35 protein-coding genes and 1 riboswitch are annotated in these 41,246 nt (G+C 40.5%); of the genes, 25 read left to right on the top strand and 10 right to left on the bottom strand.

Going from position 1 to position 41,246, the window contains the following annotated elements; translation table 11 throughout:
- Both B3317_RS09140 and B3317_RS09135 read right to left on the bottom strand, forming a co-directional pair.
- The coding region (locus B3317_RS09140; protein WP_291110855.1) for a hypothetical protein at nt 1-190 on the bottom strand (190 nt) is incomplete at its 3' end.
- A 223-nt stretch (nt 191-413) separates the two neighbouring features.
- A complete protein-coding gene (locus B3317_RS09135; RefSeq protein WP_291110853.1) occupies nt 414-1,604 on the bottom strand; it encodes an L-serine ammonia-lyase in 1,191 nt (396 codons plus the stop codon).
- 602 nt (nt 1,605-2,206) lie between these two features.
- Here B3317_RS09135 and B3317_RS09130 point away from each other — a divergent pair.
- Together B3317_RS09130 and B3317_RS09125 are read left to right on the top strand one after the other, a co-directional pair.
- Nucleotides 2,207-3,502: an MFS transporter gene (locus tag B3317_RS09130; protein ID WP_291110851.1), complete on the top strand. Its 1,296-nt coding sequence runs from the start codon at nt 2,207-2,209 to the stop codon at nt 3,500-3,502.
- Between the two features lie 216 nt (nt 3,503-3,718).
- Nucleotides 3,719-5,293, top strand: coding sequence for an NAD(P)/FAD-dependent oxidoreductase (locus tag B3317_RS09125; RefSeq protein ID WP_291110849.1), 1,575 nt, complete (start codon nt 3,719-3,721; stop codon nt 5,291-5,293).
- A 104-nt stretch (nt 5,294-5,397) separates the two neighbouring features.
- Here the strand turns inward: B3317_RS09125 and mgtE are convergent, their stop codons facing one another.
- Entirely contained in the window at nt 5,398-6,789 is a 1,392-nt protein-coding gene (gene mgtE / locus B3317_RS09120; RefSeq protein WP_291110847.1) for a magnesium transporter, read from the bottom strand.
- A gap of 348 nt (nt 6,790-7,137) precedes the next feature.
- Between mgtE and B3317_RS09115 the strand changes: the two genes are divergently transcribed.
- The 5 genes from B3317_RS09115 to B3317_RS09095 all read left to right on the top strand — a co-directional run bounded on the left by B3317_RS09115 (nt 7,138) and on the right by B3317_RS09095 (nt 13,555).
- Entirely contained in the window at nt 7,138-7,539 is a 402-nt protein-coding gene (locus B3317_RS09115; protein ID WP_291110845.1) for a Fur family transcriptional regulator, read from the top strand.
- Nucleotides 7,540-7,613: 74 nt separating this feature from the next.
- Nucleotides 7,614-10,016, top strand: a complete 2,403-nt coding sequence (locus B3317_RS09110; protein WP_291110844.1) for a TonB-dependent receptor — start codon at nt 7,614-7,616, stop codon at nt 10,014-10,016.
- A gap of 98 nt (nt 10,017-10,114) precedes the next feature.
- Nucleotides 10,115-10,717: a hypothetical protein gene (locus B3317_RS09105; protein ID WP_291110842.1), complete on the top strand. Its 603-nt coding sequence runs from the start codon at nt 10,115-10,117 to the stop codon at nt 10,715-10,717.
- A gap of 132 nt (nt 10,718-10,849) precedes the next feature.
- Nucleotides 10,850-12,877 carry a TonB-dependent receptor plug domain-containing protein gene (locus tag B3317_RS09100; protein WP_291110840.1) on the top strand — a complete coding sequence of 676 codons (2,028 nt, stop codon included), beginning with the start codon at nt 10,850-10,852 and terminating at the stop codon, nt 12,875-12,877.
- A 42-nt stretch (nt 12,878-12,919) separates the two neighbouring features.
- Nucleotides 12,920-13,555, top strand: a complete 636-nt coding sequence (locus B3317_RS09095; protein WP_291110838.1) for a YiiX/YebB-like N1pC/P60 family cysteine hydrolase — start codon at nt 12,920-12,922, stop codon at nt 13,553-13,555.
- Nucleotides 13,556-13,611: 56 nt separating this feature from the next.
- On the opposite strand, the gene B3317_RS09090 is transcribed toward B3317_RS09095, so the two are convergent.
- Genes B3317_RS09090 through B3317_RS09080 form a run of 3 tightly spaced genes read right to left on the bottom strand, consistent with a single transcriptional unit; the run spans nt 13,612 to nt 17,888 of the window.
- A complete protein-coding gene (locus B3317_RS09090) occupies nt 13,612-14,745 on the bottom strand; it encodes an ABC transporter substrate-binding protein (RefSeq protein ID WP_291110836.1) in 1,134 nt (377 codons plus the stop codon).
- Between the two features lie 11 nt (nt 14,746-14,756).
- Nucleotides 14,757-15,872: a DUF5074 domain-containing protein gene (locus B3317_RS09085; protein ID WP_291110834.1), complete on the bottom strand. Its 1,116-nt coding sequence runs from the start codon at nt 15,870-15,872 to the stop codon at nt 14,757-14,759.
- Between the two features lie 21 nt (nt 15,873-15,893).
- Nucleotides 15,894-17,888 (bottom strand): TonB-dependent receptor plug domain-containing protein, encoded by a 1,995-nt coding sequence (locus B3317_RS09080; RefSeq protein WP_291110832.1) that lies wholly within the window; start codon nt 17,886-17,888, stop codon nt 15,894-15,896.
- 110 nt (nt 17,889-17,998) lie between these two features.
- A riboswitch (cobalamin riboswitch) is annotated at nt 17,999-18,174 on the bottom strand.
- A gap of 208 nt (nt 18,175-18,382) precedes the next feature.
- Here B3317_RS09080 and B3317_RS09075 point away from each other — a divergent pair.
- The 6 genes from B3317_RS09075 to B3317_RS09050 all read left to right on the top strand — a co-directional run bounded on the left by B3317_RS09075 (nt 18,383) and on the right by B3317_RS09050 (nt 25,524).
- Nucleotides 18,383-19,585 carry a pyridoxal phosphate-dependent aminotransferase gene (locus B3317_RS09075; protein ID WP_291110830.1) on the top strand — a complete coding sequence of 401 codons (1,203 nt, stop codon included), beginning with the start codon at nt 18,383-18,385 and terminating at the stop codon, nt 19,583-19,585.
- On the top strand, nt 19,582-20,163 hold the full coding sequence (locus B3317_RS09070; protein ID WP_291110828.1) for a non-canonical purine NTP diphosphatase: 582 nt from the start codon (nt 19,582-19,584) through the stop codon (nt 20,161-20,163). Before B3317_RS09075 ends, B3317_RS09070 begins: the two co-directional genes overlap by 4 nt.
- A gap of 230 nt (nt 20,164-20,393) precedes the next feature.
- Complete coding sequence (locus tag B3317_RS09065) at nt 20,394-21,890, top strand: acetyl-CoA hydrolase/transferase family protein (protein WP_291110827.1); 1,497 nt, start codon at nt 20,394-20,396, stop codon at nt 21,888-21,890.
- A 110-nt stretch (nt 21,891-22,000) separates the two neighbouring features.
- Nucleotides 22,001-22,672 carry an RluA family pseudouridine synthase gene (locus tag B3317_RS09060; RefSeq protein ID WP_291110825.1) on the top strand — a complete coding sequence of 224 codons (672 nt, stop codon included), beginning with the start codon at nt 22,001-22,003 and terminating at the stop codon, nt 22,670-22,672.
- Nucleotides 22,673-22,935: 263 nt separating this feature from the next.
- Nucleotides 22,936-23,313: a GxxExxY protein gene (locus tag B3317_RS09055; protein ID WP_291110823.1), complete on the top strand. Its 378-nt coding sequence runs from the start codon at nt 22,936-22,938 to the stop codon at nt 23,311-23,313.
- 87 nt (nt 23,314-23,400) lie between these two features.
- Nucleotides 23,401-25,524: a Tex family protein gene (locus tag B3317_RS09050; RefSeq protein ID WP_291110821.1), complete on the top strand. Its 2,124-nt coding sequence runs from the start codon at nt 23,401-23,403 to the stop codon at nt 25,522-25,524.
- Between the two features lie 48 nt (nt 25,525-25,572).
- On the opposite strand, the gene B3317_RS09045 is transcribed toward B3317_RS09050, so the two are convergent.
- Nucleotides 25,573-26,418, bottom strand: coding sequence for an energy transducer TonB (locus B3317_RS09045; protein ID WP_291110819.1), 846 nt, complete (start codon nt 26,416-26,418; stop codon nt 25,573-25,575).
- Between the two features lie 594 nt (nt 26,419-27,012).
- Between B3317_RS09045 and B3317_RS09040 the strand changes: the two genes are divergently transcribed.
- The 6 genes from B3317_RS09040 to dusB all read left to right on the top strand — a co-directional run bounded on the left by B3317_RS09040 (nt 27,013) and on the right by dusB (nt 32,077).
- Nucleotides 27,013-27,750 carry a polyprenol monophosphomannose synthase gene (locus B3317_RS09040; protein WP_291110816.1) on the top strand — a complete coding sequence of 246 codons (738 nt, stop codon included), beginning with the start codon at nt 27,013-27,015 and terminating at the stop codon, nt 27,748-27,750.
- Between the two features lie 43 nt (nt 27,751-27,793).
- Nucleotides 27,794-28,420, top strand: coding sequence for a fumarylacetoacetate hydrolase family protein (locus B3317_RS09035; RefSeq protein ID WP_291110815.1), 627 nt, complete (start codon nt 27,794-27,796; stop codon nt 28,418-28,420).
- A gap of 133 nt (nt 28,421-28,553) precedes the next feature.
- Nucleotides 28,554-29,717 (top strand): type IX secretion system outer membrane channel protein PorV, encoded by a 1,164-nt coding sequence (porV, locus tag B3317_RS09030; protein ID WP_291110812.1) that lies wholly within the window; start codon nt 28,554-28,556, stop codon nt 29,715-29,717.
- Between the two features lie 116 nt (nt 29,718-29,833).
- Nucleotides 29,834-30,310 (top strand): 2-C-methyl-D-erythritol 2,4-cyclodiphosphate synthase, encoded by a 477-nt coding sequence (ispF, locus tag B3317_RS09025; protein ID WP_291110810.1) that lies wholly within the window; start codon nt 29,834-29,836, stop codon nt 30,308-30,310.
- A gap of 23 nt (nt 30,311-30,333) precedes the next feature.
- On the top strand, nt 30,334-31,011 hold the full coding sequence (gene mnmD / locus B3317_RS09020; protein WP_291110808.1) for a tRNA (5-methylaminomethyl-2-thiouridine)(34)-methyltransferase MnmD: 678 nt from the start codon (nt 30,334-30,336) through the stop codon (nt 31,009-31,011).
- Nucleotides 31,012-31,084: 73 nt separating this feature from the next.
- Nucleotides 31,085-32,077 carry a tRNA dihydrouridine synthase DusB gene (gene dusB, locus B3317_RS09015; RefSeq protein WP_291110806.1) on the top strand — a complete coding sequence of 331 codons (993 nt, stop codon included), beginning with the start codon at nt 31,085-31,087 and terminating at the stop codon, nt 32,075-32,077.
- On the opposite strand, the gene B3317_RS09010 is transcribed toward dusB, so the two are convergent.
- Nucleotides 32,067-33,002 (bottom strand): helix-turn-helix transcriptional regulator, encoded by a 936-nt coding sequence (locus B3317_RS09010; protein WP_291110804.1) that lies wholly within the window; start codon nt 33,000-33,002, stop codon nt 32,067-32,069. The genes dusB and B3317_RS09010 overlap by 11 nt on opposite strands.
- 91 nt (nt 33,003-33,093) lie before the next feature.
- Nucleotides 33,094-33,513 carry a VOC family protein gene (locus B3317_RS09005; RefSeq protein ID WP_291110801.1) on the bottom strand — a complete coding sequence of 140 codons (420 nt, stop codon included), beginning with the start codon at nt 33,511-33,513 and terminating at the stop codon, nt 33,094-33,096.
- A 187-nt stretch (nt 33,514-33,700) separates the two neighbouring features.
- On the opposite strand from B3317_RS09005, the gene cysS reads away from it, so the two are divergent.
- From cysS to B3317_RS08975, 6 genes are all read left to right on the top strand, one after another.
- Nucleotides 33,701-35,170, top strand: a complete 1,470-nt coding sequence (cysS, locus tag B3317_RS09000) for a cysteine--tRNA ligase (protein ID WP_291110799.1) — start codon at nt 33,701-33,703, stop codon at nt 35,168-35,170.
- A gap of 17 nt (nt 35,171-35,187) precedes the next feature.
- Complete coding sequence (yaaA, locus tag B3317_RS08995) at nt 35,188-35,949, top strand: peroxide stress protein YaaA (protein WP_291110797.1); 762 nt, start codon at nt 35,188-35,190, stop codon at nt 35,947-35,949.
- A gap of 126 nt (nt 35,950-36,075) precedes the next feature.
- Complete coding sequence (gene gpmA, locus B3317_RS08990; RefSeq protein ID WP_291110795.1) at nt 36,076-36,822, top strand: 2,3-diphosphoglycerate-dependent phosphoglycerate mutase; 747 nt, start codon at nt 36,076-36,078, stop codon at nt 36,820-36,822.
- A 178-nt stretch (nt 36,823-37,000) separates the two neighbouring features.
- On the top strand, nt 37,001-37,582 hold the full coding sequence (locus B3317_RS08985) for a 50S ribosomal protein L25/general stress protein Ctc (protein WP_291110793.1): 582 nt from the start codon (nt 37,001-37,003) through the stop codon (nt 37,580-37,582).
- A gap of 27 nt (nt 37,583-37,609) precedes the next feature.
- Nucleotides 37,610-38,173, top strand: a complete 564-nt coding sequence (pth, locus tag B3317_RS08980) for an aminoacyl-tRNA hydrolase (RefSeq protein WP_291110791.1) — start codon at nt 37,610-37,612, stop codon at nt 38,171-38,173.
- 3 nt (nt 38,174-38,176) lie between these two features.
- Nucleotides 38,177-38,605: an RNA-binding S4 domain-containing protein gene (locus B3317_RS08975; protein ID WP_291110789.1), complete on the top strand. Its 429-nt coding sequence runs from the start codon at nt 38,177-38,179 to the stop codon at nt 38,603-38,605.
- Between the two features lie 131 nt (nt 38,606-38,736).
- Here the strand turns inward: B3317_RS08975 and B3317_RS08970 are convergent, their stop codons facing one another.
- Nucleotides 38,737-40,941: an FISUMP domain-containing protein gene (locus tag B3317_RS08970; protein ID WP_291110787.1), complete on the bottom strand. Its 2,205-nt coding sequence runs from the start codon at nt 40,939-40,941 to the stop codon at nt 38,737-38,739.
- Nucleotides 40,942-41,246: the final 305 nt, after the last annotated feature.

The following is a 41,246-nucleotide window of genomic DNA, read 5'->3' as shown; positions in this document are numbered from 1 at the left end:
AGAAACGGTCACGGCCTTCCCACTGTGGGTTCTTGGGATCGTAAACCAGAAACCCGGTGAAAAGCACATTGATGAAGTCGGCGCCGCCCATGGCGCCACCCGGATGTCCCGATTTGGCTTTCTCTACCATCGAGGCCGATAAAATACGGATGTTGTCCGCGGATTTGTTTAATAGACTGATTGTGGTCATAAGTTATATAAGGTAATTAATTTACATGTGTACAAAAGTAGGAAATAAGCCTGTAATATTGAAACTAAAGTATATGAAATGTTATATAAATATAAGTTATACAGGCGTTTATATTATGCCTTGTCTACAATAAGATATCTAAATATCAAGGCTTGTTTTACATATAAGATGCTATTAATCAGTTTTTTTAGAGATATACCAAATCTCCGGTTCAGATATTTACTTACTCCAGATTTACAGCAAGACCGCCCGTAGAAGTTTCCTTGTAAAGACTTGGCAGATCATGCCCTGTCTGTTGCATTGTCCGCACAACCTTATCGAAACTGATAAGATGTTTTCCGTCCGATAGCATGGCAAATGAACAGGAATCCAAGGCCCGTGCCGCAGCAAAGGCATTACGTTCGATACAAGGTACCTGAACCAGTCCGCATATAGGATCGCAGGTAAGTCCGAGATGATGTTCCAGACCCATCTCAGCGGCATATTCGACTTGCTGCGGGGAGCCTCCGAATAGTTGGCAAGCTGCTCCTGCCGCCATGGCGCAAGCGACACCGACCTCTCCCTGACAACCGACTTCGGCTCCTGACACAGAGGCATTCGTTTTCACTATATTGCCTATCAATCCGGCTGTGGCTAGTGCCCTGATTATCTTTTGGTCACTGAAGTCGTGATTCATTTTCAGATGGTATAGAACAGAAGGGAGTACTCCACAGGAACCGCATGTGGGTGCTGTTACGATAATATTTCCACTGGCATTTTCTTCCGATACGGCAAGCGCATAGGAGTATATTAAGGCACGGCTTCTCATAGAGCCCTGATAACCTTTGGCTTTAATGCTGTACATGGATGACTTGCGTTGCAATCCGAGGCCACCCGGGAGAAGGCCTTCGGCATCCATCCCTCTATGTATAGCGGCTTCCATCGTTTTCCATACAGTCAGCAAATATTCGTAAATGTCTTTACCTTCGGTATCTTCCACATATTCCCAGAATGTTTTACCTGTTTGCTGGCACCATTCCAATATTGCTTTCATGGTGCTTTTATCGTACAAAATTTCTTTTTTTGTTTCGGAAGTACCATCCGATAAGTCTCCGCCACCTATGCTGTACACTATCCATTCCTTTACAGGTTGGCTTTTAACGATGGCTTCGAATTTCATGCCGTTCGTATGGTAGGGAAGGATGATTTCGGATTGCCAGACTATTTCTGTGGAAAATGGAAGAAGTGTATTTATTATGGCGGTATCTGTCATGTGCCCTTTACCTGTAGCGGCGAGACTGCCGTATAGTGTTACCCTGAATGAGTCGGCATACTGGTTTTCGTCTTTAAATTTCTGAGCCGCTTTTTGGGGAGCCATTGTGTGACTACTCGAAGGTCCATGACCGATTTTGTACAAATTGCGAATAGATTCCATTAGTTTACTTTATTTTGTATAATATATTTCAGTTGATCGTATCCATATTGTCAAAATGAATTCCCTATAGAGAAAGTATGATATTAAATATTGTTAAACATATTCCGGTTGATTTTCATATAGATAAAGTAATATCAATTTAATACGAACTATAATGAATTCTATGGCTTATTGTATTTTATATTTTTTATCTATAATTATTTAATGATGGAAATGTATTAATTCGTTAATATCCAAATGATTATTTTTTATTGATTTGGAATAATAAAAATAGTCAAATTTACCATAATAAAAAAAGAAAATCATTACTTATAAAAAGAAGTGATATTTAAATATAAATTTCTATGTTGTACAACACGTTTTTTGACAACAGAAGCTCAAAATGTATAAGTATTTTTACAACGTTTTTGCGAAAACAATCTTCACTTAGCCTTTTATAACCATGAATTGAGATACATTCCTAAATTGTATCTTGGAGTTAATCAGGGGGTAATTGATTTTTTATGATTTAATTACTCCCTGAGAACTCCTGAAGTGAAGTACTGAAACACTATGAAACGATTTAATAAAGAATAATTTAAATTAATAACTAAAGTAATATTATGAGTAGTACTGAGAAAAAGAATTATTTGTTACCTATTATTATGATGATCTTCCTGTTCGCGATGATCTCATTTGTAACGAATCTTGCAGCGCCGATGGGGGTTGTATTGAAAAACCAATTCGGAGTTTCCAATGCCATGGGTATGTTGGGTAACTTCGCAAACTTTATAGCATATGCTTTCATGGGTATTCCGGCCGGTATTTTGCTATCAAAAATCGGATATAAGAAAACTGCGCTGATTGCTGTTGCTGTTGGTTTTACAGGAGTAGGAATACAGTATCTTTCGGGTGGTGCCGGAAGTTTCGTTGTCTATCTGTTGGGCGCATTCGTTGCAGGATTTTCAATGTGTATGCTGAATACTGTTGTTAACCCGATGTTGAACACCTTAGGCGGCGGCGGAAAGAAAGGTAATCAGTTGATCCAGATCGGAGGAACATTCAATTCGTTAAGTGCTACATTGGTTCCTATATTAGTAGGTGCTTTAGTAGGTGAAGTGGCAAAAGCTAACATCACTGATGTATATCCGGTAATGTACATTGCCATGGGTATCTTCGCTGCGGTATTTATTGTATTGTCTATGGTTCAGATACCTGAACCTCACATGGCTAAACCTGCTGAAAAAGGAGTTAAAGATAAATACAGCGCTTTATCGTTCCGTCACTTTAAATTAGGAGCAATTGCAATTTTCGTATATGTAGGTATTGAAGTGGGTATACCGGGAACATTAAACTTATTCCTTGCAGATGCAACCAGAGGTGGTGGCCTTGATGGTACAACAGCCGGCTTTGTGACAGGTACTTACTGGTTCCTGATGCTGATAGGCCGTTTTACAGGAGCTTCTATCGGAGGCAAGGTGTCCAGTAAAGTAATGTTGACTGTTGCTTCGGTTGTAGGTCTTGTATTGGTATTATTGGCTATATTCCTGCCTACAACTCAAAATATTTCGATGCCTGTATTTATGACAGATCCTGCGACAGGTGCTCTTTCATTCGGTATGACTCAGGTTCCTATTAACGCTATGTTCTTAGTATTATGTGGATTGTGTACATCTGTAATGTGGGGAGGTATCTTTAATCTTGCAGTAGAAGGTCTTGGTAAGTATGTTGCGGCTGCATCTGGTATCTTTATGATGCTTGTTTGTGGTGGAGGTATCATGCCGCTTCTTCAGAACGCTATTGCCGACAGTGTAGGTTATATGGCAAGTTATTGGGTGGTATTTGCCGGATTGGCATATATGCTGTATTATTCAGCTATCGGAAGCAAGAATGTAAATACAGATATTCCTGTAGAATAATATTTCAGGAAAATTTAATTAAATATATATAGGTTGGCAGCAGGCAGAAATGTTTGCTGTCAATTTTTTTATGCGAGATTCTGCAAACTATATTCATACAATAAAGTACCGGTGGTACAGACGCTTTTTATTGCCGGTTGATATAATTCATAATTTAGAACTTATAACTCATCATTAAAAAATATACCTTTGTACACTCAAATTAATAAATGATTCATGCAAAAAGATATAGACTTACGCATTACGCCAGAACAGGCGTCAGATATAGGAAAAGTAAGACGCATTTTTTCAAGTCAATCCGGTATTCCACTTAAAGATATAAATTCGGTGCGTATTCTCCGCCGTTCGATAGATGCCCGGCAGCGGAATATCTTTGTAAACCTCAGAGTGAGGGGATACATGAATGAAGAGCAAAACGATCCTGCTTTTGTAAGTACCTATTATCCGAATGTAAAAGGCTGTTCGCGGGCCATTGTAGTAGGAGCGGGGCCGGCTGGATTATTTGCAGCATTGAGACTGATTGAATTAGGTATATGTCCTATTGTAATAGAAAGGGGAAAGAATGTCCGGGACCGGAAACGTGATACGGCATTGATGAACCGTGAACATGTGGTAAATCCTGAATCGAATTATTGTTTTGGAGAGGGCGGAGCCGGAGCATATTCTGATGGTAAACTATATACCCGTAGTAAAAAACGGGGTAATGTAGAAAAAATATTGAATGTCTTTTGTCAGCATGGGGCGGACCCATCTATCCTTGTAGATGCACATCCGCATATCGGAACAGACAGGCTGCCCGGTATTATAGAAAAAATGCGCGTACAGATTATATTATCGGGAGGCGAAGTCCATTTCGAAACCCGTATGGATAAACTGATAATTGAAAATAATACAGTAAAAGGGATAGAAACGAATAATGGAAAAACGTTTTTAGGACAGGTTATTCTCGCTACCGGCCATTCGGCACGCGATGTGTATTATATGCTGCATGACCAGAAAATAAAAATAGAGGCCAAAGGTTTGGCTGTAGGATTCCGTGTTGAACATTCATCGCACCTGATAGACCAGATACAATATCATTGCATAGAGGGCAGGGGCGAGTTTCTGCCGGCAGCCGAATATAGCTTTGTGGTCCAGGCCGGAGGCCGGGGGGTATATTCTTTCTGTATGTGCCCGGGGGGTACTGTTGTGCCGTCGGCGAGTGGCCCGAGACAAGTGGTCGTTAATGGGATGTCACCGTCGAACCGTGGCTCCCGCTGGTCTAATTCCGGAGTTGTGGTTGAAATTCATCCCGAAGATTTTCCGGAATATGCAAAATACGATGAATTGTCCCTGTTGAAATTTGTAGAAGATTTGGAAGAACTGGCATGGCTGCACGGAGGAGAAACACAGGTAGCTCCTGCGCAGAGGCTCTATGACTTTGTGAATGGTAAGAAAAGTGATTCTCTGCCGGATACATCTTATGCTCCCGGGGTAATATCGTCACCTATGCACGAGTGGATGCCAAGGTTTGTTTCTTCGCGCTTACAGGAAGCATTTAAGAAAGTGGGAAGCAGTTATAAAGGTTATCTGACGAATGAGGCTATACTTTTAGGTGTAGAGAGCCGGACTTCTTCACCTGTCCGTATTCTCCGCGACAGAGAAACAATGCAGCATATAGAGATAGAAGGCCTTTATCCTTGCGGCGAAGGAGCCGGTTATGCCGGGGGAATTGTTTCGGCGGCAATGGATGGAGAACGCTGTGCGGAGGCTTTGGCGGAGAAAATAAACGGAAGCAATAATCCTACCTGAAATAACTATACTATACAAATTTATAACTCGCAGCTATTTTTATGCTGCGAGTTATAAAATTTAAGTTAATTATGGGTATGTCTTTAAATTATGACATGCTTAATTTAGCCATTCATTAATGGACCGAATATCCAGCTGGCTATGGTCAGGTATATCATCAATCCCGTTACATCGACTATTGTGGCTACAAACGGAGCGGACGATGTCGCCGGATCTGCTCCTAAACGCCGGAGTATGAATGGCAGCATGGAACCTATTAATGATCCCCAAAGTACAATGCCTGTAAGGGCAAACGATACGGTGGAGCCTACCATAATCCAATGCTCACCATAAAGACTGGGGAATATGAGATGCCATACGTAGATACGAAAGAAGCCTATGACCCCCAGTATAATACCCAGGCTAAGCCCCGAAACTACTTCGCGGCGGAATACGCGCCACCAGTCCCGGAGTTTAACTTCTCCGGTAGCCATAGCCTGGATAACGAGAGTGGAAGCCTGTGAACCACTATTACCTCCACTCGAAATCATCAATGGAAGAAACAGTGCCAATACTATCATTTGTGCCAATTGTTCTTCATAATATTGCATTACCGAGGCTGTGAGTAGTTCTCCTATAAATAAGATAATCAGCCAGCCGGCTCGTTTCCATACCAGTTTGTGGACGGGTAAATCCAGATAAGGCTCGTCCAGAGCCGATGTACCCCCCATTCGTTGCATATCTTCCGAATATTCTTCATCGGCAACCCAGAGGATATCGTCTATGGTGACAATACCAAGTAAAATGCCGCCCGAATCTATTACCGGAAGAGCTACGCGGTTGTTCATCTTAAATATCTTTATGCCCTCTTCCACAGGGTCCGGGGCATTCAGAGAAATAAGCCGCCCGTCCATGAGATCGGTAATCGGTGTTTTGGGATCGCTGATAAGTAATTCTTTTATCCGTAAGTCATCTATCAATACACCTTTATCGTCGAGTATATATATTACATCGATCGTTTCAGAGTTTCTTCCATTCTTACGGATGTACTGCAATGCTTCTTCTACGGTATAATCTTTGGATATCGCAAGAAAGTCGGGTGTCATCAGACGCCCTATGCTGTCTTCCGGATATGAAAGGAGTGTAAATACTTCTTTTCTGTCTTCGGGTGTAAGCAACGATATAAGGCGATGCTGTAGTTCCTGATCCTTTAGCTCTCCAAAGAAAGCTGTGCGGTCATCGGGAGGTAATCCGTTAATAATTTCGGATATTTTTTGTCCCGGAAGTTTTATGATAATACGTTCCTGAGTGGGTACATCTAATATCCTGAATACATTTACTGCCCTGTGGAGAGTTAAAGTGGTAATAATCAGTGGGGCAAACTCGGGTAGTTCGTCAATCAGATCTTCTACATCCGAAATGTTCAGATCGTCAAGAAAGATGCGCAGCATGGCAACATCACCTGCTTCAATCAGAAGCTTGGTCTGTTCTGTCAGTTGTTCGATATTCTCCTTCATCCATAAGATAAATTATAAGGTGGATAATACAAAAACAGTTCAGTCAACGATTCTGTTTTTGGGATGAATTAGTTTTCACAAGCTGTGGTATTATTGATATTATCAGCAACGTCATTTTTCGCTTGTGAAATGCGGCTGCAAAGATAATGTTTTTTTGCAGTATCAAAGCCTGGGGGAGCTTTTTTTATAAGAAATTGTTTGTTTCCGTGAAATATCTTTATCTATATATATTAAATAGTTATTAATCCGGAATGAGATTTTTTAAATTTTTATCTATTCTTTCAGATGTTTTTTAATGAAGTGGTATTATATTTGCAACCATGTTTCATTTATTGTATTGTTGCAAATATGGATGTCGAACAAATATTAAAATATCACAACCTGAAAAGTACAGGTTGCCGTAAGTTTATAATCAGCAAGTTGCTTAATAATAATTCAGCTTTGTCCGAGAATGAAATTAAAAAGGCTTTACCGGATTTATTCGATAGGGTTACATTTTATCGTTCCCTGAAGACGCTGGAAGAGAAGAATATTATCCATCGTATTGTCTTGCATGATTCTACGGTTAAATATGCTCTTAATAATGAGGCTTTACCCAAAGGGGAGCATGCTCACTTTCATTGTATAAAATGTGATGTGGTAACATGTCTGGAAACAGAGGTTCAGGCACCGGTTGCCGTGCCTGAAGGATTCTCAGTAAATTCGGTAGAGGTCTTGCTTGAAGGTACATGCCCTGATTGCAAGAAATAAGCCTTTAGCCGGAAATATAATTATAAGTGAATCAAAAAATATTTACTCAGAAATAAAACAGTCGGATGACTCTTATGAAAAAGATATTATTTATACTATTCTTCTCTGTTGTTTATCTTCAGCTTTCAGCCCAATCAACCTGTGCAATATCAGGAAAAGTGACAAACTATAATACAGGAAGCCCTATAGAGGGGGCTGTCGTTTCGATAATAAATACGCCTGTAGGTGAGTTGACTGATAGTCTTGGCGTTTTTAGTTTTTGTCATTTAAGAGATGATGAATATACTCTTCTTGTAAATTACATAGGATATAAAACAGATACGGTATATGTGTCATTACATAATGATACGCTTCTCGATATTCATTTAAAGCCATTGGCTGTAGAACTTGGTGAGGTAGAAGTTTCGGCAGGATATATAGAACCCGTTATAAGGCATATAGACTATGATAAACCATCTACATCTTTCAATAAGATGTTAAGTATTTTACCGGGTGTGGCTACTATGAATATCGGAGGAGGTACGTCAAAACCTGTGATAAGAGGGCTGAGCGGCAACAGGGTAGCTGTAATAAACAGAGGCATTGGCCAGCAGAATCAGCAATGGGGAGCCGACCATGGCATAGATATAAATCAGTTGGATATATACGATGCAAATGTTTATAAGGGACCAAGCTCATTGTTATTAGGTTCGGGTAGTACAACGGCGATAGAGATACAGCCATATGGCTTTGAAAATAAGGATTTCTTCAAGGGTGAAGCGCAATTGTATGGAGCGTCGAATAATGATTTGTTCGGGGGCGGACTGGCTGTCAGATGGCAAAAAGGCAGTTGGTTTTTGCAAGGTGCTTACAATTATAAAGATTATGCCGATTACAGGTTGCCTGCCGAAAAAGCAGATTATGAGTCGCAGGAAATTGCTTTCCCTGACAAACGTTTACCCAATTCAGCGGGAAAGGAATATTCACTTTCGGGTACGGTCGGTTTCAGGAAAAAGAATGTGACTACATATATGAATGTAAGTAATAACTACCAAAAGAGCGGACTTTTTGAGTTGGAGGAAGAGCATTCCGGCCATGAACATGGAGATGCGGATGATGACCATGATGATCCCGATCACGATGCAGATAATTCACACCGGAATATAGCTATGCCATATGCTACTGCAAATCATTTTGCAGTAACGAATAATACAGAGTGGAAAACATCGGCGTTTCGTTTGTCTGTAAATACAGGTTATCAATATAATCATCGTCGTGAATATGAGCATTTTCACGAACATTATGAAGGACAGCCCGAGCCAGAGACGGACGATGATATTGCAGTAGATTTCAAATTGAGGACATATTCGTCCAATGCCCGGCTTTTCCTGGATGAAAAAGAGAATTGGACAAAAACGATCGGCGCAAGTGTAGAATATCAGCAAAACAGAGTAGGGGGCTTCGAGTATTTCCTGCCGCGTTACAATCAGATATCAGCTGGATTATCTTTCATAAATACATTCCGCTTTACAGATGAATGGCTGTTTTCTGCCGGAGCCAGATACGATTTCGGGAATATGGACGTCACAGGTTTTTATGATAATACCTTGGCTACCTACCTTGAAGAACAGGGATACGGAGAAGATATAGTGAAACAATATGCCCAACGTGCTTATGATGTAGACCGCAACTTCGGTAGCTGGTCGGCAAGTGTAGGGCTGGTATATACACCACGCTCATACAAAGGTTTTACATATAAGGCAAATGTATCTAAAACTTTCAGATTTCCTTCAGCGAATGAGCTTGCAGCAAACGGAGTACACCACGCTGCATTCCGTTACGAGATTGGTAATCCTGATTTGAAAGCAGAGAACGGTTATACTTTGGATTTAGGTTTAAGCTATGATAATAAGGAGGGGTTGTCCCTTGAATTAAGTCCGTTTGTGAATTATTACTCCAATTTTATTTTTTTACAGCCTGTGGAGGAAACACCTGTATCGCTTTATGATGATAAGCCTTACCAATATTCTCAGGCAAAAGCAATATTCACAGGAGCAGAATATAAGATTGCATGGCTATTGTTGAGGCAATTGGAGTTATCGTCTGCAGGCAGTTTTGTGCTGAATAAGAATCTGGATGACCATAATCCCCTGCCTTTCACTCCGCCATTTACGATGACTAATGAGATAAAATACTTAAAAGATACAGGTAAAAAGAAAGGTCTGATATATTATCAATTATCAGCTTCCCATCAGTGGTATGCGAAGCAAAGCCGGGTAGGTTTTGATGAAGCAAAAACAGAAGGTACCAGTTTATTCAATGCAGGCGCGGGATTCGATTATCGCTTTACTCCTAAGTTTGCGGTCAATTTCAATTTGCAGGTACAAAACATATTCAATACCCGCTATCTCAATCATATGAGCCTTTATCGCCGCTTGAATATACCCGAGCCGGGAAGGAACATACAAGTCTTTTTACGCATTCCGTTCAATGGCTAAGAAGTGCGGATTGTCAATAATCTAAAAAAACGGTTAGCGGTGACCTGTAACTCGTAACTTTATCGTATTTTCGTAGTTACAAATTCACTTAATATATAATGAGAAATTTTTGCTTGTTTATTGTTTCGTTAATTCTGTTGACCGGTCTGTATTTTTCATCATGTGCAAAGGTTGAGGATGATGAGACAGAACCACCTGTAATATCAGATGTAAGGATTAATAAGAATGATACGCTGATGTACGGTAATCTGGTCGTTAAGATAAATGATAGCCTGAATGATAATCCAAATAGAATGGATACGGTAATAGCGACTAAATGGATGTATATATATGCCCGGTTTACGGATAATGAGGGTTTATCGACATTTAAAGTGGAAATAAATCCTGAATATAGAGATAAGAGAGGACGGGAAAATGTGAAAGACTCCATAATGCCAGTAATTAAACTGGGGCAAATGATATTTAATCAAAAAGACATAACTGTATATCGTAACAGGTTGGTTCAGATACCCGACACCATTACCCGAACCCGTAAAGATGGAGATAAGTTGGTTATGGACACGCTGGTCTTAACACAAAAGATCTATGATATGAAAGTTGCAGTGATAGATAAAGCCGGAAATGGAGATTCTATTATGGATTACAAAGTTGTACTGATGAACCGGAAGGCATTATATGACGTAAGAGTAGGGCAGGAATAATACAGTATTAAATAACTGGAAGCATGAGTCTTATATGGATTCATGCTTTTTTTATGCATTTATGCTCGGTAACTTTATCTATAATCCGTATTTTTGCGGCGACAATTTATTTTATTAACAAATTCTAGAAAAATGAATCGAAAACATTTTAAGGAAAGACCGGTCTACCGTTTCAAACGCTTTGTACGGAAGGCCTACAGTGCATTCAACAGTATGCACAGAATTGTAAACATCGGAGTGGTAAGGGGATGTGCTATTTCATTCCTTACTGTATCTACAATTACTGCACAGACTACTACCGATGGTCAGCAGCAGCAAAAAGTATTGGAAAAGGAACTCGACGAAGTGATGGTCACGGCATCCCGGATAGAGACTCCGATCAATCAGACGGCAAAGCTTGTTACGGTAATCACGAAAGAACAAATTGAGCAGTCACCCGTCCGAAGTATTCAGGATCTGTTAGTTTACGCCGCTAACATAGACGTAGTTCAAAGAGGCGGACACGGTGTACAAGCCGACATTTCGATCCGTGGCGGATCATTCGACCAAAACGCAGTACTCCTCAACGGAGTAAACCTTTCAAACGCCCAGACAGGGCATTACAGTTTCGACATTCCCATCAACCTTTCCGATATCGAACGTATTGAGATCATTCATGGCCCGTCAGCTCTCATTTACGGTTCGAGTGCCTTCTCCGGAGGAATCAATATCATTACTAAAAAAAATGCAGATTATAAAGCTTATGCCAGTGTAGAATCCGGTATGCACGAACTTCGGGGAATGGAAGTGCGTGGTACGGCAAAAACGGGTATAGCGACCAGTAGCCTGTCGGTAGGCTATAATTCTTCGGATGGTTATATTCCAAACAGTGATTATGATATTTATAATGTATTGTGGCAAACACGTTTCAGCTTGAAAAATGATTCGAAACTGGATTTGCAGTTAGGATATAATGATAAACAATACGGGGCCAATACATTCTATTCTCCGAAGTTTCCAAATCAGTACGAACGCACCAGCACATATATGGGCTCGCTAAAAGGAGAGTTTGGCTCAGAGCTTAAAATAGTTCCGATTATTTACTGGAACAGGCATCACGATCAATACGATCTTGTGAAAGATACCGATTATGGACGTAACTACCACCGCAGCGATACTTACGGAGCTAACCTTATCTTCTCATACAGGTCGAAGTTTGGTAATACCAGCCTTGGAGGTGAAATACGCAGGGAGGATATTATGAGTTCTAACCTGGGGATGCTTATGGTTGAGCCTCACCGAAAGTATACGAAATATGATGACCGGACAAATGCCAGCGTATCACTGGAGCATACCTACATCATAGAACAGTTTGTATTATCCGCAGGAGCACTGATGAATCATAATACATTACAAGACAACCAATATAAGTTTTACCCATCGGTAAGCGCTACTTATCGTCCTTCGGATAAGATAAATGTATCGTCGTCGTGGAGTAAATCAACACGTGTGCCTACCTTTACCGATATGTATTATAAAGCACCTACACATATCGGCCGGAATGATCTGAAGCCGGAGAAATCGGAATCTCTGGAATTAGGCATAAAATATAAAGATAATCTTTTTAGTGCATATCTTACAGGGTTTATACAATGGGGTAGGGATATTATCGATTGGGTGAAAGAGAATCCGACAGATGAAGCATACACCGCATGGAATTTGAGCAAAATAGATACTAAAGGTGTGGAAATAGGAGCTAAACTCCGTATTGGAGATATCCTTCCCGCATTGGGAGAAGAATCGTCCCTTGCTTTGGATTACACCCGTATGCATCAGGACGGGGATACAAAAGGCCTCATATCCATCTATTCGCTGAACTATCTCCGGGATAAGTTTACGGCAAAGTTCAACCATCAAATTTATAAAGGGCTTTCGGCAGGCTGGTATTTCCGCTTCCAAAAGCGGATGGGTACTTACGAGAAATATGAAAATCTGGTAAAAGTGAACGATGAACATTATCCGGCATTTTCGACCCTCGACCTGAAATTGAACTATGAATATAAAGATGTGGTATTCAATCTGAATCTGAACAACCTTTATGATACGCATTACTTCGACAGGGGAAATGTACCTCAGGCCGGTTTTTGGTTAATGGGAGGTATTAGTTATACTTTCAGATAGTAATGTCAAAGAATAATCAGAACTATTTTTCAGTATAATTATATGAAAGCAATATTATTAATGACTCTCTTTTTATCAGGACTGACCATGCATGCCAATGATTTCAAGCTCCAAAACGGAGACCTGATTTTTCAGGAAGATTGTGCAAGCGGAACTGACAATACGATAAAGGCAGTTACAGCCAGTATCGGCGATTTCCGGTTTACACATGTAGGTATAGTTTATATCGACGATAATGACAGTATCTATGTAATCGAAGCTACTCGCCCTAAAGTAGCAAAGACACCTCTGAATGATTATCTGCATCCCGAGGGAAAAGATTGTTATCCCAAATCGGTCGTAGGCCGGCTGAAAGAAGAATACAGTGCCTGTATTCCCGCCGCGTTGAATGAGGGGTTAACCCTTATCGGCAAAGATTATGATGACGGATTTACCTTGGGTAATGATAAGTATTATTGTTCAGAGCTTATTTATGATATCTTGTTGAAAGCAAATAATGGCATTCCCGTATTCGCGTTAAATACGATGACTTTCAAATCGCCCGATACAGGCGAAATAACGAAAGGCTGGAAGGAGTATTTCGGAAAGTATAATTTACCGGTTCCCGAAGGTGAACCGGGTATAAATCCGGGAGCTATGTCAAGCTCAAATGTGATCGATATCGTTCATTACTATTAAAGAAAAAGGCTGTGGCAGAAATTCTGATCACAGCCTTTTTACAAACCTATATACATTTACTCTCCTATTTTTTTGTAATATTTCGGCGTATATCCCGGGAAGAGTTCCGGATGGAATACATACGCCATATCCTTCAATATATAATCCGGATGGATAGGCAAATCCTCATAGTAGCCTGAATATGCTGTATTGCATCCGTATATGTTTTTTTCTTTAAATGCCTTGAAATGGGAATATGGTTTATATTCTTTCTCCAGGCTCTGGTATGTCATATCTTTAGGCCAGTTGTATTTGATTATCCAGAAATCTGCTTCACCCGCCTTGTCTAATACCGATTCGAATGCCAGAGGCATATAAGTTGTCGAGTTATCATCAGACCAGCAATACGATGCTCCCGAATCGGATAGCATATTTGCCATAAAGCTTTTTCCTCCGGGCATGTTCCATTTGTTCTGATAACGCATATCTGTAAATACGGAAGGACGGTTTGTCGTTCCGGCCACAGCGTCTTTAACGGCATTATAATTCTTTTCGGTAATGGCAAACAGCGAATCAGCCAATTGCTCTTTTCCGATAAATAAAGAATAGTAGCGTATCCATTCGGCACGTCCAAGCGGATGTGATTCTGTATAGTCGGTTGTTTCCAGAATGGGGATTCCTGTTTTCTCGATGCTACCATATGTCCAGCCTTGTATCGGAGTGGCAAATATAGCATCAGGGCTGAGCATAATCAATTTCTCAGTGTCAGGTTTACTGGCCATTCCCAGATCGACTATTGCTCCGCTCTTTATTCCATCCTGTATATTGGATAGCTTTATATACTGAGGTTCACATACTCCCTTTATCAGATTCACAGCATTCAGTTCGTTCAGTGTAGAGCAATGGATAGTGGAGTATGTCGCTACTGTTTCCAAAGGTATTCTTACAATTGTGCCTTTAGGAAGATTTGCGGGTAAATCTTTATTCTTTGCTACAAGGACATATGTTTGCAGCAAGCGTGTGGTGTCCCAGGGGTCACGCACCGACACGGTGGTATATCCATCATACTTTTTTACCTGAAAGCCTTTGGCATAATAGACGGTGTATCCCGTTTGCGGCTTAATATTATCCTGTCCGGCAGGCTTAGGTTTATTGCAGCCTGCCAGGATGAGGATAATAGAAAAGAGTAGTGTGATATTTAAGAGTTTCATTTTCTATATTATCATTTTACACCTGTAACGAAGTATGATCCCATAGGGTTGATACCTCCGGTACCAAAGCTTGTTTTATAAGTTCCATCTGCAGAAAATATGTACATATTTCCATTGGTTGAATAATCACTCGTACCAATATATATATCCCCATTGATAGGGTCTACGTCCAAACTGTATGCTTTTGATATATCCATATTAGCAGGAACTGTTATAAATGATTTTTCATCCAGAGTATTTGTTGTCAAATTGAATGATTGAAGCTTTGTTGTTGGACTCCATGATTCATCATATGTTGAGCAGATGAGAAATAGCTTATCATTATCTTTACTCAGGGCCATTTTTGAAGCTATCTTTGTACCCAGTGTTGTAAGTTTACCTGTCGATGGGTCATATTTTTGAAGAACTGCCTGTGTATTTTGATAGTCGCCCCATGATATGATATAAACAAAATTGTTTTTATCGGTAAGAATTTTGTTCGGATTTTTAACCACATCAATTGTTTTAACAGTGAAACTACTCAAGTCTACTTCCGAAACCGTTGATCCTTGTCCATAGCCGGAGTTAGCAACATAGAGTTTGTTTTTGGCTACTGTCAGTTGTTCAGGATATGTGCCTACCTGTACCGTTTTTGTTATTGCCATACTTGTAGTGTCTATCTGTGCCACATATCCGTCAAATAGGCTTACATATACTTTGCCTTCATAGGCAACTCCTTCGCGCGGTTTTTGAGGCTGGTTGGAAGCATTTAACGGTTCGATGATCGCGTCATTACCATTGCTATACTTTAGCAATTTACCTTTAAGATCGGTAATATATATTTTATTAGAACCACTTGCCAGAATATACATTTTGTTACCATAGATAACCATATCATTTCCCGTATCACCTATAATCAGTCCATCGTTTTGATTCTGGAAGATCTTTCCGGTTAATACATTTGTCTCAGGATTGTAATAACTTAGTATAGCATTATTCTTTCCATCTTGTCCTGAGTTGAGAATATACACACCAGTTGTGATTACCTCAGGTTCCACCCATGGCTCTTCAAAATCATCAGAGTCACAAGAAACGAAGGCGAAAGCCAACATAGAGAATAACATTCCTTTTACTAAAAACTTTTTCATTTCTATTTTTTATTTAAATGTTTAAAATTTGAATCCGCCGGTTATTTTAAATGATCGTCCCGGCATGGGGTAATATGCGATTATATCATAATTTTCGTTCCAGATATTCAACAGGTTACCTTGCAGATAACAATCATAACCTTTTATTCTTAGCTTTTTATATAAGGAGATACTATGGTCGGAGTATCCGTTTATACGGTTATCCTTAATGTTCTGTATATTAAAATAACGCTTGTTTGCTGCAACAATAGAGTATGAAAAGTTTACCCATGGATTATTGAAGCCTACCGTTATCGCTCCCGAATGTTTCGGCGTATATTGTATCTGGTTCTTGTATGTCTTGCTGTTGCCCGGATCGGTCATGTCAAGTGCTTCCATATAACTGTATGAGCCATTGATATCCACATTCATTTTGTCGCCCAGTGAAATATTTGTCGCCAGTTTCAGATCCACACCTTTTATCCGTACTTTTCCCAGATTAGTGCTACTTGCCATAAAGGGATATGGTATTATGATAATTTTATCCCTCACATTATTATAATACACGTCTAAAGATGCATTCACGTAATTGAGAACGTCGGAAATGCTACCTACCCATGTTGCACCCATATTGAATTGGCGTGCCAGTTCGGGATTTAGCTTCTTCGATATAGAAGAATAATATAATTCGGTGAAAGTCGGTACACGAAACAATTCCTTATATGACACCCTGAAACGCAGATTTGTTACATCGAAAGGCTGATACGAAGCGCTGATTGTAGGTGTCAGTCTCTTATAAGTGTTATTGTCGCTATTGTTCTTCACCTTTTCTGATATATATGTTGCCAGCAGGCTTGCAGTGGCAGTAAATTGTTTAATGTCATATTTTGCTGCTATTCCGGTAAGTGAGTTATACCGCTTAGGGTAGGGAAGGTTGTCCGCAAAGGTAGCCATGTCGTTATTGAGCGTATTATAGCTCAGATCTTCTGCCAAAGAAGCCGAAAAGTTATTGTTTATCATATATAACAATGCATTGGAAAGGTATATTTCATGCTGCTTGTAACGATTCGTTTTCCTGTCGCTCAGTTCTTCTATTACATATCGTGTAAACGTATAGTCATATTTGGCTTGTGATCTGAATTTGAGCTTAGGGCTGAATGTGGTGTTGTACACCATCTGGGTAAAGAAATTCTTATCCCAGAGACGCTCGGCCGCATAATCGTTTGCTATAGTCACACTCCCGGGCAATCCACGTTCCGAATCGAAATAATAGATCTTTGCGCGCAGATCACCGGATTTACCGAAATTATTGAAGATATTTATTTCTGTTCTGAAGATATCCACATCGCTGTTCTTTCTTTTACGGTCAGGTAACAGTTTATCGTCTTCCTGTTTGAAAGGATAATTACCATCGGCACGTTGCCAGCTCCCGTTAGCTGATATGGCAAAAGAATTGCTTATTTTATGCGAATAATCGAGGACAGGATTGAATAACCCGAACGAGCCTGTTGTTATTCTTGCTTTACCCTCGTGGTTATGCTCATTAAACGAAGGAATAGCTGTTTGCAGATTAAGTACTCCGGCAGAACCCAGTACCCTTGCTGTTTGAAATATATCATCTGACTGACTTATGCTGAGCGATACGGCAGATATGTTATCCAAAGCAAATCGGCCTATATCCACCTGTCCGGATAGTACGTTACTGACAGTGATTCCATCATAACTGATCGCTGTATGTTCCGCTCCCATTCCCCGTATAGCAACTGTTTTTAGTCCGCCGATACCTCCATAATCTTTGAGTACGACACCATTAAAGCGGCGTACAACGTCAGATACCGATTGCAATCCTTGCTCTGTAATAGACTCTGTAGTAATGACTTGAAGCGGTGTCGTTGAGCGGGCAGCCGAGGGTTTTATATGTGCAGATACTTCTACCTCCGATAGCTTTTGTGTCTTGATACTATCATTTGTTTGTGCCGGTAAAGATGTACAAGCGAAAGAATAAAAAAATAAAAAGGTAGAAAATAAAATTCTCATCTATGCAAAATATATCTTTTAGTATAATTGCAGCATCCGATAAGAACAAAGAAAAAGAAGGGTGGTTGGATTCTTTTACGCATGTTTCTTAAGCCTTATTCCTCGAAAGCTGTCGAAAGTATTACTTTGCAGGTCTTCTGACTCGCTCTTGCTCATATCACCTTCCCATTTTGCAACAGTGGTATTTTGATATAAACATTCCCAGAGCTTACAGCAGCGGGTCTGTTCAGGATTTACACCTGATTCCCTTTTCATCCTTAATGGAACAAAGTAGCGCAAAGATACACAATAATATAGAAGTTTTACTTTTTTGCGATAATTATTTGTAATGAGTATCATCATGCTTACCAATTAATAAGGAAGAGCAGGGGTGAAAAATAAGTAAAGCGGGTAAATGAAGACGCTATAAATTCGTCGCGTATAACTTATAACTCATAAGTAAAATTCGTATATTTGCGCCTTGTTGAAAATAAAATATATATTAAAATAGCATTATGCCACATATTTCGCAGCGAGGAATAGAAATGCCGAATTCTCCCATCAGGAAATTGGCTCCATTGTCCGACTCGGCTAAAGCCAGGGGTTTGAAAGTATATCATCTGAATATCGGACAGCCTGATCTGCCTACTCCCGAAGAAGCGCTTGAGGCGATACGCAATATCGACCGCACTATACTGGAGTATAGTCCCAGCGATGGATACCGTTCTTATCGTGAGAAACTGGTTGGTTATTATGCAAAGTATAATATAAATGTATCGGCTGACGATATAATTATTACTACCGGAGGGTCGGAAGCTGTATTGTTCGCATTTCTGGCCTGCCTCAATCCGGGTGATGAAATAATAGTGCCGGAGCCTGCTTATGCCAACTATATGGCCTTTGCCGTATCGGCCGGAGCCATTATCCGCACAGTATCCTCTTCTATTGAAGAAGGGTTTGCTTTGCCCCCGGTTGAAAAGTTTGAAGAGCTGATAAATGAGCGAACAAAAGGAATTATGATATGTAATCCGAATAACCCGACAGGATATTTATATTCGCGTGCCGAGATGAATCAGATAAAGCATCTGGTGCAGAAGCATGATCTTTATTTATTTTCGGATGAGGTATACCGTGAGTTTATCTACACCAATTCGCCATATATTTCGGCTTGTCACCTTGTCGGTATCGAGGATAATGTGGTGCTGATAGATTCGGTCTCGAAAAGATATAGCGAGTGCGGTATCCGTATCGGCGCATTGATTACTAAAAATAAGGAATTACGCAAGACTCTGATGAAATTCTGTCAGGCGCGCCTTAGTCCTCCGCTTATCGGCCAGATTGCGGCAGAGGCTTCACTGGATGCAAGTCCTGATTATCTTCGTGATACCTACGATGAATATGTGGAAAGACGTAAGTTCCTTATCGACCGCCTGAACCGTATACCGGGGGTATATTCACCGATTCCTATGGGAGCATTTTATACGGTTGCACGTCTGCCGGTAGATGATGCCGATGAATTTTGCGCCTGGTGCCTGTCCGATTTTGAGTACGAAGGACAGACTGTGTTTATGGCTCCAGCTTCAGGCTTTTATACAACACCGGGACTGGGGAAAAATGAGGTTCGCATAGCCTATGTACTCAATAAAGATGATCTGGGAAATGCGCTTACAGTATTAGAAAAAGCATTGGAAACTTATAATGTGCAGAAAGAGAAATGAAAAGAAAACTTGTGTTCGCTACAAACAACACTCATAAACTGGAAGAGGTCAGGGAAGTTGTAAAAGATAAATTTGAAATACTAAGCCTTAAAGATATTGGTTGCGATGAAGATATAGCCGAACCGGGCGAGACCCTGGAAGAAAATGCTTTGATAAAAGCCCGCTATGTGAAAGAGAAATACGGTTACGACAGTTTCGGTGATGACACAGGGCTTGAAGTAGAAGCATTGAATGGCGCGCCGGGTGTGTATTCGGCCCGTTATGCCGGAGATGGACATGATGCTAAAGCCAATATGAGAAAACTTTTGGCTAATCTGGATGGCGTTACAAACCGTAAGGCCCGTTTCAGGTCTGTAATAGCGTTGATTCTGGATGGAAAGGAATATCTTTTTGACGGGAAAATTAACGGAAAAATAATCTCAGAAGAAAAAGGGACTGCCGGATTTGGTTATGATCCGGTATTTATGCCCGACGGATATACAGCGACATTTGCCGAATTAGGAAGTGATGTTAAAAATAATATAAGCCACCGTGCACTGGCTGTGAAAGCTTTGTGCAGTTTTTTGGAAGGTATCTGATTTTATAAGTACAGCCTGCAAGGACGATTTCCTTTTGTTTATGTATATTGTTTTCATTAGAAATGAAAGTCTTTATTTTTTTTGAATAACAGGACTAAATTGTAGTCTTCGAATTTTTAATGATTTAAAATAGCACATCAGATATTTATTTTGTACTTTTGCAGCGCGAAAGCGAAACACATATGAAAATCAACTTAATAACTTATATAAATCATACATTTTAAAAAACAATGGCTTTAAAATTTATGACTGCTGAAGAGGCAGCCGCACTTATCAACAACAACGACAATGTGGGATTTAGCGGTTTTACGCATGCAGGATGTCCCAAAGTAGTACCCGGATTTATCGCAAAACGCGCCGAAGAAGAACATGCAAAGGGTAATCCTTTCAAAATAAATGTGTTCACAGGAGCATCCACTGGAGATAAGTTAGACGGGGTCTTAACCAGGGCGAAAGCTATTAACTTCCGTGCACCTTATCAGACAAACAAAAGCATGCGCGATGCAATCAATAATGGAGAAATCAAATATTGCGATTTGCACCTCTCCACAATGGCACAGGATATCCGTTACGGGTATTATGGAAAAGTAGACTACGCTATCGTAGAAGCATGTGAAGTTACAGAGAATGGTGAAATAGTCCCTACATGTGGTGTCGGTATCTCTCCTACGGTAAGCCGTCTGGCAAAAAAAGTCATTGTAGAGCTAAATGAATGGAACCCGAAGGCAATGCGTGGAATACATGATATTCCGGAGCCGCAGGACCCGCCTACACGTGAAGACATTCCGGTATATGGTGTACATGACCGCGTAGGTAAAGACCACATAAAAGTAGACCCTGAAAAAATAATCGTTGTAAGAACCAACGAACCGAATGAAGGAAATGGTTTCGCTCCGGTAGATGAAGTAACTGCGAAAATCGGAGAAAATGTAGCTAATTTCTTTATTAAGGAAATGGCGGAAGGCCGTATGCCAAAAACATTTCTGCCTGTACAGTCAGGTGTGGGTAATATAGCAAATGCTGTGCTTGCAGCCATGGGTGAAAGTAAGGAAATTCCTGATTTTGACGTTTATACCGAGGTTATTCAGGACGCTGTTATAGGCCTTATGGAATCGGGACGTGTGAAATTCGCAAGTGGCTGTTCTTTAACTGTAAGTAATCCTTGTATCGAGCATATATATCAGAATCTGGACTTCTTCAAAGAAAGGATCGTATTGCGCCCTTCCGAATATTCAAACAATCCTGAAGTAGTTCGCCGTCTGGGTGTTATTGCCATCAATACAGCTATTGAAGCGGATATTTATGGTAATATTAACTCAACCCATGTGATGGGTACCAAGATGATGAATGGTATCGGAGGTTCGGGTGACTTTACCCGTAGTGCATATGTATCTATATTCGTTACGCCATCGGTGGCAAAAGACGGAAAGATAAGTTCTTTTGTGCCAATGGTTGCACATCAGGATCATAGTGAACATTCCGTGAAAGTAATCATATCGGAGTACGGTGTTGCCGATCTTCGTGGCAAATGTCCTGAAGACCGTGCGCAGGAAATCATCAATAACTGTGTGCATCCGGATTACCGTCCTCTATTGCAGGAATATATTAAGAATGCACCTAAGGGACAAACAAGGTTCGATATGTATAATGCCTTTGCTTTTCACGAAGCATTCCAGGAAACAGGCGACATGAAAAACGTTACCTGGAGAAAACCAAAGAACGCTTAACACATATATATTAAACATTATAACTGAGAAAACCTTTCGATTGTCAATCGAAAGGTTTTTCTTTGTAATAATTTTGGAATCTTTGAATTTGCAATCTTGAAATTTTCATAATGACTGTTCTCTACGAAGATAATCATATTATAATTGTCAATAAGACTGTATCGGAAATTGTACAGGGAGACAAGACCGGAGATAAACCGCTTTCGGAAATCGTGAAAGAATACCTGAAAGAGAAGTACAATAAGCCGGGAAATGTTTTTTGTGGCGTTACCCACCGCCTCGACCGTCCTACGAGCGGGATCGTGGTCTTTGCCAGGACAAGCAAGGCTTTGTCCCGCCTGAATGATATGTTTAAGAATAAGGAAATAAGCAAAACATACTGGGCTATTGTAAAGAATACGCCCAAGCAGCCGGAGGGAACGTTGAAGCATTATCTGGTGCGGAATGAAAAACAGAATAAATCGTATGCATATGATACGGAGAAGCCGAATTCTAAACAGGCTATACTGCATTATAAACTAATTGCCCGTTCAGATAAATATAGCTTACTCGAAATAGATCTGGAAACAGGCCGCCATCATCAGATACGTTGCCAGCTGGCAAAAATCGGCAGCCCGATAAAAGGGGATTTGAAGTACGGGGCTGAGCGTTCCAATCCCGATGGTGGCATCAGCCTGCATGCACGTAAGATATCCTTTATTCATCCGGTATCGAAAGAATTAATCGAAGTTACTGCACCTGTGCCGGAAGATAATTTGTGGCAGGCTTTTGGTGGAATATAAGTCTTTCGCAAATGTGCAAAATAAGGTATATAGGAAAAATGGAAAACAGAATAAGATTGGTAAGTAATGTGAATCAGTAATTAAATACAAAAGAAAAATCTCACGCAAAGATGCAAAGGCGCAAAGAAAGCTTTTGAATAAAAAAGTAAAAGTGTTATTCGCTTTTATTTGATTCCAACTCTATTCTTTGTTTTTCGAAAGTTATTTTCAATATTTTTCTTTGCGCCTTTGCGTCTTTGCGTGAGATAAAAAGTTTTAAGAACATGAGTGAAAATGAAATATCAAAACATATTGTAGATATTGCATATTGTATACATTCTGAATTAGGGCCGGGTTTGTTAGAGTCTGTTTATGAAGAAATAATGTATTATGAATTGAATATACTGGATTTGAAAGTAGAAAGACAGAAAACTATTCCTGTATTCTGGGACGAATTGAAAATGGATATTGGTTTCCGGGCAGATTTAATTATAGAAGATAAGGTTATCATTGAGTTGAAATCTGTTGAAAAAATATCATCTGTTCATCCCAAACAACTGTTTACATATTTAAAAATAACAGATATTAAGCTGGGACTACTAATCAATTTTAATGAACCCCTTATAAAAAACGGAATAACAAGAATTGTAAATAACCTATAAAAATATACTATACAAAGATAGTGAGCAATACCATTGAAGATACTATTTTTGTGTCTTCGTGCCTTTGTGAGAAATAAAATACTAAATATGAAAATTACAGACCTAATATCATCAGCATTAAGCATCAAAGCTTCACAAATCGAAAAAACAATAGGCTTGTTGGATTCGGGTGCAACCATCCCTTTTATCAGCCGCTACCGTAAAGAAGTAACCGGAGGACTGGACGAGGTTCAGATAGGAGCTATAAAAGAACAAAATGACAAGCTCAATGAACTCGTAAAGCGCCGCGAAACAATCCTGAAATCGATAGAAGAACAGGAGAAGCTGACACCTGAACTGAAAACGCGTATCGAAAACTGTTGGAACAGTTCGGAACTCGAAGATATCTACCTCCCTTATAAACCCAAACGCCAGACGCGTGCCGAAATAGCCCGTAAAAAGGGATTGGAGCCGCTTGCAAAATTGATTATGGCGCAACACCCGGTGGATGTGGAAGGGAAAGCCCTCTCATATGTAAAAGGCGATGTAAAAGATACGAAAGAAGCTATTGCCGGGGCATGTGATATCATAGCCGAATGGATAAATGAAGATGAGTATGCCCGTAATGCTATTCGCAACCTTTTTGAGAGGGAGGCCGTTATTACCGCTAAGGTAGTGAAGGGGAAAGAAGAGGAAGGTGACAAATATCGCGATTACTTCGATTTTTCCGAAAAACTGAGCAAGGCTTCATCTCACCGTATACTGGCAATACGTCGAGGGGAGTCGGAAGGTTTTCTTCGTGTAAACATTGCACCGGATGAAGATACGGCACTGGAAAGGCTGGACAAGCGCTTTATAAAGGGAGATAACGATAATGAAGCCACTAACTATGTGGCCGATGCCATAGAAGACTCATACAAACGATTGTTGAAGCCGTCGATAGAAACGGAGTTTTCAGCTTTATCGAAACAAAAGGCGGATGAGGAGGCCATACGTGTATTCATTGAAAATCTGCGTCAACTTCTGCTTGCTCCACCATTGGGCCAGAAAAGGGTATTGGGTATCGATCCGGGATACCGTACAGGATGCAAACTTGTGTGTCTCGATGCGGAAGGAAACCTGTTGCATAATGAGACAATTTATCCGCATCCACCGCAAAATGAAACATCCAAGGCCGGCAATAAAGTGGTGAAACTGGTGTCTACATATAATATAGATGCTATTGCTATCGGGAATGGTACTGCCAGCCGCGAAACGGAGCGTTTTATTACCAACCTCCGTTACGAAAAGGAAGTGAAAGTATTCGTTGTAAGTGAGAATGGGGCATCGATCTATTCTGCTTCCAAAATCGCCCGTGAAGAATTTCCGGATTATGATGTGACAGTCAGGGGGGCAGTGTCTATTGGTCGTCGTCTGATGGACCCCTTGGCCGAATTGGTGAAGATAGATCCGAAATCCATCGGAGTAGGGCAGTACCAGCATGATGTAGATCAGGCAAAATTGAAAAATTCCCTCGATCTGACCGTCGAAAGTTGTGTAAATCTCGTTGGTGTAAATGTAAATACCGCAAGTAAACACCTGTTGACTTACGTGTCAGGGTTAGGGCCTGTGTTAGCACAGAATATTGTTGATTATCGCGCGGCACATGGTGCTTTCAAGTCCCGTAAAGAACTTATGAAAGTAGCCCGCATGGGAGAAAAGGCTTTTGAACAGTGTGCAGGTTTCCTTCGTATTGCCGAAGCTGTGAACCCATTGGATAATTCTGCCGTACATCCCGAAAGTTATCATGTAGTGGAAAAGATGGCGAAAGATTTGCAGTGTACTGTTTCAGAATTGATTCAGAATAAAGAATTGAAAAAATCGCTCGACCTCAAGTCGTATATAACGCACACGGTCGGATTACCTACGCTGAACGATATAATAGAAGAACTGGATAAACCGGGACGTGACCCGCGTAAAGGCATTAAGATGTTTGAATTCGATCCTAATATCCGTACTATCGATGACTTACGTGAAGGTATGATTCTTCCCGGAATCGTTACTAATATTACAAACTTTGGTTGCTTTGTGGATGTGGGTATCAAAGAGAACGGGTTGGTGCATATTTCGGAAATAGCAGACCGCTTCGTTTCTGACCCTACAGAGGTGGTGTCTCTTCATCAGCATGTAGAAGTCAAAGTATTGTCCGTTGATTTGACACGGAAAAGGGTACAGCTATCGATGAAGAAATAGAAAAGAGCGGCTGTTAAGCCGCTCCTCTTATTACATACTCGCTCTTAATTATTTCAATTTGAATACAATCGGCATTGTAAAGTAAACCGGAACCGCAACCCCGTTATTCTTGCCCGGTATCCATCTAGGCATGTCTTTCAGTACTCTTATGGCTTCTTTGTCGCAGGTAGGACTGATTCCTTTCAGTAGTTGGATATCAGTGATATCTCCGGTTTTGCTTACTACGAATCTTACAGTAACTGTTCCTTGTATTCCCATTTCCTGATCCACAACCGGATATTTGATATTATCGTATATATATTTATACATGTCGGCTTGTCCACCAGGGAATTGAGGCATGAATTGAGCGCTTACGAATACTTCAGGTTCTTTAGGGGCGGCTCCACCTTGTCCGTCACCTACTACATTGGTTTCAAATTCTTTACGGGCAGCGTTTTTGTGGTCAGAACCGTCGTCTTCTACTTCAAAGCTACCGATCTCCCTTTTGTCTGTAGTCAGGTCGCTCATATTGGCCATCTCAGTCTCATCGGGGGCATCTTCGTTCTTTACAATTGTAGGCGGGGCAAATTTTTGCATCGGAAGGAATTTTGGAGGTTCCGGTATGCTAGGCTGAATAACTTCAGGTTCGGTCAACTTATTTTCTACTTCAATTACCGATGTCGTGTATATGTCATCTACACCACCTGTATGATTTTTTGCAGTGGCAGCATTAATCGTACTGATGATTGTCGGCAGACAAGAAACAAAAGCAGCGAATAATACCACTACGCCAAATGCGATCAAGTGCCTTTTGGTAGAGGATTGGCGTAATTCAAATGCACCATATGATTTATTCTTACCTTCAAAAATAATATCACACCATTCTGCGGAATTTAAGTTAACTAAGTTTTTCATAACAGTAAGTTTTATATGTTATTAATTATTTCCCTTTTGTACCTAATAGATATGTAAAAGCTTTAAATTCCATAAAAGGGCTTAAATTTTTTTGAAAATAGTTCCGGATAGATATTTATTTCTTGTATAGAGTGGTATAGCTGAAATTTTACATATATAATATTCTGAAAACTTTATCTCTGTATATAGCTGATAGCCTTTAGCTGTCAGCTTATAGGGCTCTTTGAAGTATTGGGATAAGTAAGTAATGAGTGATGAGTAATAAGTTGAAAGTTATATGAGATACGAGTAGACAAGATACGAGGTACGAGTTGTTAACTGTTTACTGAAATAAGTGTTACCTTTGTTACTTTTTAACCATGTGTAGTTAATAAATGTAAAAATAATGTAAGGGTAACCAAGTCTGTGCTTTGAGCCGCAAAACAGACGGCTGTTTTTACTATTTTTAGTCATTATTTTTTATTTATCAATTCTTAAAATGCTACATTTGTGGCTTTAATTAAAGGAACGTTTTAAATAGCGGGAGCAGAAGTAAAATTTATTTTGATTATGCCGAGTCACGCAAAACGACTATTGTAAATGAACGAAAAGTATATGTCCAATTCCCTAGTTATAATACCCACCTACAATGAGAAGGAGAATATAGAGGCTATAATCAGAACCGTGCTCGATTTGCCCCGGATGTTCGATCTTCTTATTATCGACGATGGCTCTCCCGATGGTACGGCAGGCATTGTGAAAAAGCTTCAATCCGAATTTCCGGAACGACTGAATATGATAGAGCGGGCCGGTAAATTAGGATTAGGTACGGCATATATCGCGGGTTTTCGCTGGACACTGGAACGTTCATATGAATATGTATTCGAAATGGATGCCGATTTTTCGCATAATCCGGACGATTTATTGCGCCTGTATGACGCGTGTGCGAATGATGGCGCGGATTTATCCGTAGGCTCGCGTTATTATAGCGGGGTGAATGTCGTGAACTGGCCGATGGGACGGGTGCTGATGTCTTATTTTGCGTCTAAGTATGTGCGCTTTATTACGGGAATGAAAGTACATGATGCTACAGCCGGATTCGTATGCTATAAGCGAAATGTATTGGAAACCATCGACTTGGATAATATACGTTTCAAGGGATATGCATTTCAGGTAGAAATGAAATATACGGCTTATTGTCTGGGATTTGATATAAAAGAAGTCTCTATCGTATTTGTAAACCGGATGCTGGGAACTTCCAAAATGAATTCGGGTATCTTTGCGGAGGGAGTCTTTGGTGTATTGACGATGAGATTCAGGCAATTGTTCGGAGGCATAAAGAAGAAACAATAAATCTTGTGTATTTTTGCTCTTTATTTAATTTTAGGTGATATAAATGAAAATTATCTGCGTAGGTCTTAACTATCAGACACATAATAAGGAAATGGGTCGTGCGTTGTCTGATAAAGACGATGATCCTGTTCTCTTTATGAAACCCGATACAGCCTTGTTGTCAGGCGATAAGAACCGTTTTTATATACCTGATTTTTCATCGGATATTCATTACGAAACCGAACTGGTAGTCCGTATCGATAAAATGGGTAAGAATATTGCAGAACGTTTTGCTTATCGCTATTATAATGAAATAACACTAGGCATAGACTTTACGGCACGTGACATACAAGCCGGATTAAAACAAAGAAGCCAGCCCTGGGAAATATCGAAGGCTTTTGACAATTCCGCGGCAGTAGGTAGTTTTGTCCCGAAAGAAAAGTATGGAAAAAGTATTCAGGAACTGGACTTCATGCTCAGAATAGATGATAAAGTTGTTCAGTTGGCGAATACAAGCGAGATGCTTCATTCGGTGGATAAGATTATAGCTTTTGCAAGCCGCTTCTTTACATTAAAGACCGGTGACCTCATATTTACCGGTACACCCGCAGGAGTGGGAAAAGTTGAAATAGGAAATAATCTGAAAGGTATTCTGGAGGAAGATGAACTATTGGAATTACATATTTGTTAGAATAGTATGTTAAAATTTGAAATAAAAATAATAAAATCGATAAAAGATAGTTATAACTATAACTGAAGAATGTACAAACTATAAACTTCCTTAACCAAATTAATTTAATTACGTAAAATAAATAGTGGAATAAATGAAGAATTTCTTAAAAAAAGTCTTGCTGGTAAATGCTTTTGCACTCACTACATTTAGCATGGTTGCTCAGGAAGATATCAATCCGATTTTGACTGCAATGCCGTCTTTATCTATTGCCCCTGACGCCCGTGGTGGCGGTATGGGAGATGCCGGAGTAGCTACTGCACCCGATGTGTATTCACAACACTGGAATCCTGCAAAATATGCATTTTCACCAAGTAAGGCGGGATTCGGATTATCATATACACCCTGGTTGAGAAAAATCATCAATGATATAGCGCTGGTTTATGGCGTAGGATATTATAAACTGGGTAATGAAAATAATCAGGCATTAAGTGCTTCGGTACGTTACTTCTCTGTAGGTAATGTCAATATTGCCAATGATGCGGGTTGGACGGGACAAACACTGAGCCCTCACGAACTGGCTGTCGATTTAGGCTATTCGCGTAAATTGACAGAAACATTTTCCGGCTCAGTAACAGTACGTTATATACGTGCCGATTATTCGGGCGCGGATGAAGAAACAACTCCGGGTAATGCATGGGCTGCCGATGTAGCAGGTTATAACGAGTCGTATATAAACATAGGACAATCGGAAAGCTTATTAAGCTTCGGTTTTAATATATCTAATATCGGTACTAAGATAGCAACAACAGGCGGAGACAGGGATCAGTTCCTGCCTACAAACCTGCGCTTAGGAGCTTCATTGATGTATCCGATGAACGATGTAAGTACATTGTCTTTCAGTATGGATATCAATAAGTTGCTGGTGCCTACACCTCCTGTACAGGAAGAAGATGAAAGTATCAACGATTATAGGAAACGGATTGAAGATTATCAGAATATCAGCCCTATATCCGGTATCTTTAAATCGTTTGGGGATGCGCCCGGCGGATTTTCGGAAGAGATGAAAGAAATAATGTGGTCGCTTGGTGCAGAATATGACTATGATAATAAGTTCCGCCTTCGTACCGGTTATTTCCATGAAAACAAAATGAAGGGTAACCGTCAGTACTTGTCGTTCGGGGCAGGGTTCAAGCTGACAGCTTTCCAGCTGGATGTAGCTTATATGCTTGCTACTGCACAACAAAACCCGTTAGACCAGACACTCCGTTTCTCTTTGGCGTTCGACATTGACGGAATGAAAAATTTATTCAGATAAAACTTAATTAGCATATTAGTAAATTCGGAAATCAGCAAATAGTGCAAGCGGCTAGCAGTACACATAGTTATTGAATTTACTGATATGCTAATGTGCTAATTCTCAAATTAAATAAAATGAAGATACGTGTAGGGTTTGGGTACGATGTACATTGTTTGGCAGACAATCGTGAATTGTGGCTTGGAGGTGTGAAGATCGACCATACTCAGGGACTTATGGGACACTCCGATGCTGATGTCCTGATACATGCGATTTGTGATGCTTTGTTAGGTGCGGCAAATCTGCGCGATATAGGTTTTCACTTTCCCGATACTGCGGGAGAATATAAAGATATAGATAGCAAGATTTTACTGGCCAGAACATTAGAGGTTATAACGGAAAAAGGGTACAGGATCGGCAATATTGATGCGACTATCTGTGCCGAGCGTCCTAAGATAAATCCGCATATACCTCAGATGCAAAAGATAATGGCAGGGATACTTGAAATCTCTGAAGAAGATATTTCTATTAAAGCTACCACATCCGAAAAAATGGGATTTGTAGGCCGTGAGGAAGGTTTTGCCGCATATGCCGTGGCTTTAATAGAAAAATAAGTGATAGTTAAACACAGTGCAAAATGAGTGTGAAACCTGTAATAGAGTTAACTGCTGACGGGTCTCACACTCTTTTTATACCCGGACTGAACGAGCATTATCATTCGGTAAACGGGGCTATACAAGAATCTACGCATGTCTTTATAGAAGCAGGATTAAAACATTGTCGCAGAGATACAATCCATATATTCGAAGTAGGTTTCGGTACAGGACTGAATGCTTTTCTTACATTACTTGAAAGTAGAAGGACAGGACGGATTATCCACTATACAAGCATAGAGGCTTATCCTTTATCCGATAATATTATTAAAGATTTGAATTATCCTGATAAATATTTATCTATAGAGCAGGATATGTATTATAGGCTGCATAGTGTGGACTGGGAAAAAGAATCGGAGATAACCGATAATTTTTTTCTTACCAAAATAAAGGCGGACTTTACAAGTCTCAATTTCTCGAAAATAAAAGAAAATGTAGATATTATCTATTTTGATGCCTTCGCTCCCGATAAACAGTCCGATATGTGGACTCAGGAAATCTTTGATAAATTGTGTGCTATATCAGGCGACGGATGTATTTTGGTTACCTATTGTGCCAAAGGAATAGTGCGCCGGATGATGCAGCAGGCCGGCTTTACAACGGAACGGTTACCCGGGCCTCCAGGAAAACGGGAGATGTTGCGGGCGACGAAGAATAGTTAAGTGCTTCTATGATTTTTTACTTCTGATAAAAGTTATCTATATTTGCACTTCCAAAATTTAGAGTCAAAATTTAATGAAAATAGGTAATATAAATTTTTCTGAAAACCCGGTGTTCCTTGCTCCTATGGAGGATGTTACCGATATGGGTTTCAGATTGATGTGTAAACGTTTTGGCGCGGATATGGTATATACCGAGTTTGTATCCAGCGACGCTCTTATACGTCATGTAAACAAAACACAGGCAAAACTAACTATCAGCGAAGAAGAACGTCCCGTAGCTATCCAGATATACGGGCGGGAGGTGGACGCGATGGTAGAGGCTGCAAAGATATGTGAAGAAGCCAGTCCCGACATACTGGATATAAATTTCGGTTGCCCTGTGAAGAAAGTGGCAGGAAAAGGTGCCGGTTCGGGCATGATGCGGACACCCGAACTGATGGTGGAAATCACTGCTGCCGTCGTAAAGGCTGTGAATATCCCCGTGACAGTGAAAACCCGCCTGGGATGGGATAACGATTCAAAGATAATTGTAGAACTGGCGGAGCAATTACAGGATACAGGTATACAGGCTTTAACATTGCATGGGCGTACTCGTGCCCAGATGTATTCAGGAGAAGCTGATTGGTCACTGATTGGTGCAGTAAAGAATAATTCACGCATGCATATCCCGATTATTGGCAATGGGGATGTAACCACACCCGAAATCTGCAAACGGCGTTTTGACGAAACAGGTGTGGATGCCGTAATGATCGGTCGTGGCAGCATCGGCGGTCCGTGGATATTCGAAGAGGTGAAACATTATCTGGCCACAGGAGAATCTATGCCAAAGAAGGAGTTTACATGGTATCTTGATGTTTTGAAAGATTTGGTACGGAAGAATATAGCCCATTCCGGCGAGAGAGGCGGGATCATACATAGCCGCCGTCATTTGGCGGGAAGTCCTGTATTTAAAGGTATTCCCGATTTTAAGAAAATACGGGTGTCTATGCTTCGAACCGAATCTGTGGATGACTTATTTACTATAATCGATAATATACCGGAGCAATTTGGCTTAGCTACAGATTAGCATTGGATAATATTTCTTTAACTATTGTCTTGAATTCAACCGGATATACGATTCTGGCAATATCGATATAAGATAGGTACCAACGGGCAAACCTGTCGAAAGAGAAGGTCATGAAGTGTAACTCGATCTTTCCATTGACTTCTTTTTCTGTGATGAGTCCTTGATAATACCTGTTTTCATCAATAAGAAGCATGTCTTTTTCGTTGACCTCGATAACAATTTTTTGCAGATGTTCGCGGTCTCCAAGTGTTTTAAGGAAAGAGTCGAGTGGTGGATGATTCAATTCAAAGCCTTTATTGGTTTGGGTGATATTTTGAATCCGGCTGATCCGGAAAGTCCGGTAATCTTTTACAGTATTGCAGAATGCGATTAAATACCAGTTAGACATAGAGAAGAATATACCAATCGGGTCTACTGTCCTGTCTGTCGTTTCGTTTCTGTTATAGGAATAGTAGGTTATATATACTTTTTTCCTTTTAGCTGCTCCGTCTATTAGTTCGTGCAGGATGTTTTGGGTGCTTTCCGAATTTTTCAGGTGATAATTGAGTGTGCCGATTTTATTGTTGAAGTCCTCTATTGTCTTTATTTCGGCTAGCCGCATTACAGCTTTGATCTTTTCAATCCCTGATTTGTAACTGGATTTAAATCCCTTGTCCGTAAACTTGTCGATTAGTTTTTCGGCCGCAATAAATGAGAAGGCCTCTTCCTGGGTAAACATCAGAGGAGGGAGTTTAAAGCCTTCTACTAACGAATAGCCTGTGCGCGAATCACCTGCTAATGGGATTCCGGAATCCTCCAAAGCCCGTAAATCTCTGTAAACAGTACGGGTACTGATATTGAAACGGTCTGTGATTTGCTTTATCTTTACGATAGATGATGATTGAAGCATTATCAGTATTGCCGATAATCTGTCTATACGGTTCATTTGTTTCCAGTTTGGGATTGCTTTGCAAAAATAAGATAAGATTGGCAGAACAACCAGAGTTTTCTACCAATCTTATTTTAAGGCTACGTCTTTAGGCCGAATAATCATCGTCAGACATCATAATAAGCCATCGGATACCATATTTGTCTATAATCTCGCCTATGGCTTCAGTAAAGAATGTCTTTTCCAGCGGGCTTACGATTGTGCCCTCTTTAGATAACAGGTTGAACACCCGGTGTAAATCGTCCGGATTGTAGAAGGATAACACCAGCTTGTTGTTGTTTCCGCTTTCCACGATTTCTCCGGAGTTGGCATCTTCTCCGGCTAATTCGAAATGCTGCGTATTGAGCACCATGTGAGAGATTTTCTCTTTGTCGGTTTCGGCTGCCTGAAAGGTTCTGTCTTCCTTTTTGCGGAAAGTGAATACTATTTCGCCGTTCAGAGCTTCTTTATAGAGATTGAACGCTTCTTCACATGTTCCCGGATAAACCAGATGTACTTTTAGTTTCATACTTTTTTGTTTTTAATTTATCTATACTGATATCGGGAGTAAAAGTAGGGGGTAGTAGTGACAACCCTATGTCGCACTTTTTTAGAAAAATCAAAAAGTGTTGATTCACTTACAATATCCCGCTGTCCTGTATTTTATACAAAACAAATTTCGTATTTTTGTACCTCTAAAAATTTAGAAGCAGATTATGGAACAAAAACTATCGGTTTACAACACTCTGACCCGTACAAAAGAAGTATTCGAACCGCTTCATGCACCTCACGTGGGGATGTATGTATGTGGTCCTACAGTATATAGTGACGCTCATCTCGGGCATGCCCGTCATGGCGTTACATTCGATTTGCTATTCAGATATTTGCAGCATATCGGCTATAAGGTGCGCTATGTGAGAAATATTACAGATGTGGGGCATCTGGAAAATGAAGAAGGGAGCGGAGAAGACCGTATTGCGAAAAAGGCACGTCTGGAACAGTTGGAGCCGATGGAGGTAGTTCAATATTACAGCAACCGTTACCACAAGGTAATGAATGATCTGAATACATTGCCGCCATCTATAGAGCCTCATGCATCGGGCCATATAATAGAGCAGATAGAATCTATAAAAGAAATAGTAAAAAACGGCTATGCATATGAAAGTAACGGTTCTATCTATTTCGATGTGGTAAAATATAACAAAGATTACGATTATGGTATTCTATCTCATAGGAATATAGAAGAAATGCTGAATACAACCCGTGAACTTGACGGGCAGGACGAGAAACGCAGTAAGGTGGACTTTGCCTTGTGGAAGAAAGCTGCGCCGGAACATATCATGCGCTGGCCTTCTCCGTGGAGTGATGGTTTCCCGGGATGGCATCTTGAATGTTCAACTATGAGTATCAAATATCTGGGAAAGGAATTCGATATACACGGTGGCGGTCTCGATCTGATGTTTCCTCACCATGAATGTGAAATAGCCCAGAATACAGCTATGGAAAAGCATCAGGTGGTAAAATACTGGATGCACAATAATATGATAACCATTGCAGGACAGAAGATGGCACGCTCGTTAGGTAATTTTATTACGCTCGAGCAACTGTTTGCCGGTAGCCACGACCTGTTGGAAAAGGCATATACTCCTATGACGGTACGGTTCTTTATCCTGCAGGCGCATTATCGCAGTACGGTAGACTTTAGTAATGAAGCATTGCAGGCTGCCGAGAAGAGCCTCGAACGTCTTTTGGATTCATATGGCAGACTGGATAAAATTGCTGTTTCGGATACATCTTCAGTGGATGTAAGAAGTATTCGTCAGAAATGTTATGATGCAATGAACGACGATATGAATTCAGCAGTAGTTATAGCTCATTTATGCGAAGCCAGTACAACAATAAACTCGGCTATAGCAGGGAATATAAAACTGACGAAGGAAGATATTGCCGAATTGAAGGATATATTTGATATATTTCTGTTCTCTGTGTTGGGTATTCGTAATGAGGCATCCTCTGCAAATAATAACGAGGCATTCGGAAAAGCTGTAGACTTACTACTCGATATTCGTCAAAAAGCAAAAGAAAACAAAGATTGGGCGACATCTGACCAGATCAGAAATGAATTGGCCAAAGCCGGCTTTGAAATAAAAGACGGTAAGGACGGCGCGGAATGGAAACTCAAATGAAATCTTAGTATTACAATATGATAATAACAATGTCTCCGGCGAAACTTCAGGATTTTGAATCCCCGGTTCCCGTAAAAGAAGCTACTACTCCGCTTTATACCAAAGAGGCGGACGAATTGTATAAGTCGATGGAAGGTATATCCGCGCAGGAGATAGCTTCATTGATGAGTATTAATCCGCAGCTGGCACATAATGTATATCAATATATTCATGCATTCCCATTGGCAAAAACCCCGCAGCGGCAGGCAATATTTGCATACAATGGCATTGCTTATAAGGGGCTGGATGCAGAAACTTTTTCAGACCAGGATTTTGATTTTGCGCAGAAGCATCTGATACATATATCCGGTTTGTACGGTGTCCTTCGTCCGCTCGATTTGATAAAGCCATACCGTTTGGAAATGCAAATTCCGCTGGCAAACAACAGAGGTAAAGATTTATATGCTTTCTGGTCGGAAACGATCAGTAAATATTTGGCTAAACAGATGAAAGCGGATGATAATGTGTGGATTAATCTTGCTTCAAAAGAATATGCAAAAGCTGTAAACCGTAAACTCTTGCCAAAAGGACATAAGGTAATAACCCCTGTCTTTAAACAGCAGACAGATAAAGGTTATAAGCAGATTGTGGTGTATGCTAAGAAAGCGCGGGGAATGATGACCCGTTTTATTATTCAGCACCAGATTAAAGAGATAGAACATCTGAAGGGATTCGACACCGAAGGCTATGTTTTTGCCCCACAATTATCGGATGATAAGGAATGGGTATTTGTAAGGTAAATGCATATCGAGATTTCAAGATGGCAAGAATTAGAAAGAATATTGAAATCTTTAAATTTTTAAATCTTGAAACTTCTTGTTAACTTTGTGTTGCGAGAAAAAACATAAATTAAATAGTAAATAAAGATGAAAAAAGTAGTATTGATTCGCCACGGGGAAAGCGTTTGGAACAAAGAAAACCGCTTTACGGGATGGACTAACGTAGACTTGTCGGAACAAGGAGTTCAGGAAGCAGTAAAAGCAGGACAATTGCTGAAGAAAGAAGGTTTCAACTTTACTCTGGCCTATACTTCATATCTGAAAAGAGCCGTTAAGACATTGAATAATATCCTCGATCAAATGGATCTGGACTGGATTCCGGTTGAAAAAACATGGCGTTTGAATGAGAAACATTACGGTATGCTTCAGGGTTTGAACAAAGCCGAGACTGCAGAAAAATATGGTGATGAGCAAGTACTGGTTTGGAGACGTAGTTATGACGTGCCGCCTGCTCCACTGGAATCTACAGATCCGCGCTCCGCTTCACAAGATCCACGTTATGCATGCGTACCTAAAGCATATATACCTGAAACTGAAGCATTGAAAGAAACCGTAGAGCGTATCCTTCCTTACTGGCTGGAAGTTATCTATCCGTCGTTGATGTGTCATGATGAAATTATCGTTGCTGCTCACGGAAACAGCCTTCGTGGTATTATTAAATATCTGAAAGGTATTTCTGATGAAGATATCGTAAGCCTGAACCTGCCTACAGCAGTTCCTTACGTTTTCGAATTTGATGATGATTTGAATCTTGTAAAAGATTATTTCCTTGGTGATCCTGAAGAAATCAAAAAACTGATGGATGCTGTTGCTAATCAGGGAAAGAAGAAGTAAATATTAAGAATTTGCATATGAAGAGCATATATTCGCAAAAATATATGCTCTTTCTTCTTGTGTAAGTTAGGATAATAGAAAGAAAACCACTATCTTTGCCCCGCTTTTATAAGCCCGTACGTGTGATGGGAATGAGGAAGCAAATCCTTGATTTGAGTAACACATTTAAAATTAAAAGATGAAAACATTTGAACTAAAAGGCGAAGTCAGAACAGACATTGGCAAAAAAGCAACTAAGGCTTTTCGTAAAGAAGACAAAATCCCTGCGGTTATCTATGGTGGCGAAAAAGCTGACAAAGCTATCCATTTCACGGTGACAAACAGCGATGTGCGCAAATTGATTTACACTCCTGAAATTTACCTTGTAGACCTTACGGTAGGGAAAGACAACTATAAAGCAATATTGAAAGATGTGCAGGTACACCCTGTTACAGATGAAATTCTGCACCTTGATTTCCTTCATGTATTCGAAAACAAACCGATTACAATTGATGTACCGGTAGTACTTGACGGACTGGCAGAAGGTGTTAAGGCCGGGGGTAAATTATCTCTTGACCTGCGCAAACTGAAAGTAAGAGCTCTTTATGATAAAGTACCGGAAAAAGTACATGTTGATGTTTCAGGCCTTGCATTAGGAAAATCTATTCAGGTTGGAGAACTTCATTTCGAAGGACTTGAATTGCTGAATGCGAAAAATGGCGTTGTTTGCCGTGTTCAGTTGACTCGTGCAGCCAGAGGTCTTGCGGCTAAAAACGGCTAATAGCGGATAACTATAGAAATATAACGAATGAAATATTTGATTGTCGGACTGGGCAATATTGGTCGAGAATACGAATATACCCGCCACAACATAGGATTCAGAGTATTGGACGCTTTAGCTAAAGCGTCCAATATTGTTTTTGCAGACAGGCGTTACGGCTTTGTGGCAGAGATGAAAGTGAAGGGACGCACGCTGATTTTGCTAAAGCCATCGACATACATGAATCTCAGTGGTAATGCCGTGCGCTATTGGATGAATCAGGAAAAAGTCTCTGTCGAAAATGTGCTGGTCGTAGTAGATGATCTGGCTTTGCCGTTCGGTTCTTTACGCCTCAAAGGAAAAGGCAGTGATGCCGGGCATAACGGATTGAAGCACATACAGTCGATTTTGAGCACGCAGGAATACGCGCGTTTACGTTTTGGCATTGGAAATGATTTCCCAAGAGGAGGACAGGTTGATTATGTTCTGGAAGACTTCTCTGATGAAGAGGAAAAAGAACTTCCTGCTAAACTGGAAATTTGCGGAGAAATAATAAAGAGTTTTTGTCTGGCAGGGATACAAAACACAATGAATCAGTATAATAATAAATAAGATATGGCTAAAGAAGTAAAGAACGAAGTGCGAATCGATAAATGGCTCTGGGCCGTGCGTCTGTTCAAAACGCGCTCTATAGCCATAGAGGCCTGCAAAAAAGGGCGTATAACAATCAAAGGCGTAACTATAAAGCCATCACGGATGATAAAAGCCGGAGACATAATAGAGGTTCGCCGCCCGCCTGTGACATATTCGTTCGAAGTGCTCGCTCTCTCCGAAAACAGGATGGGGGCAAAGCTCGTGCCTGAATTTATGCGCGATGTAACCCCTCCGTCGCAACTGGAAATATTGGAGATGTCCAAAATGACCGGATTTGTAGACCGTGCCCGTGGAACAGGACGTCCTACAAAAAAAGATCGCCGCGAATTGGAACAGTTTACAGACGACTACTCATTCTTTGACGATTGGGATCTGGAAACAGAGGATTAGTTATCAGATAAACTTTCAGAAAAACATTTCACTGCACATAGAAAAAAGCAATGCGCCCCATAAAAAAATCTGCGGATCATCCCGACCCACAGATTTCCAATAGTGAAGTATATTATTGAAGTGTCATCGGATCAATCTTTTTTGCATCTGACAGGAAACTGATAGTAACGATATGGCCTATAACGATGAACTCTGTTTTCATCCTTGTTAAAAATCCTTCCGGAGACGGCTGTGCCGTGAGAAATGCTGCTAGTCCAATATATACCGTCGGCACCATATCCACCGGCCTGCCCATTATCTACATATCCTGCAAGTAGAATGGCAAATCCATTATTTAGGGTAGATCTGCTTGTTCCCGTAAAGCTGGATTCGCAAATATCTTTCATAGCTTGGCCATGTGTAGTTCCGCGCCACAAATCCGTTGCATTCTCATCATTCTTATTTAATACTACTGTTGGTTGCTGGACATTACCTTGTGTAACAATATTATTCTGAACATCGGCAAAACTTGTAGTTAAACGTATAATTTCTTGTTCCAGTTGCGTCCACTCATAGTCGCTAGGTAAATGCCAGCCTTTAGGGCAAATGCCCTGCCTGCTTACCTGAGTCGTTGTACTTGCATCTCTTACACTCACCCCATCCCATTCCATCATTCCGGCTTCGGTTTGATCTCCTATCCAACCATCGTTCGGACCTCCGGCCTTGTCTCTATTATATCGACCATCAAATACTCTTTGATTCCCACCTGTAGATGTTTTTGCATTAATATACGGTATGCCATTCTGTACCCCATCCTGATATGGAATTGATCCCTTCCCGGCAGTAGCGGCATCCCATGTATATAAATAGCCTAAAAAAGAATTTTTCTTATATTCGGCATCACTGGTAACGCTCTGCCCGCTCACATTCGGGTAAGCCCAGTAGGCAGTATTATATGCATTACCGGAATTTGCATTACGCGTCAGCGTGCGGCCACCTTGATGAGCTATGTCATCATAAGCTTCCGCCGCAAGATTTGTAATCATCCATCTGCCGGCATTACCAAATTGCGCTGAATAAAATTCGGCATAAATTAATTTATTGGCAGCATCTCTCTTTTCCAAATGGCGGACTATATCTCCATTCCATGTATTATTTGCACTGCTAGTCTCGGAAGGTGTTGCATCATATTGTACTCCAGTCATATCAGGAGTTCCCTGACACTGTTTTACATTAATCACAAAATCTTTAGCGCGCTCCAATGGATCTTTAAATGTTACTGTGGCAGTGGTGTATCTTTTACCGATATCTGCATTTGCGCCTTTATAAACGAAATTATCATTTGAGCCTGTCGTACCATCAGCAGTTGTACTATCTTTCAAGTCTGTAGTATAACTTTGCAATATATCACGAACATTCCAGCTACTACCATCTGAAACAGCGTTGGCCTGCCAGGCTACATTCGATAATATTTCCAAATTAACAGAATTAGTATCTTTAATTATAATATGTTTAATAGGATTAGATACGGAACCTGCCAGTATAGAATAATTAGTCTGGTTCAGGATAATTGTCTCTATCCGAGGTATTGTTCCTCCACCGGGGCAGGACCCTGTACCCGGAAGTCCTGTTATTGTCAGCTTCGATTCACGGGTCAGGAAGGGGTTCGATGTCAGGTCAGTGACTGTCATTACATCCGGAAAAACGGAAATATCCGATATCGGGCTAGTTGACCATATAGCGGGAAATTGCGGGGCGAGCGGATTAGCTGTGAATACCAGACCCCCGCTAATGTTATTAGCCCAAGCACCCGTTACCTGATTCGTTTCACCAAAGGTTACGAACAGCGTATAGGCTGTCAAGGTACGCAAGTCCTGACCGCTGGGGATATGAATCATGTTATCTGCTGGCAGAGCGGGAGTAAAGATAAGGGTAGGATTGCCTGTCAGGATGAGGTTATTGGTCAGTTGCACCCACTCCATACCCGTCCATGTATATACACCCCGGGCGAACTTGCCGTCGCACTGGGTTAGATTATACACCCAAAGTCCCGTATGCTGCGCATCCTGTGTCCTCTTTTTCGCGTCGGTGTCGTAATCGCTGTTTGCCGTCCCTGATCCCGGTGTTTTCTCGAACATCGGGTATAGTTTATTCGGGTCGGTCAGGGTTATCCGTGGCAGCATCAAGCCTTTGGTGGAGGTCGTATTGTCCGCTTTCGGGTTATATTGTTTCAGGTCTAATAAAGATCCTTTGGCAGGTTCAAGGCCTGCGCCTATTGTCACCTGTGCCTGTAGTTGCAGGGCTATAAGGCTTACCAGACTTATGGCCGCTAATTGTTTGAAAGTTCTTTTTTTCATTGTTGTATTATCATAATCATGATTTTGCATAGTCTTTAATTTATGTTGTAAAATGTAGTTTCAAAAGGATTATACGGACCTTTCGCCCGCAGTACGGCATAGGAAAGTTAAGGAAGACACTTTTTACCGGAAAGCAAAAATATCCACATGTTGTAAAATAAGGGGGGATAAATATTTTCTATTTTCACGCACGTATATACGCATGCGAATATATTCTTGTGAAGGATTTATTATGTGAAATTTTCTGAGAAAATATTTATGGCAGGTTTTTCTTTCTTTCTTTTTCTCTCTCTCTCTCTCTCTCT

Source organism: Dysgonomonas sp. UBA7710, assembly GCF_002482385.1.
In the GTDB taxonomy this organism is placed as follows: domain Bacteria; phylum Bacteroidota; class Bacteroidia; order Bacteroidales; family Dysgonomonadaceae; genus Dysgonomonas.
The sequence above is the reverse complement of the archived record's forward strand: the minus strand, read 5'-3'. Positions and strand labels throughout refer to the sequence as shown.

What these genes read in the sequence shown, in the direction of transcription:
- B3317_RS09135 (WP_291110853.1), bottom strand. Translation starts at nt 1,604, where the DNA reads ATGGAATCTATTCGCAATTTGTACAAAATCGGTCATGGACCTTCGAGT.
- B3317_RS09130 (WP_291110851.1), top strand. Translation starts at nt 2,207, where the DNA reads ATGAGTAGTACTGAGAAAAAGAATTATTTGTTACCTATTATTATGATG.
- B3317_RS09125 (WP_291110849.1), top strand. Translation starts at nt 3,719, where the DNA reads ATGCAAAAAGATATAGACTTACGCATTACGCCAGAACAGGCGTCAGAT.
- mgtE (WP_291110847.1), bottom strand. Translation starts at nt 6,789, where the DNA reads ATGAAGGAGAATATCGAACAACTGACAGAACAGACCAAGCTTCTGATT.
- B3317_RS09115 (WP_291110845.1), top strand. Translation starts at nt 7,138, where the DNA reads ATGGATGTCGAACAAATATTAAAATATCACAACCTGAAAAGTACAGGT.
- B3317_RS09110 (WP_291110844.1), top strand. Translation starts at nt 7,614, where the DNA reads ATGAAAAAGATATTATTTATACTATTCTTCTCTGTTGTTTATCTTCAG.
- B3317_RS09105 (WP_291110842.1), top strand. Translation starts at nt 10,115, where the DNA reads ATGAGAAATTTTTGCTTGTTTATTGTTTCGTTAATTCTGTTGACCGGT.
- B3317_RS09100 (WP_291110840.1), top strand. Translation starts at nt 10,850, where the DNA reads ATGAATCGAAAACATTTTAAGGAAAGACCGGTCTACCGTTTCAAACGC.
- B3317_RS09095 (WP_291110838.1), top strand. Translation starts at nt 12,920, where the DNA reads ATGAAAGCAATATTATTAATGACTCTCTTTTTATCAGGACTGACCATG.
- B3317_RS09090 (WP_291110836.1), bottom strand. Translation starts at nt 14,745, where the DNA reads ATGAAACTCTTAAATATCACACTACTCTTTTCTATTATCCTCATCCTG.
- B3317_RS09085 (WP_291110834.1), bottom strand. Translation starts at nt 15,872, where the DNA reads ATGAAAAAGTTTTTAGTAAAAGGAATGTTATTCTCTATGTTGGCTTTC.
- B3317_RS09080 (WP_291110832.1), bottom strand. Translation starts at nt 17,888, where the DNA reads ATGAGAATTTTATTTTCTACCTTTTTATTTTTTTATTCTTTCGCTTGT.
- B3317_RS09075 (WP_291110830.1), top strand. Translation starts at nt 18,383, where the DNA reads ATGCCACATATTTCGCAGCGAGGAATAGAAATGCCGAATTCTCCCATC.
- B3317_RS09070 (WP_291110828.1), top strand. Translation starts at nt 19,582, where the DNA reads ATGAAAAGAAAACTTGTGTTCGCTACAAACAACACTCATAAACTGGAA.
- B3317_RS09065 (WP_291110827.1), top strand. Translation starts at nt 20,394, where the DNA reads ATGGCTTTAAAATTTATGACTGCTGAAGAGGCAGCCGCACTTATCAAC.
- B3317_RS09060 (WP_291110825.1), top strand. Translation starts at nt 22,001, where the DNA reads ATGACTGTTCTCTACGAAGATAATCATATTATAATTGTCAATAAGACT.
- B3317_RS09055 (WP_291110823.1), top strand. Translation starts at nt 22,936, where the DNA reads ATGAGTGAAAATGAAATATCAAAACATATTGTAGATATTGCATATTGT.
- B3317_RS09050 (WP_291110821.1), top strand. Translation starts at nt 23,401, where the DNA reads ATGAAAATTACAGACCTAATATCATCAGCATTAAGCATCAAAGCTTCA.
- B3317_RS09045 (WP_291110819.1), bottom strand. Translation starts at nt 26,418, where the DNA reads ATGAAAAACTTAGTTAACTTAAATTCCGCAGAATGGTGTGATATTATT.
- B3317_RS09040 (WP_291110816.1), top strand. Translation starts at nt 27,013, where the DNA reads ATGTCCAATTCCCTAGTTATAATACCCACCTACAATGAGAAGGAGAAT.
- B3317_RS09035 (WP_291110815.1), top strand. Translation starts at nt 27,794, where the DNA reads ATGAAAATTATCTGCGTAGGTCTTAACTATCAGACACATAATAAGGAA.
- porV (WP_291110812.1), top strand. Translation starts at nt 28,554, where the DNA reads ATGAAGAATTTCTTAAAAAAAGTCTTGCTGGTAAATGCTTTTGCACTC.
- ispF (WP_291110810.1), top strand. Translation starts at nt 29,834, where the DNA reads ATGAAGATACGTGTAGGGTTTGGGTACGATGTACATTGTTTGGCAGAC.
- mnmD (WP_291110808.1), top strand. Translation starts at nt 30,334, where the DNA reads ATGAGTGTGAAACCTGTAATAGAGTTAACTGCTGACGGGTCTCACACT.
- dusB (WP_291110806.1), top strand. Translation starts at nt 31,085, where the DNA reads ATGAAAATAGGTAATATAAATTTTTCTGAAAACCCGGTGTTCCTTGCT.
- B3317_RS09010 (WP_291110804.1), bottom strand. Translation starts at nt 33,002, where the DNA reads ATGAACCGTATAGACAGATTATCGGCAATACTGATAATGCTTCAATCA.
- B3317_RS09005 (WP_291110801.1), bottom strand. Translation starts at nt 33,513, where the DNA reads ATGAAACTAAAAGTACATCTGGTTTATCCGGGAACATGTGAAGAAGCG.
- cysS (WP_291110799.1), top strand. Translation starts at nt 33,701, where the DNA reads ATGGAACAAAAACTATCGGTTTACAACACTCTGACCCGTACAAAAGAA.
- yaaA (WP_291110797.1), top strand. Translation starts at nt 35,188, where the DNA reads ATGATAATAACAATGTCTCCGGCGAAACTTCAGGATTTTGAATCCCCG.
- gpmA (WP_291110795.1), top strand. Translation starts at nt 36,076, where the DNA reads ATGAAAAAAGTAGTATTGATTCGCCACGGGGAAAGCGTTTGGAACAAA.
- B3317_RS08985 (WP_291110793.1), top strand. Translation starts at nt 37,001, where the DNA reads ATGAAAACATTTGAACTAAAAGGCGAAGTCAGAACAGACATTGGCAAA.
- pth (WP_291110791.1), top strand. Translation starts at nt 37,610, where the DNA reads ATGAAATATTTGATTGTCGGACTGGGCAATATTGGTCGAGAATACGAA.
- B3317_RS08975 (WP_291110789.1), top strand. Translation starts at nt 38,177, where the DNA reads ATGGCTAAAGAAGTAAAGAACGAAGTGCGAATCGATAAATGGCTCTGG.
- B3317_RS08970 (WP_291110787.1), bottom strand. Translation starts at nt 40,941, where the DNA reads ATGAAAAAAAGAACTTTCAAACAATTAGCGGCCATAAGTCTGGTAAGC.